This window comes from Micromonospora sp. DT4 (assembly GCF_049841675.1).
Lineage (GTDB): Bacteria > Actinomycetota > Actinomycetes > Mycobacteriales > Micromonosporaceae > Micromonospora.
Genome location: NZ_JBNCKT010000022.1, coordinates 13,018 through 61,890 on the forward strand (window position 1 = coordinate 13,018; position 48,873 = coordinate 61,890).

The 48,873-nt window shown below is 71.5% G+C and carries 49 protein-coding genes and 1 pseudogene; 21 read left to right on the forward strand and 29 right to left on the reverse strand.

Going from position 1 to position 48,873, the window contains the following annotated elements; translation table 11 throughout:
• A pseudogene (locus ACLQ24_RS09520) lies at positions 1–426 on the reverse strand (hypothetical protein); the annotation flags it as partial.
• Positions 423–1,214, reverse strand: a complete 792-nt coding sequence (locus ACLQ24_RS09525) for a deoxyribonuclease IV (protein ID WP_425890495.1) — start codon at positions 1,212–1,214, stop codon at positions 423–425. The gene ACLQ24_RS09525 and the pseudogene ACLQ24_RS09520, both read right to left, overlap by 4 nt.
• Positions 1,215–1,843: 629 nt before the next feature.
• Between ACLQ24_RS09525 and rpsF the strand changes: the two genes are divergently transcribed.
• The 4 genes from rpsF (at position 1,844) to rplI (ending at position 3,500) form a co-directional block, all read left to right on the forward strand.
• On the forward strand, positions 1,844–2,134 hold the full coding sequence (gene rpsF / locus ACLQ24_RS09530) for a 30S ribosomal protein S6 (protein ID WP_007453836.1): 291 nt from the start codon (positions 1,844–1,846) through the stop codon (positions 2,132–2,134).
• Positions 2,135–2,224: 90 nt separating this feature from the next.
• Positions 2,225–2,758: a single-stranded DNA-binding protein gene (locus tag ACLQ24_RS09535; protein WP_234582687.1), complete on the forward strand. Its 534-nt coding sequence runs from the start codon at positions 2,225–2,227 to the stop codon at positions 2,756–2,758.
• Between the two features lie 41 nt (positions 2,759–2,799).
• On the forward strand, positions 2,800–3,039 hold the full coding sequence (rpsR, locus tag ACLQ24_RS09540; protein ID WP_007073789.1) for a 30S ribosomal protein S18: 240 nt from the start codon (positions 2,800–2,802) through the stop codon (positions 3,037–3,039).
• Between the two features lie 14 nt (positions 3,040–3,053).
• Positions 3,054–3,500 (forward strand): 50S ribosomal protein L9, encoded by a 447-nt coding sequence (gene rplI / locus ACLQ24_RS09545; RefSeq protein ID WP_425890497.1) that lies wholly within the window; start codon positions 3,054–3,056, stop codon positions 3,498–3,500.
• An 87-nt stretch (positions 3,501–3,587) separates the two neighbouring features.
• Here the strand turns inward: rplI and ACLQ24_RS09550 are convergent, their stop codons facing one another.
• Positions 3,588–5,153, reverse strand: coding sequence for a hypothetical protein (locus ACLQ24_RS09550; protein ID WP_425890498.1), 1,566 nt, complete (start codon positions 5,151–5,153; stop codon positions 3,588–3,590).
• A gap of 526 nt (positions 5,154–5,679) precedes the next feature.
• On the opposite strand from ACLQ24_RS09550, the gene ACLQ24_RS09555 reads away from it, so the two are divergent.
• Positions 5,680–9,687, forward strand: coding sequence for a replicative DNA helicase (locus ACLQ24_RS09555; RefSeq protein ID WP_425890500.1), 4,008 nt, complete (start codon positions 5,680–5,682; stop codon positions 9,685–9,687).
• A 77-nt stretch (positions 9,688–9,764) separates the two neighbouring features.
• Here the strand turns inward: ACLQ24_RS09555 and ACLQ24_RS09560 are convergent, their stop codons facing one another.
• The 5 genes from ACLQ24_RS09560 to ACLQ24_RS09580 all read right to left on the reverse strand — a co-directional run bounded on the left by ACLQ24_RS09560 (position 9,765) and on the right by ACLQ24_RS09580 (position 15,180).
• A complete protein-coding gene (locus tag ACLQ24_RS09560) occupies positions 9,765–9,974 on the reverse strand; it encodes a helix-hairpin-helix domain-containing protein (protein ID WP_425890502.1) in 210 nt (69 codons plus the stop codon).
• A gap of 191 nt (positions 9,975–10,165) precedes the next feature.
• Positions 10,166–10,546, reverse strand: coding sequence for a zf-TFIIB domain-containing protein (locus ACLQ24_RS09565; RefSeq protein ID WP_425890504.1), 381 nt, complete (start codon positions 10,544–10,546; stop codon positions 10,166–10,168).
• Between the two features lie 22 nt (positions 10,547–10,568).
• The gene (locus ACLQ24_RS09570) at positions 10,569–11,201 is read right to left on the reverse strand and encodes a phosphoribosyltransferase (RefSeq protein WP_425890505.1); all 633 of its coding nucleotides are present in this window, start codon (positions 11,199–11,201) and stop codon (positions 10,569–10,571) included.
• Between the two features lie 41 nt (positions 11,202–11,242).
• Positions 11,243–12,568 (reverse strand): glycosyltransferase 87 family protein, encoded by a 1,326-nt coding sequence (locus ACLQ24_RS09575; RefSeq protein WP_425890507.1) that lies wholly within the window; start codon positions 12,566–12,568, stop codon positions 11,243–11,245.
• 89 nt (positions 12,569–12,657) lie between these two features.
• Positions 12,658–15,180: a putative bifunctional diguanylate cyclase/phosphodiesterase gene (locus ACLQ24_RS09580; RefSeq protein ID WP_425890508.1), complete on the reverse strand. Its 2,523-nt coding sequence runs from the start codon at positions 15,178–15,180 to the stop codon at positions 12,658–12,660.
• Positions 15,181–16,301: 1,121 nt separating this feature from the next.
• Between ACLQ24_RS09580 and moaC the strand changes: the two genes are divergently transcribed.
• From moaC to ACLQ24_RS09600, 4 genes are read left to right on the forward strand one after another with little or no spacing between them, the layout of a single operon-like run.
• Positions 16,302–16,793: a cyclic pyranopterin monophosphate synthase MoaC gene (moaC, locus tag ACLQ24_RS09585; protein WP_425890510.1), complete on the forward strand. Its 492-nt coding sequence runs from the start codon at positions 16,302–16,304 to the stop codon at positions 16,791–16,793.
• Positions 16,790–17,260, forward strand: a complete 471-nt coding sequence (locus tag ACLQ24_RS09590) for a MogA/MoaB family molybdenum cofactor biosynthesis protein (protein WP_425890511.1) — start codon at positions 16,790–16,792, stop codon at positions 17,258–17,260. Before moaC ends, ACLQ24_RS09590 begins: the two co-directional genes overlap by 4 nt.
• 45 nt (positions 17,261–17,305) lie before the next feature.
• Positions 17,306–18,562, forward strand: a complete 1,257-nt coding sequence (locus ACLQ24_RS09595; protein ID WP_425890513.1) for a molybdopterin molybdotransferase MoeA — start codon at positions 17,306–17,308, stop codon at positions 18,560–18,562.
• The gene (locus ACLQ24_RS09600; protein ID WP_425890514.1) at positions 18,559–18,987 is read left to right on the forward strand and encodes a molybdenum cofactor biosynthesis protein MoaE; all 429 of its coding nucleotides are present in this window, start codon (positions 18,559–18,561) and stop codon (positions 18,985–18,987) included. Before ACLQ24_RS09595 ends, ACLQ24_RS09600 begins: the two co-directional genes overlap by 4 nt.
• A gap of 4 nt (positions 18,988–18,991) precedes the next feature.
• On the opposite strand, the gene ACLQ24_RS09605 is transcribed toward ACLQ24_RS09600, so the two are convergent.
• Both ACLQ24_RS09605 and ACLQ24_RS09610 read right to left on the reverse strand, forming a co-directional pair.
• Positions 18,992–20,437: a glycosyltransferase 87 family protein gene (locus ACLQ24_RS09605; protein ID WP_425890516.1), complete on the reverse strand. Its 1,446-nt coding sequence runs from the start codon at positions 20,435–20,437 to the stop codon at positions 18,992–18,994.
• Positions 20,438–20,652: 215 nt separating this feature from the next.
• Positions 20,653–21,198, reverse strand: coding sequence for a DoxX family protein (locus ACLQ24_RS09610; RefSeq protein ID WP_425890518.1), 546 nt, complete (start codon positions 21,196–21,198; stop codon positions 20,653–20,655).
• A 137-nt stretch (positions 21,199–21,335) separates the two neighbouring features.
• Between ACLQ24_RS09610 and ACLQ24_RS09615 the strand changes: the two genes are divergently transcribed.
• Positions 21,336–21,884: a GNAT family N-acetyltransferase gene (locus ACLQ24_RS09615; RefSeq protein ID WP_425890520.1), complete on the forward strand. Its 549-nt coding sequence runs from the start codon at positions 21,336–21,338 to the stop codon at positions 21,882–21,884.
• 121 nt (positions 21,885–22,005) lie between these two features.
• Here ACLQ24_RS09615 and ACLQ24_RS09620 read toward each other — a convergent pair whose 3' ends face one another.
• The 3 genes from ACLQ24_RS09620 to ACLQ24_RS09630 all read right to left on the reverse strand — a co-directional run bounded on the left by ACLQ24_RS09620 (position 22,006) and on the right by ACLQ24_RS09630 (position 24,673).
• Positions 22,006–23,247, reverse strand: a complete 1,242-nt coding sequence (locus tag ACLQ24_RS09620; RefSeq protein WP_425890522.1) for an AAA family ATPase — start codon at positions 23,245–23,247, stop codon at positions 22,006–22,008.
• Positions 23,248–23,381: 134 nt separating this feature from the next.
• Positions 23,382–23,792 carry an LppU/SCO3897 family protein gene (locus ACLQ24_RS09625; RefSeq protein WP_425890558.1) on the reverse strand — a complete coding sequence of 137 codons (411 nt, stop codon included), beginning with the start codon at positions 23,790–23,792 and terminating at the stop codon, positions 23,382–23,384.
• Positions 23,793–24,151: 359 nt separating this feature from the next.
• A complete protein-coding gene (locus ACLQ24_RS09630; RefSeq protein ID WP_425890559.1) occupies positions 24,152–24,673 on the reverse strand; it encodes an LppU/SCO3897 family protein in 522 nt (173 codons plus the stop codon).
• 450 nt (positions 24,674–25,123) lie between these two features.
• Here ACLQ24_RS09630 and ACLQ24_RS09635 point away from each other — a divergent pair, with 450 nt between their 5' ends.
• A complete protein-coding gene (locus tag ACLQ24_RS09635; protein WP_425890524.1) occupies positions 25,124–25,645 on the forward strand; it encodes an EamA family transporter in 522 nt (173 codons plus the stop codon).
• Between the two features lie 10 nt (positions 25,646–25,655).
• Entirely contained in the window at positions 25,656–26,285 is a 630-nt protein-coding gene (locus ACLQ24_RS09640; RefSeq protein ID WP_425890525.1) for a prepilin peptidase, read from the forward strand.
• Between the two features lie 111 nt (positions 26,286–26,396).
• On the opposite strand, the gene ACLQ24_RS09645 is transcribed toward ACLQ24_RS09640, so the two are convergent.
• The 5 genes from ACLQ24_RS09645 to ACLQ24_RS09665 all read right to left on the reverse strand — a co-directional run bounded on the left by ACLQ24_RS09645 (position 26,397) and on the right by ACLQ24_RS09665 (position 33,086).
• Positions 26,397–29,579 carry a UvrD-helicase domain-containing protein gene (locus tag ACLQ24_RS09645; RefSeq protein ID WP_425890526.1) on the reverse strand — a complete coding sequence of 1,061 codons (3,183 nt, stop codon included), beginning with the start codon at positions 29,577–29,579 and terminating at the stop codon, positions 26,397–26,399.
• 61 nt (positions 29,580–29,640) lie between these two features.
• Positions 29,641–30,891 (reverse strand): metallophosphoesterase, encoded by a 1,251-nt coding sequence (locus tag ACLQ24_RS09650; protein ID WP_425890528.1) that lies wholly within the window; start codon positions 30,889–30,891, stop codon positions 29,641–29,643.
• Positions 30,892–30,903: 12 nt separating this feature from the next.
• Positions 30,904–31,158 carry a MoaD/ThiS family protein gene (locus ACLQ24_RS09655; protein WP_425890529.1) on the reverse strand — a complete coding sequence of 85 codons (255 nt, stop codon included), beginning with the start codon at positions 31,156–31,158 and terminating at the stop codon, positions 30,904–30,906.
• 3 nt (positions 31,159–31,161) lie between these two features.
• Positions 31,162–32,175 (reverse strand): GTP 3',8-cyclase MoaA, encoded by a 1,014-nt coding sequence (gene moaA / locus ACLQ24_RS09660; protein WP_425890530.1) that lies wholly within the window; start codon positions 32,173–32,175, stop codon positions 31,162–31,164.
• Positions 32,172–33,086, reverse strand: coding sequence for a fructosamine kinase family protein (locus tag ACLQ24_RS09665; RefSeq protein WP_425890560.1), 915 nt, complete (start codon positions 33,084–33,086; stop codon positions 32,172–32,174). Before ACLQ24_RS09665 ends, moaA begins: the two co-directional genes overlap by 4 nt.
• Before the next feature lie 152 nt (positions 33,087–33,238).
• Between ACLQ24_RS09665 and ACLQ24_RS09670 the strand changes: the two genes are divergently transcribed.
• Positions 33,239–34,285: a DUF4192 domain-containing protein gene (locus tag ACLQ24_RS09670; RefSeq protein ID WP_425890531.1), complete on the forward strand. Its 1,047-nt coding sequence runs from the start codon at positions 33,239–33,241 to the stop codon at positions 34,283–34,285.
• Between the two features lie 279 nt (positions 34,286–34,564).
• On the opposite strand, the gene fdhD is transcribed toward ACLQ24_RS09670, so the two are convergent.
• Positions 34,565–35,428, reverse strand: a complete 864-nt coding sequence (gene fdhD / locus ACLQ24_RS09675) for a formate dehydrogenase accessory sulfurtransferase FdhD (RefSeq protein WP_425890533.1) — start codon at positions 35,426–35,428, stop codon at positions 34,565–34,567.
• A gap of 204 nt (positions 35,429–35,632) precedes the next feature.
• Here fdhD and mobA point away from each other — a divergent pair, with 204 nt between their 5' ends.
• The 3 genes from mobA (at position 35,633) to ACLQ24_RS09690 (ending at position 37,750) form a co-directional block, all read left to right on the forward strand.
• Positions 35,633–36,277, forward strand: a complete 645-nt coding sequence (gene mobA, locus ACLQ24_RS09680; RefSeq protein WP_425890534.1) for a molybdenum cofactor guanylyltransferase — start codon at positions 35,633–35,635, stop codon at positions 36,275–36,277.
• Positions 36,274–36,537: a DUF6457 domain-containing protein gene (locus tag ACLQ24_RS09685; protein ID WP_425890536.1), complete on the forward strand. Its 264-nt coding sequence runs from the start codon at positions 36,274–36,276 to the stop codon at positions 36,535–36,537. The genes mobA and ACLQ24_RS09685 overlap by 4 nt, the downstream gene beginning before the upstream one ends.
• A gap of 118 nt (positions 36,538–36,655) precedes the next feature.
• Complete coding sequence (locus ACLQ24_RS09690; protein ID WP_425890537.1) at positions 36,656–37,750, forward strand: T3SS (YopN, CesT) and YbjN peptide-binding chaperone 1; 1,095 nt, start codon at positions 36,656–36,658, stop codon at positions 37,748–37,750.
• Here ACLQ24_RS09690 and ACLQ24_RS09695 read toward each other — a convergent pair.
• Together ACLQ24_RS09695 and ACLQ24_RS09700 are read right to left on the reverse strand one after the other, a co-directional pair.
• Positions 37,747–37,872, reverse strand: a complete 126-nt coding sequence (locus ACLQ24_RS09695; RefSeq protein WP_425890538.1) for a hypothetical protein — start codon at positions 37,870–37,872, stop codon at positions 37,747–37,749. The genes ACLQ24_RS09690 and ACLQ24_RS09695 overlap by 4 nt on opposite strands.
• Before the next feature lie 124 nt (positions 37,873–37,996).
• The gene (locus ACLQ24_RS09700; protein WP_354814963.1) at positions 37,997–38,458 is read right to left on the reverse strand and encodes an Lrp/AsnC family transcriptional regulator; all 462 of its coding nucleotides are present in this window, start codon (positions 38,456–38,458) and stop codon (positions 37,997–37,999) included.
• A 59-nt stretch (positions 38,459–38,517) separates the two neighbouring features.
• Here ACLQ24_RS09700 and ddaH point away from each other — a divergent pair, with 59 nt between their 5' ends.
• Complete coding sequence (gene ddaH / locus ACLQ24_RS09705; RefSeq protein WP_425890540.1) at positions 38,518–39,351, forward strand: dimethylargininase; 834 nt, start codon at positions 38,518–38,520, stop codon at positions 39,349–39,351.
• Between the two features lie 72 nt (positions 39,352–39,423).
• Here the strand turns inward: ddaH and ACLQ24_RS09710 are convergent, their stop codons facing one another.
• Both ACLQ24_RS09710 and ACLQ24_RS09715 read right to left on the reverse strand, forming a co-directional pair.
• Positions 39,424–40,611, reverse strand: a complete 1,188-nt coding sequence (locus ACLQ24_RS09710; protein ID WP_425890541.1) for an ABC transporter substrate-binding protein — start codon at positions 40,609–40,611, stop codon at positions 39,424–39,426.
• Between the two features lie 79 nt (positions 40,612–40,690).
• Entirely contained in the window at positions 40,691–41,488 is a 798-nt protein-coding gene (locus ACLQ24_RS09715; RefSeq protein WP_425890542.1) for an alpha/beta hydrolase family protein, read from the reverse strand.
• Positions 41,489–41,573: 85 nt separating this feature from the next.
• Between ACLQ24_RS09715 and ACLQ24_RS09720 the strand changes: the two genes are divergently transcribed.
• Positions 41,574–42,176 (forward strand): bacterial proteasome activator family protein, encoded by a 603-nt coding sequence (locus ACLQ24_RS09720; protein WP_425890544.1) that lies wholly within the window; start codon positions 41,574–41,576, stop codon positions 42,174–42,176.
• A 4-nt stretch (positions 42,177–42,180) separates the two neighbouring features.
• Here the strand turns inward: ACLQ24_RS09720 and ACLQ24_RS09725 are convergent, their stop codons facing one another.
• From ACLQ24_RS09725 to ACLQ24_RS09735, 3 genes are all read right to left on the reverse strand, one after another.
• The gene (locus ACLQ24_RS09725) at positions 42,181–42,993 is read right to left on the reverse strand and encodes an HAD family hydrolase (RefSeq protein WP_425890545.1); all 813 of its coding nucleotides are present in this window, start codon (positions 42,991–42,993) and stop codon (positions 42,181–42,183) included.
• Positions 42,993–43,814 carry an HAD family hydrolase gene (locus ACLQ24_RS09730; RefSeq protein WP_425890547.1) on the reverse strand — a complete coding sequence of 274 codons (822 nt, stop codon included), beginning with the start codon at positions 43,812–43,814 and terminating at the stop codon, positions 42,993–42,995. Before ACLQ24_RS09730 ends, ACLQ24_RS09725 begins: the two co-directional genes overlap by 1 nt.
• A 175-nt stretch (positions 43,815–43,989) precedes the next feature.
• On the reverse strand, positions 43,990–44,727 hold the full coding sequence (locus ACLQ24_RS09735) for a hypothetical protein (protein WP_425890548.1): 738 nt from the start codon (positions 44,725–44,727) through the stop codon (positions 43,990–43,992).
• 187 nt (positions 44,728–44,914) lie between these two features.
• Here ACLQ24_RS09735 and ACLQ24_RS09740 point away from each other — a divergent pair, with 187 nt between their 5' ends.
• The 3 genes from ACLQ24_RS09740 to ACLQ24_RS09750 all read left to right on the forward strand — a co-directional run bounded on the left by ACLQ24_RS09740 (position 44,915) and on the right by ACLQ24_RS09750 (position 46,609).
• Entirely contained in the window at positions 44,915–45,346 is a 432-nt protein-coding gene (locus ACLQ24_RS09740) for an OsmC family protein (RefSeq protein ID WP_425890550.1), read from the forward strand.
• Positions 45,347–45,437: 91 nt separating this feature from the next.
• Complete coding sequence (locus ACLQ24_RS09745) at positions 45,438–45,785, forward strand: metallopeptidase family protein (protein WP_425890561.1); 348 nt, start codon at positions 45,438–45,440, stop codon at positions 45,783–45,785.
• Positions 45,786–45,886: 101 nt separating this feature from the next.
• The gene (locus ACLQ24_RS09750) at positions 45,887–46,609 is read left to right on the forward strand and encodes an AIM24 family protein (RefSeq protein WP_425890551.1); all 723 of its coding nucleotides are present in this window, start codon (positions 45,887–45,889) and stop codon (positions 46,607–46,609) included.
• Between the two features lie 60 nt (positions 46,610–46,669).
• Here the strand turns inward: ACLQ24_RS09750 and pheA are convergent, their stop codons facing one another.
• The 3 genes from pheA to ACLQ24_RS09765 form a co-directional block, all read right to left on the reverse strand.
• On the reverse strand, positions 46,670–47,623 hold the full coding sequence (pheA, locus tag ACLQ24_RS09755; RefSeq protein ID WP_425890552.1) for a prephenate dehydratase: 954 nt from the start codon (positions 47,621–47,623) through the stop codon (positions 46,670–46,672).
• Between the two features lie 10 nt (positions 47,624–47,633).
• Positions 47,634–48,206 carry a hypothetical protein gene (locus tag ACLQ24_RS09760; RefSeq protein WP_425890553.1) on the reverse strand — a complete coding sequence of 191 codons (573 nt, stop codon included), beginning with the start codon at positions 48,204–48,206 and terminating at the stop codon, positions 47,634–47,636.
• 82 nt (positions 48,207–48,288) lie between these two features.
• A complete protein-coding gene (locus tag ACLQ24_RS09765) occupies positions 48,289–48,678 on the reverse strand; it encodes an ACT domain-containing protein (protein WP_425890554.1) in 390 nt (129 codons plus the stop codon).
• Positions 48,679–48,873: the final 195 nt, after the last annotated feature.

Genomic DNA, 48,873 nt, shown 5'->3' on the forward strand with positions numbered 1-48,873 from the left:
GGCCTTGGCCGTGTCGGCCTTGGCCGTGTCGGCCTTGGCCGTGTCGGCCTTGGCCGTGTCGGCCTTGGCCGTGTCGGCCTTGGCCGTGTCGGCCGTGGTCGCGTCGGCCTGGTTGTTGTGGGCGCTCTTCGCGCCCCCGTTCTTGGTGGCGTCGCCCTTGATGGTGGCGTCGCCCTTGATGGTGGCGTCGCCCTTGATGGTGGCGTCGCCCTTCGCGGTGGCGTCGCCCTTCATGGTGGCGTTCGCGGCCGTGCTGGCGCTCTTCGGGGAACTGGCCTGCGCCGGGTCGTCCCGGGGCGTGCCGCTCGTCGTGGTCCCGGCCAGGGTGGTGGGCGTGTCGCCGGTGGGCGGCGTGGCCGGTCGGATCGGGCCATTGCCGGTGGACGTGGACCGCGCCTTCCCCGGCTTGGACTTTCCGGTCTTCATGCTGCCGGGCGCTCCGTCGGAAGCTGCTGGCGCAGGAAGTCGATGTCGGCGGCCTGGCCCGTTACGCCGCCCGGGGTCTCGACGACCACCGGCGCTCCGGCGGCCCGGATCACCGCCACCACCAGTTCCGGATCGATCGCTCCGCCGCCGAGGTTGTCGTGCCGGTCCTGGCCGGAGTTGAACGCGCCCTTGGAGTTGTTGGCGTGCACCAGATCGATCCGACCGGTGATCGCCTTCACCCGGTCGACAAGGCCGAGCAACTCCTCACCCCCGGCGTATGCGTGACACGTGTCCAGGCAGAAGCCGACCTCGTAATCGCCGATCGCGTCCCAGAGTCGGGCGAGCGCGTCCAGCCGGCGGGCGCACGCGTTGTCGCCGCCGGCCGTGTTCTCGATCAGGACCGGAACGCCGAATCCGCCGGAGTCGGCCGCGTACGCGAAGGTCTTGCGCCAGTTGTCGAAGCCGACCGCCAGGTCGTCCCCGGCGTTGACGTGCCCACCGTGGACGATCAGGCCCTTCGCGCCGATCTCGGCCGCTGCGGTCGCGTGCCCGAGCAGCAGCTTGCGGCTGGGGATGCGGATGCGGTTGTTGAGAGTCGCCACGTTGATGACGTACGGCGCGTGCACGTAGAGGTCGACCTCGGCGGCGCGCAGCCGCTCGGCGTCCTCCCGCAGCTTGGGGGCCTTCCATCCCTGCGGGTCGGAGAGGAAGAACTGCACGGTGTCGGCGGCCCGGGCGGCCGCCTCCGCCAGCGGGTCGGTCGAATCGACGTGGGCTCCGATACGCATGGCAGCGAGCCTACGTCGCGACCCCGACGGGTGCGGTGACGGCCTGCGCGATGTCGTCACCCCGGCTGACGACGATCGTTGATGGAACGGGACCCGGCGAGCGGGGTCCGGGGCTGGTCGCGGCGGGCCCGCTGCGCATGGCGACCGGTGCTCGTCAGCCCGAGAGCGAGGTCACCCCCGTGGCGCGGCCCGGCGCTGCGGGGGCGATCCCTCGACGTACCAGGCCGGCACGGCCGCAGAATCTAGGAAATTTCCGCCTTTTGCTCCTACAGGGGACGAGAGCCGTTGTATCGTCAGATAACAACACGATAAAGCTCCGCGGGGCGTCTCCGGTCCAACCTCATCGGTGTGGTCGTTCCTCCCCAGGTCCCACCCAAGGAATGCGGACGGGACGCTCCGCGGCCTCGTTGACGGGGGCTCGCCACCGACCAGTGACGGTCGGACGGCGAGCCCCCGTCGGCATGCCCGGGATGTCGACCCGACCGCCCCCGGGCATGATCGTCCGGACCGGGTATCCTGGTCAGGTTGTCCGCGTCCGGCCGGGTTCCCCCGGCACGTGCGGGCAGCGACGCACGACCTCCTGCCACGGAAGGACCGTGGCCGCTTAGCCCACAGGAGGTGAGCACGTCTTGCGTCATTACGAGATCATGGTGATCCTCGACCCCAGCCTCGAGGAGCGCACCGTCGCCCCGTCGCTCGACACGTACCTGAACGTGATTCGGACCGCGGGTGGCTCGGTTGAGAAGACGGACGTGTGGGGCCGCAGGCGCCTCGCGTTCGAGATCAACAAAAAGGCCGAGGGCATCTACGCCGTCGTCGACCTGCAGGCTACGCCTGCTGCCGTGGCCGAGCTGGACCGTCAGCTCCGGCTGAACGAGTCCGTGCTGCGCACCAAGGTCATCCGGCCGGAGATGCGCTAAGCATTCAGTCCGGCATTCAACCCGGTTCGCCCGGATCAGCCTCCGCGACTCTGTCGTACGGCTCTGGGAGCCTGTACGACGAGACGCTGAGTGCGCGAGGAGATGGTCATGGCAGGAGACACCACCATCACGGTCATCGGCAACCTGACCGATGACCCCGAGTTGCGGTTCACCCCGTCCGGTGCGGCGGTCGCCAAGTTCCGGGTCGCTTCGACGCCCCGTTTCATGGACAAGACCACCAATGAGTGGAAGGACGGCGAGCCGCTCTTCCTGGCTTGCACCGTGTGGCGTCAGGCGGCGGAGCACGTCGCCGAGTCGCTGCAGCGGGGCGCCCGCGTGATCGTCTCGGGCCGGCTGCGCCAGCGGTCCTACGAGACCCGCGAGGGCGAGAAGCGCACCGTCATCGAGCTTGAGGTCGACGAGATCGGCCCGTCGCTGCGCTACGCCACGGCGAAGGTGCAGAAGATGTCCCGCTCCGGTGGCGGTGGCGGCGGCTTCGGTGGCGGCGGTGGTGGTGGCCAGGGTGGCGGCGGAGGCAACTTCGACGACCCCTGGGCTTCGGCCGCACCTTCTCCCGCGCGTGCCGGTTCGGGCGGCAACTTCGACGAGGAGCCTCCGTTCTAATGGCGCCGAGCGCCCGCGATCGCAAACCAGGAGCAAGGTCAATGGCCAAGGCTGCGGCACTTCGCAAGCCGAAGAAGAAGGTGAACCCGCTCGACAAGGACGGGATCACCTACATCGATTACAAGGACACGGCGCTGCTGCGCAAGTTCATCTCCGACCGCGGCAAGATCCGCGCTCGGCGGGTCACCGGTGTGACCTCGCAGCAGCAGCGGCAGATCGCCCGCGCGGTCAAGAACGCCCGCGAGATGGCGCTTCTGCCGTACACCGCCACGGCCCGCTGAGAGGAGGCACCGATATGAAGATCATCCTGACTCAGGAAGTGTCCGGCCTCGGTGCCCCGGGCGACATCGTCGAGGTCAAGGACGGCTTCGGCCGTAACTACCTGCTGCCGCAGGGCTTCGCGATCGCCTGGACCAAGGGCGCGGAAAAGCAGGTCACGGTCATCAAGCGGGCCCGCTCGGCCCGTGAGATCCGCGACCTCGACCACGCGAACGAGGTCAAGGGCCAGCTTGAGGGTCTCAAGGTCAGCCTGAAGGCCCGCGCCGGCGACGGCGGTCGGCTCTTCGGCTCGGTCACCTCGGCCGAGATCGTCGACGCCGTCAAGGGCGCCGGCGGTCCGGTCCTCGACCGTCGCCGGCTGGAGGTGCCCGGTCACATCAAGTCGACCGGCACCTACCCGGTGAAGATCAAGCTGCACCCCGAGGTCACCGCGTCGTTCAACCTGAACGTCGTTCAGGGCTGACGACCCGCCCGACCACGACGAGGGCCCGCACCGAGCGATCGGTGCGGGCCCTCGCGCATCCGCCACAAGTGGCCCGGCTCGCCAGCCTCAGCCGATCGGTTGACCGGTCACCGCGCTGATCAGCACCGTGGAGAGACCACCGCCGACCACCGCCGCGGCGAGCGCGATCGTCGCCGACCGCCACGTCGTGCCGACCCGCCGCAGCAGCGCCGCCACCACCAGACTGCTCGCCAGCGCCAACCCGAACCGCGGCGAGCCGGCGAGCAACGACTCCAACGCACGGGACCGTGCGGGGTCGCAGCCACCCCCACTGATGTCGGTGACACAACCGGCGGGCGCCTGCCCGTCCAGCGTCAGCAACCACAGGAAGACCAGCACCGCCGGCACCACATAGCAGGCGGTGGTGTAGAGCAGCGGCCGGACGGACCCACCCGGGTCAGGGTCGAGGAGGTCGTCCTCCAGACGACGCGCCCAACCGCCCGTCGCCACCGACTCGACCCGCTGCCGCACCGACGCCGTACCGACCGGCGACCGGTCCGCCCGACGCCCGGCACCGGCAGGGGGTACGGCAGCAGCGCGCGGCCTCGGAGCGGTGTAACCCACCACCGGCGACCGAGGCGCCGACGTCGTCATGTCCATCCAGCGCGGATCGTCACCGGACAACCGCGTACCGGACCAGAAACCGCTGTCCCGGCTCGGCCATCCCTCCGTCAGGCGATCCGAGCGGGGTGGCAACGTCCGGTCCCACTGGTCGTCCTCGACCGCGGACCGCTCCCACTGGCCGGTGCGGTCCGACCGCTCCCAACCACCGACACTCTCCCCCGGGGACCACTGCCCGCTCAGGTCCGTGGTGTCCGGGCCGGGCGGCGGCCACGCGTGCACACCCGACGCGTCCCACGGGTCCACCGCGGGCGCGTACGACGGATCCGCCTCCGCCGGCCGCTCCGACCCGCGTTCCCAGGGATCGACCGCCGGACGCGTCCACGACTCCTCCGCCGCGCGGCGGCTGCGCCGCGTCGGCCGGCTCACCTCCGGAGGGGATGCCGTCTCGGCCGCGCCCGCCTCCAGATCCCCACCGGACCAGATCACCTGGGGACGACCGGCCGGCGCACGACGGGGACGACGGTCGGGGGCCGCGCCGGAGACCGGTTCCTCCTCCGCCGAGTCGGCGCGCCGACGGCCGGCGTACCCCTGCTCCTGGGGACGGTCGAGCGTCCACTCCCGGGTGTGGTCCGAATCGGGGCCCGCGCCGATCGCCGGCTGCTCGCGCCAACCGCTCGCGTCGGCCCGTCGCCTGCCCGTCGCCTCGGCGCCGCGCCAGCCGGCACCGGAACTCGGGCGCTCGACCTCGGCCTCGGCCTCGACTTCGACTTCGACATCGGCCTCGGCCTCGACATCGTCCTCGTCGCGAGCGGCATGCCGGCCACCACCGTCAGCCCGTCGGACCCCCGACTCCAGCGCCCATCGCGGCAGGTAGGCGTCGACCGGTTCGTTCTGCCCACGGTCCCGCGCACGCTGCCGGCTGGAGGTGCGGTAGCGCGCGTCCTCGTCGTACGGATCGACCGGAGCGGGCAGCGCAGGCTGACCCCACGAGGCGGTTGGCGGACGCTCCCGCGGGCTGCCCTCCCCGCGTCCCCAGTCCCGGTAACTCACGGCCGGAGTGTGACCCTTCTGAACCCAAAGCGTAATCCGCTGTCCAGGTGTAGCCGTTCGCTGGAGATAGTACGGGAAGATCGTGTCACAGATCCGACCGAAATATCTTCCTCCACAGGGTGGGGATCGCGTTTTGCCAGGTCATCGGCTTGCGGCCGAGAATTCCCCAACGGTTTTCCACAGCCTGTGCACACCCTGCGCACATGCTCGTACGCCGGTGTCCACAGGTTGTCCCGAGGCTCGTCCACCGAGCCTGTTGAGTCGCTGACCTCGGGGTCCGTATGGTTGGCCCTCGACCGCCGGCGCGATGGCCCCCGATCGACCGGCTCGGTCGGGAGAACTGTCGTACCCCGGCGGTAGAGCTGGGACCAGATCCGACGCAGTGGAGGGGGGACCGGTGTCGGTCACCGACGACATGCGGGCGGAGGCACGGTCCGGCAACGGTCAGCCGCCCGTGCAGCGGGACGGCCAGTTCGACAAGACCCCGCCCCAGGACGTCGCCGCCGAGCAGTGCGTCCTCGGCGGCATGTTGCTCTCCAAGGACGCCATCGCCGACGTCGTCGAGATCCTCAAGACCAACGACTTCTACCGGCCGGTGCACGCCACCATCTTCGACATCATCCTCGACATCTACGGTCGGGGTGAGCCGGCTGACTCGATCACCGTCGCGGCGGCGCTCGCCGACTCCGGCGACCTCGTCCGCGTCGGCGGCGCGCCCTACCTGCACACCCTCATCGCCAGCGTGCCCACCGCCGCGAACGCCTCGTACTACGCGCGGATCGTCAGCGAGCGGGCGGTGCTGCGCCGGCTGGTCGAGGCCGGCACCAAGATCGTGCAGCTGGGCTACGGCACCGCCAGCGGCGGCAGCCGCGACGTCGACGACGTTGTGGACCTTGCCCAGCAGGCCGTCTACGACGTCACCGAACGCCGGGTCAGCGAGGACTTCGCAGTCCTGGCTGACATGCTCCAGCCGACGCTGGACGAGATCGAGGCGGTGGGCGCGCAGGGCGGCGTCATGACCGGTGTGCCAACCGGCTTCAGCGACCTGGACCGGCTGCTCAACGGCCTGCACGCGGGGCAATTGATCATCGTGGCCGGCCGGCCCGGTCTTGGCAAGGCGCTCGCGCTCGACACCCCGCTGCCGACCCCGGACGGCTGGACCACGATGGGCGAGGTCCGTGTGGGTGATCAACTGCTGGCGGCGGACGGCAGCCCCACCACCGTCACGCACGCCTTCGACGTCATGCACGGCCGCACCTGCTACGAGGTCGAGTTCTCGGACGGCACCGTGATCGTGGCGGACGCAGAGCATCTCTGGAAGACGACCAGCGGGGCAAGCCGACGGCAGAAGCCGAGCCAGCAGAGGCGGTACTGGCCGGAGGAGTCGCTGGTCAGGCCGCGCGCTGCGCGCGAGAGGTACAGCGGGGCAGGGAACCAGCCGATCACGTTGTTCGAAGCTGTGGAGCAGATCGGGCCGGAGTTCCGCCACGTCCTGCAGACTGTTGCTTCCGAGGTCGGTTCGACCGGTCGGCTAGCCCGCCCCACTGTTCGCAACGGGAAGCCGCGAAACTGGACCGCGCCCGGTTACCCGTCCGGCACGCTGCTGGATGCCCTCCTCCGCCGGGCTGACCACACGGCGTCGGCTGGCACTCGAGTCGATCACGACGCCGTGGTCACCACTGCTGAAATCGCTGCCACATTGCGTACCGACACTGGCGAGCGACGGCTCAACCATGCGGTACGGAACACCGCCCCGCTCTGCCTCCCGGAGCGGCAGCTACCGATTCCGCCCTACACGCTCGGGGCCTGGCTCGGCGACGGGCACAGTCAAGCCAGCCGGCTCACCACGGCTGACGCTGAAATGCTCCAGCACATCGAAGCGGACGGCTTCGTCGTTCGACCTAGCGGTCCATTGGTGTACACCATTCTGCTGCCGACCCCCTCCGTTGTTCCGGCGAACGGTGTGTGCGTGGACTGCGGCGCGTCCACCCGGGCGCTGCGGGAAAATTCCGCCACTCGGCGATGCGCTGGTTGCCACAACCAGAACGGCTCTTTCCTCGGACTGCTGCGTCAGACCGGGGTAGCGCCGACCAAGCACATCCCGGCCGCTTACCTGCGCGCCTCCGAGGTCCAGCGCCGGGCGCTCCTCGCGGGCCTGATGGATACGGACGGCACCGTCGCCCCAGCCGGGAACTTGCAGTACACGTCGACCTCGAAGCGGCTGGCTGATGATGCTCTTGAGCTCATCGCCAGCCTCGGCTACCGCTGCACCGTCAACGCCAAGCCGGTACGCGGGCGCACCCCCGAGTCGTCGATCGCATACACGTTGAACTTCTCCACGCCGGATGTCGTCTTCCGACTCAAGCGCAAGCAGGAGGCGCACGCCGAGCGCCGCCGTACCGCCTCGAACGTGCGCACGACCTCCCGCTTTATCGTCGACGTCCGCCAGGTGCCGAGCGTGCCGGTCCGTTGTGTCACGGTGGATAACCCCGACCATCTCTACCTGGCCAGCCGGGCGATGATTCCCACCCACAACAGCACTGCCAGTATGGACTTCGCCCGAAATGCCGCGATCCGCGCCAACCAGGCCGCAGCCATCTTCTCGCTGGAAATGAGCAAGGTCGAGATCGTCATGCGACTGCTCTCGGCCGAGGCGCGGGTGCCGCTGCACGTGTTGCGCAGCGGCCAGCTCTCCGACGACGACTGGACCAAGCTGGCCCGGTGCATGGGCGAGATCAGCGAGGCGCCGCTGTTCGTCGATGACACCCCGAGCATGAACCTGATGGAGATCCGGGCCAAGGCGCGCCGGCTCAAGCAGCGACACGACCTCAAGATGATCGTGGTCGACTACCTCCAGCTGATGACCTCGCCGAAGCGCACCGAAAGCCGGCAGCAGGAGGTCGCCGACCTCTCCCGTGGCCTCAAGCTGCTGGCCAAGGAGGTCGAGTGCCCGGTCATCGCGGTGAGTCAGCTCAACCGTGGCCCCGAACAACGCACCGACAAGCGTCCGCAATTGTCTGACTTGCGTGAATCGGGATGTCTGACTGCCGATACCCGGGTCGTTCGTGCAGACAACAACGCGGAGATCACGCTCGGTGAACTGCTGTCGAACCGGACGAAAGACATTCCAGTCTGGGCCCTCGACGAGGGTCTTCGCTATACCCCCCGCACCATGACCCACGTCTTCCCGAGCGGCACCCGTGAGGTGTTCCGGTTGACGCTGGCCTCAGGCAAGCAGATCGACGCAACGGCGAACCACCCCTTCCTTGCCTTCACGGGATGGGTGCCGCTGGGTGAACTGGCACCGGGAGACCGCATCGCCACGCCACGACACCTGCCGCCCCCGATGACGATCCGCCCGTGGGCTGAGGCAGAGGTCGTCATGCTGGCGCACCTGCTGGGCGACGGCTCCTTCGTGCGACGTCAGCCGATTCGCTATGCGAGCCGGGACGAGTTGAACCTGCACGCGGTGGCGGAGGCAGCGAAACATTTCGGCATCACCGCCCTGCGCGACGACTATGCGGCCGCGAGGGTGACCACCCTGCGGCTGCCTGCCCCCTTCCGGCCGGCCCGAGGCCGACGTAACCCGATAGCGGAGTGGCTGGACGGCTTGGGCCTCTTCGGTCTGCGCTCGCACGAGAAGTTCATCCCATCCTCGGTCTTCGGACTTCCCAAGGAGCAGGTGACCGTCTTCCTGCGGCATTTCTGGGCCACTGACGGCTCGGTCACCGTCAACAGTTCAGGCCGCGGCGGACGGGTCTCCTTCTCGTCCACGAGTCGGCGAATGTTGGAAGACATCTCCAGGCTGCTTCTGAGGTACGGCATCACTGCCCGTCTCCGGGCCGTGTCGGTGGTTGGCCACCGTCCCCAGTACACGCTCGACATCTCCGGCCGGGACGACCAGTTGAGGTTTCTGCGTGAGATTGGAGTCCACGGCCAGCGGTCGGAGGGTTGTGCTGCTCTGCTTGCCGCCCTGGAATCGACGGAGAGCAATACCGGCGTCGACACGGTCCCCCGCGAGGTCTGGTCCAAGGTCAAGGAAATCCTGGTCGAGCAGGGGATGTCCCACCGAGAGTTCGCGAAGGCCATCGGCACCCAGTTGGTCACCGACCCCAGGTCGATGGCGTCCAGGGAGTTCTGCGGCAGCACGCTCTCGAAGCACGCGCCCAGCCGCTCTCGGCTCGCGGCGGTTGCCGCGGTGCTCGACTCTGCCGACCTCGACCTGCACGCGACCAACGACATCTTCTGGGACTCGATCGTGTCTATCGAGCCAATCGGTGAGCAGGAGGTGTTCGACGCGACGGTTCTCGGTACACACAACTTCGTGGCGAACGGCATCGCCACCCACAACTCGATCGAGCAGGACGCCGACGTTGTCATCCTTCTGCACCGCGACGACTACTATGACAAGGAGTCACCGCGGGCCGGGGAAGCGGATTTTATTGTTGCTAAGCATCGAAATGGGCCGACCGACACGGTGACGGTCGCGGCCCAGCTGCATCTGTCGCGATTCGTGGACATGGCTATCGGCTGATCGGCGTCCTCGGCGCAACGTGCCGCTCGCCGATCTTCCGACTGCGACAATCGGCCGAGCCCGCCTTGAGGTAGGCATCACCCCAGGCTGAGGTCGTGCTCCTCGAGAGCGGCCTGGATGATGTCGAGCGCCTTCGGGCCCATGCCGTGTAGCGCGGCCAGTTCCGTACGGGGCACCCCGGCCAGCTTGCGCAGAGTCGTGTAGCCCGCATTGTGCAAAGCGCGCGTGGCCGGCGCACCGATCTTCGGCAGCGTGTCGGTTGAAGGTTTCACGTCTTCCTCGTTCATCACGTCACCCCGATGAGGCGGCGCGGACCGCCGCCGGGGCGGTCTCCCTCCACAGCCGGACGATGCCGCTCGGCCGGTCGAAGGCGGACGCCGACCGCCGGATCCACCAGGCGTGTCGGGCGGCCTCGATCGGGACCGGCGTTGCCCGGGTCGACCGCGTGTACCGACCCGGGCGGAATCTTCGGCCGGACTCAGCCGAACATCTCGTCGAGGAAGCTCTTGCGCTTCTTCTGCCGGTAATGGCCGTGGTAGCCGTGGTGCTGCTGCTGGTGGCCGTAGGCGGGTGCCGGCGGGTAGCCGTGCGCGGGCGGTGGGGGCGGCGGCGGGGGGACGGCGCCGTAACCGGGCTGGTGCTGGACGGGCGGAGGCGGCGGGTAGCCACCCGGCTGCTGTGCCGGCGCGGTCGGTTCGGCCTGCTGGCGACTCCAGTTGGCCTCTGCCTCGAACAGCTTCTCGAGTTCGCCACGGTCGAGGAAGATTCCCCGGCACTCGTCGCACTGGTCGATGACGACGCCGCTGCGCTCGTACTGACGCATCTCGCCGCGACACTTGGGACAGATGAGGCTACTCATCACACGACGGTACCCGGTCGACCTAGGCGATTGCTGTGAGCGCCTCGATGACTTCGTCGTCGGAGACCTCGTGGAAATCGTCGTAGTAGACGCTGACCGAGCCGAAATCAGGCGGGCGCTGGGCGCAGACGACCTGGTCGGCCTCGGCGGCCAGCAGTTCGTACGCCTCCTGGGCACCGACCGGCACGGCCACCACCACCCGGCGGGCACCGAGCCGGCGGGCGACCTCGACGGCGGCACGGGCGGTCGCGCCGGTGGCCAGACCGTCGTCGACGATCACGGCGACGCACCCGGTGAGGTCCAGTGGTGGGCGACCGCCCCGGTAGAGCCGCTCCCGGCGCTCCAGCTCAGCCTGTTCGCGGTGGCTGACCTCGGCGATGTCGTCGCTGCTGAGACGACTGGCGATCGCGTCGTTGAGCACCTGCACCCCGCCCGGGCCGAGCGCGCCGAAGGCGACCTCCCGCGCCCAGGGCATGCCGAGCTTGCGGACGACCAGCACGTCGAGGGGGGCTCCGAGCCGTTCGGCGACGACCCGGGCCACCGGCACGCCGCCGCGGACCAGGCCGAGGACGACGGCATCCGGTTCGCCGACCAGGGCGGTGAGGCGCTCGGCGAGCACCCGTCCCGCATCGGCGCGGTCTCGGTACGTGGTCATGCCTTCAGGTGTACGCCGTGCGGCGTGGTTCCGCCCGCCGGTTACGCCGATGTGGTCCGACCGGGCAGGTGCTCGGGCGTCGGAGTGGTCGGTGCGGGCTCCGGGCGGTGCAGGGCGGGTGCCCAGACGAGCAGGGCGAGCGGGTACAGCAGGTAGCCGAACCGGGTGGAGGGCATGAGAGCGATGGCGGCGAGTAGCCCGTACCCGCAGATCAGTGCGCTGGCCGCGGCGGTGCCGGGCGGGCGGCGCGCGAGTCGGACGGCGATGGCCGCGCCGGCCACGACCAGGAGGGCGGCCGCGATCAGCCGGCCTCCGGGCAGCGCGGTGGCGATCAGATGACCGGGGAACGGGGATTGCGCCGGGCTGGTGACCAGGCCGTGGCCGAGCGGGAAGCGCAGCACGTTCTCGGTCAGCGCGTCGCGGTCGACCAGCAGCGCCGGGACGAGGGCGACCACGGGCAGCCCGATGGCACCGGCAGCGACCCGGGCACCGGCTCGCCGGGTCAGGCCCCAGACGATCAGGACCAGGGCGATCGGCCAGGCGAACAGTTTCAGCGCGCCGGCCAGCCCGACCGCGAGGCCGGCACGGCCCGGCCGCCCGGCGGCGGCGAGCGCGAGGGCCAGCAGGCAGAGGGCGAGCACGGGTAGGTCGTCGCCGCCGGTCGCCAGGGTGAGCGCGCAGATGGGCAGGACGGTGGCGGCCTGCACTCCGCGCAGCAGGGCGGCGTCCTCCCGCCGGCGATCCCCGCCGAGGGTGGCGGGCGCGGCGCGCAGGGTGACCACGGCCAGGGCGAGCGCCAGCGCGGTGCCTACCGCGAACCACACGCGGGCGTCGGTCCACCAGGTGTCGACGAGTGCCCGGGGCAGGCCGAACATGGCCATGCCCGGCTGGTAGGGCGTGTAGCCGAGCAGTTGTTCACCGGGTGGCAGGGCGGCGATCGCGTCCCTCCCGAGGTACGGCGTGCCGTGGTCGAGCAGGCGGATGCCGGCCTGCTCGACGACCAGCACCTCCTCCTGCGCCCGGTCGGTGCGTCCGTTGGCCCGTTCGACGCTCTGCCAGAGCACGGGTAGCAGTGCGGTGGTCACCCAGGCGAAGCCGGTCACCGCCCAGCGGGCCGGGAGACCGACCAGTCGGGGGTTGCGCCGGCGTACCACGAGTTGGACGAGCACCGCCAGCGTCGCGACCAGGTAGCCGGTGGCGGCGACGGCACCCCAGGCCCGGTGCGGCAGGAGGGTCGACGTGCTCGCGGTGATCGCCGCGAAGAGGGCCGAGACGGAGTAGAGGCCCAGGTCGAGCGCGAGTCCGCCGGCGGCGGTGTCGAGCGTCCGCCAGCTTCGGCGGCGGGCGGTCGGGGCGTCGGCGGTCACGGGCGTCAGTCTGGCAGATCTCGCTGCTCACCTCGCTGTCCGCGTGGCCGCGCCTGGGGGTTTCGCCGGGCGCCGGGGGTCGTACTCGGTCAGGCCGGGAGGTGGCGGTCCGGGCGGGAGCGGCCGGTCTGACGGCGGGTCTGGTTGAGCCGGATCACCGCGCCGGTGTCGTGCAGCGGCGGTGCCAGAGTCCCGGGTTGACCACCCGATCCGCGCTGCAACGCGGCGAGCAGGGTGCCGGCGGGCATCGGTCGGGCGAACAGGTGGCCCTGACCGGCCGTGCAGCCCAACTCCCAGAGGGCGCGCCGCTGCGGTTCGCTCTCCACGCCCTCGGCGACCACCGCCAGGTTGAGACTGCGGCCCAGGTCGAGGGTGGATCGGATGACGGCCGCGGCTTCGGCCGAACTCTCCATGGTCGTGACGAAGCTGCGGTCGATCTTGAGCTCGTGCACGGGTATCCGGGAGAGCAGGGAAAGTGAGGAGTAGCCGGTGCCAAAGTCGTCCAGCGCCAATCGGACGCCCTCGTCGCGTAGCCGGTTGAGTACCCGGTCGACCACGTCGAGCTGGCTGAGCGTCAACGTCTCGGTCAGCTCCAGTACCAGCCGCTCCGGCGGGAGGTCGTGGGCGCGCAGCCGGGCCAGCACCGAGCCGGGGAAGCGTGCGTCGAGCAGGCTGCGCGGTGAGACGTTGACCGCGACCGGTACGTCGAATCCGGCGTCGCGCCAGTCGGCCGCGGCGATCAGTGCCTGGTCGAGGATCGCCTCGGCGAAGGCCGGCAGCATTCCCGAACGCTCCACCGCCTCCAGGAAACGCAGCGGATCGATCAGCCCGTGGGTGGGATGGTGCCAGCGGGCCAGCGCCTCGGCGCTGGTCACCTCGCCGGTGCCCAGATCGACGATCGGTTGGAAGTTGACGATGAACTCGTGGTCGGCGACCGCGCGCGGCAGATCACCGCCGAGGGTGAGACGGTTCAGGTCGGCGGTGTCCCGGGCCGGGGCGTAGGTGGAGATCCGCTGGCCGGCCCGCTTCGCCTGGTACATCGCCACGTCCGCGCGGCGCAGCAGCTCGGGCATGCCACCGCTGGCCGGGGCCACGGAGATCCCGCCGCTGGCCTCGACGCTGATCCGCATGCCGTCCAGTTCGAACGGCTCGTGCAGGGCGGCGAGCAGCGTCTCGGCCCGGTGCGCGGCCACCGCCGGGGCCGGTAGCCCGCGCAGGAGTACGGCGAACTCGTCGCCGCCGAGGCGGGCCACCAGGTCGCTCGACTGAGCGGCCCCGCGGAGCCGGTCGGCGACCTGGACCAGCACCTGGTCGCCGGCAGCGTGGCCGAGGGTGTCGTTGACCTCCTTGAAGTGGTTGAGGTCGATCAACACCAGCGCGGTCACCCCGTCGGCGTGCCGGGCGCTGAGCTGCTCGGTGCCCTGGTCGAGCAGGTGCCGCCGGTTCGCGAGGTCGGTGAGCGCGTCGTGCGCGGCGGCGTACGCGTGCTCGTTGGCCACCCGGGCCAGCTCCGCGTACGCCTGTGCGTTGCGGACCGCAGTGCAGAGAGCCGAGGCGAAGGTACGCAGCGTGTACTGCTCCCGCTCGGACAGCTCGACCGGCCCACGGAAGCGCAGGCGCAGGACGCCGACGTCGACGGAGCTGTCGTGGCCCTCCAGCGGGGTGGGCACGATGGTGCCGTCCACCTCGGTCGGCGTGTCGGTCGGTCCGTCGAAGGTGATGCCGCCGGTGGTGCCCCGGACAGTGCGCCCACCGTCGCGCAGCTCGATCTCGACCTCGTCTGCGGAGAACAGTTCGGCGGCCTGGGTGACGGCGGTGGTGAGCACGTTGTCCAGGTCCACCACGTTGAGCGCGTCGGTGGTGCGAGCGAGTCGCTGCCATGCCTGCTGTTCGGTGCGGCCACGGATCCGTGCGGAGTAGGCGAGGTGCAGGCTCAACATCAGTGGCGGGACGGCAAGCAACAGTCGGGGATCCTCCCGGAGGATGAGGAGCGTGCAGAAAGCCACGATGAAGCGCACGCCGAAGCCGGCAAGCCGCAGGTCGAGGTTGTTCAGAAACCGATGGGAAACCGGTGTGCCGGTGGCCAGCGCGATCACCGGGATCGCCAGCAGATCGTCGAGCAGCGCCGCTACCAGGTAGATCACACCGAGGAGAGAGGCCAGTTCGACCACGCCGGCCGACGGCCAGTGCCAGTGAACGGCCAGAGTGGCGACGCCCGCCCCACCGGCCACCAGGATGTTCTTGCTGACTGCGAAGGCCGCCTTGATCATGGGCAGCTTCATGATGGCCGACCCCACACCGACGCCGGCCCCCGTTGCCAGCACCACCCAGGAGGGTGGTGCGACGGCGAGTCCTATCACGATCGCCGTTTCGACCCAGGTGATCGCGTGTGTGGTTGAGCGGATGCGGATAGGCGCCATGACGATCGTGCCGAGCGCAGTCATGAAGGTCAGCGCCACGAACGTCGCGCCGTCGCCCACGGAGACGGGCGGACGGGTCAACACGTTGGCCCCGGCGACGACTGTGGGGACGATTGCCATTACGACGATGAGACCGACGAGCAGCAGGAGCTGTCGGTCTGTCCTGGGACTCTGCGGTGACCCCTGGATCATGAAGCTCCCGTCGTCGCCGACAGTTACCTGTTGACGACGGGAGCTTACCGCTCAGTGCCACCCGGATGTCAGTACCAGTCGCTGCCGCGCATTGCATGCTCCCTCCACTCGTCCGGCCGTTTCCGTATTCCGGAACCGTTCTCGTGACGGGAAGCCTAAGAGGAGTTGCGCGGTTTTAGTAGCAATAAATGTCGGTATACGCAACATTAGCCAAGCTGGCGAGCTTTGTGACGGTCTGTCCATGCCGCCTGAGCGGAGCGCGGTCGTACTGCACTGGCGATCCGCAGCTTGCGTGCTGCTGCGAGGCTATCGGCGTTGCCACCTCCTCCCTAGTGTGGCGACGGTGTGCAGTTGGCCTCATCCGTCAGTTCGGGTCCAGGCTAAATCCGGTCGGGCGGAATCTGGTCTCTCCTGCCTGGTCGGTGTGGGTTTGGGTGGCCTGGTCGAGGAGTTGGTTCGAATTGCGGACACCGTTAGCCTTTCCCAGCGTGATCAGCTAAACACCGATGGATGTGAATTCGTGGGAACGGTGGAGGTCAACCTGCTCGGTGTGACATGGAGGTGCTGCTTGCCGAGCACAAGTTGCACCTGGGTACGCCGAAACAACGGGTAATCTTCGCGATGCTCGCGGTCCAACCAAGCCGGTTGGTGGCGTTGGTCAATCTCATAGACGAGCTGTGGGTCGATCACCCTCCGCGATCCGCGGTGGCGAATGTGCGGACCTGTGCGGCCAATCTCCGCCGAGAGTTCGAGACGTCAGAGCTCGCGGAAGCGACTCTCGTGCGGCAAGGAACGGCTATCGGCTCACCTTGCGGCCGGAGGTGATCGATGTCTTCTGCTTCCAGAAGGAGCTCCACGCCGGCCGGGACGCTCTGCTCGGTGGCTTCTGTCGCGTATCGACGAACGGGGGAGGTTCTGCCCCTGGGCAGAACCAGGTTGTCGAGACGCGCCCGCCGCCCAGGTCTCCCCCCAGCGCCCTCGGTGGCGGGTCCAGCCCTCGGTGGCGGGTCCAGCCAGGAAGGGGCGACGTCGAGTGGACAGGCCGTCGCACCCGGCGAGATGCTGTGCCGTCGCCCCTTCCGAACGCGCCAGCGTCGTACCACACCGATAGGCTCACGACCGTGACCGAACCCGCACAGCTCAGCCACGTCGACCGTGCCGGCGCGGCCCGCATGGTCGATGTCTCCGCCAAGTCGGTGACCGGGCGGTTGGCGGTCGCGGCCGGCCGATTGCGCACCACATCCGAGGTCATCGACCTGCTGCACCGGGACGGGCTGCCCAAGGGTGACGCGCTGGCGGTGGGTCGGCTCGCCGGCATCATGGGAGCCAAACGCACTCCGGAGCTGATCCCGCTCTGCCACCCCATCGCCCTGCACGGGGTCACCGTCGACCTGCGGTTGACGACCGACACCGTGGAGATCACCGCCACCGCCCGCACGGCGGACCGGACGGGGGTCGAGATGGAGGCGCTGACCGCCGTCGCGGTCGCCGGTCTCGCACTCATCGACATGGTCAAGGCGGTCGACCCGGCGGCCTCGGTGGAGGCGGTCCGGGTGCTGCGCAAGGAGGGCGGCAAGACCGGCGAGTGGGTCCGGCCGGAGGATCGGCCGTGATCCGGGCCCGGGTGATCGTCGCGTCCAACCGGGCGGCGGCCGGCGTGTACGCCGACACCAGCGGCCCGTTGCTCGTCACGGGCCTGCGCGAGCTGGGCTGTCAGGTCGACGATCCGGTGGTGGTGCCCGACGGCGAGCCCGTCGGTGACGCCCTGCGAGATGCCCTCACCGACGGGCTTGACGTGGTGCTCACCAGCGGTGGCACCGGGGTCACCCCGTCGGATCGGACACCGGACGTGACCCGGGCCCTGCTGGACTACGAGATTCCCGGCATCGCCGAGGCGATCCGGTCACACAGTCGGGACCGGGTGCCCACCTCGGTGTTGTCCCGCGGCTTGGCCGGGGTGGCCGGCCGGATGCTGGTGGTCAACCTGCCCGGCTCGACAGGCGGTGCCCGCGACGGGCTGGCCGTGCTCGGGCCGATCCTCGGCCACACCGTCGACCAACTGCGCGGCGGCGACCATTAGGGCCTGACCGTGCCGGCTGTCCGCCCGTCCCGATAGGCTCGGTCGGTGAGAACGGAAACCACACCAACGGCGGACCGGGTCGCCGCGCCCCCGCCGGCAGGGTGGGAGGAGGCGCGGTCCCGGGTGTACGCGGTCGGCCTGGCCGCCGCACTGCCCGCCGTCGCCCGGCCGCTCGTCGACACCGACGGTCTGACCTTGGCCGAGCCGTTGACCACCCGCACCGACCTGCCCGCGTTCCCCACCTCGAGCGTGGACGGCTGGGCCGTCCGGGGCGACGGGCCGTGGCAGATCGTCGGCCGGGTGCTGGCCGGCAACACTCCCGGGCCACTCACCGAGGACGGCACGACCGTCGAGATCGCGACCGGAGCCATGGTCCCGGAGGGTGCCAGCGGCGTGCTGCGCATCGAGGAGTCCACCGTCACCGACAGCCTGGTCAGCGGCACGCCCCGGCAGACGCCGGAGTGGCGGCAGCCGGGCGAGGAGGCGTACGCCGATGAGGAACTGCTGCCCGTCGGTACGCCGGTCGACCCGGCGGTGATCGGCCTGGCCGCGTCCTGCGGGCACGACACGCTGCGGGTCCGGCGGGCGCCGCGCGCCGCGCTGCTGGTTTTCGGCGACGAGTTGCTGACGGCGGGTCCGCCGGCGGCGGGCCGCGTACGCGACGCGCTGGGCCCGGCGGTGCCGGCGTGGCTACGGCGGTACGGCTGCCAGGTCCGCCCCTCGGACGTGGTGGGTCCGGTGGCCGACACGCTGCCCGCGCACGTGGCGGCGCTGCGGACGGCACTGGCCAACGCCGACCTGGTCTGCACCACCGGCGGCACGATGCACGGTCCGGTCGACCACCTGCACCCGAGCCTGGAGGCGCTCGGCGCCGACTACGTGGTCAACACGGTGGCGGTCCGGCCGGGATTCCCGATGTTGCTGGCCCGGCTGGCCGATCCTGACGGGCGGGTCCGGTTCGTCGCCGGCCTGCCGGGCAATCCGCAGTCCGCCATCGTCGCGCTGGTGTCACTGGTCGCGCCGCTGCTCGCCGGGCTCCAGGGACGTTCGATGCCGGTGTTTCCGCAGGCCACGTTGGCCGAGGCGGTGCCCGGGCGCGGCGACCAGACCCACCTGGCGCTGGTTCGTGTGGACCGGGCCGCCGGCACGGCGTACCCGGTGCGGCACGTCGGTTCGGCGATGCTGCGCGGCCTCGCGGGCGCCGACGGGTTCGCCGTCATCCGGCCGGGCACCAGCGGTGCGCAGGGCGACCTGGTGCCGATCGTGCCGTTGCCGTTGCTGCCCGGGGAGCGGGCGTCGTGACCGGGCCGTCGATCACCATCGTCGAGGTCACCGACCGGCCCCTCGACCTCGCCGCGCACGAGGCGGCGGTCGCCGACCGCCGGGCCGGCGCGGTCGTCTCCTTCCAGGGCGTCGTGCGCGACCACGACCACGGGCGTGCGGTGGTGACCCTGCATTACGAGGGGCACCCCAGCGCCGCGCAGGTTCTGCGTGAGGTCGCCGCCGAGATCGCCGCCGACCCCGACGTGTACGCGGTAGCGGTCTCGCACCGGGTCGGGCCATTGGCCATCGGTGACGTGGCGCTGGTCGCCGCGGTGAGCACGGCACACCGCGCTGCGGCCTTCGCTGCCTGCGCCCGCCTGGTCGACGAGGCCAAGGCCCGGTTGCCGATCTGGAAGCGGCAGATCTTCGCCGACGGCACCGAAGAGTGGGTCAACTGTCCCTGACCGCTCAGCGGCGGCCGTTCAACACCATGACCCGGGAGAGTCGTTCGCCGTAGAAGGCCGGCTCGGCGCCGGGTCGCCAGGGCAGTGCCGCCACCAGCACGATCAGGGCGAGAGCCAGCGAGTTCTCCATCAGCGCCCCGAACAGGCCGTCCTGGTAGTGGGACACCTCCGGCAACTGGTGCTCGTACGGCCAGATGGGGGAGACCAGGAACAGCAGATAGAGCCCGACAGCGGCGACGCCGTGCCGGAACCCGGTCAGTGTGGGATACCAGATCGGCGGGCGGAGAGCGTTGAGGCCGCTCAGGCCGCCGAACACCAGGCCCTGACCGGTGCGCTGCGTGAGGCCCCTGCTCGCCTCGCGTCGACGTACGGCCGCGTCGGCCAGCACGATGATCGCCGGGATCACCCAGACGAGGTGGTGCGTCCAGGAGATCGGGCTGATCACATTGGCGGTCAGACCGACAAGCGTGAACGCGGTCAGCTCGTCACCGTCGGCGCGTGAACTGGCCGCCCGGGACAGGCCCACCGCCAGGATCAGCACCGAGAAGGCGAGCCAGAGCAGGCCGGGAGTCTCGATCGAGTCGTACAGCCGGGCCAGCAGGCCGGCGAGTGACTGGTTCGGCGTCATGTCGGCCGCGCCGACCCGCTCGGTCTGCCAGAGCACACTACCGAAGTACGTCCGTGATTCGTCGCCGACGACCGCGAAGGTCCCGATCGTCACGCCGATCGTGGTGCCGATCGCGGTGGCGGCTACCCGCCACTGGCGGGTGATCATCAGGTAGGCGATGAACAGTGCCGGGGTGAGCTTGACGGCGGTGGCCAGGCCGATGCCGGCACCCGCCCAGGCGCCACCGTAGACGAAGCGCAGCAGCGGACCGTCGCTGGCGGCGTAGTGGGTGCCCCGGCGCGAGCGCCAGCGCAGTCCGATGAGGTCCCCCATGATCAGGGCGAACAGCAGGAGGTTGACCTGGCCGTAGCCCAGGGTCTCGCGGCTGGGCTCGATGGCGACGGCGAGCGGGACCGCCAGGGCCACGGTGAACCACAGTGGCCAGCCCAACCGGTCCACGATGGGGCGCAGCAGTCCGGCCAGCACCAGGGCCAGCGCGGCGATGCTGGCCAGGGCGTTGATTATCGCGGCCGCGCCGATCGGTAGCTGTGCCATCGGCAACATGACGAGGCCGGCGAACGGCGGGTAGGTGAATCCGAGCGTGGTGCCGGGCGCGATGAACTCGTAGAGCTCGTGACCGCTCGCCCACCACACCACCGCGCCATGGTAGATCTTCATGTCGAAGAAGTTGTACGGTCGCCCGAACTCACCGATGGCGAGCCATGCGGCGTAGGCGACGGCGGCCACGATGACGCCCCGTACGACGTTCCTGCGATCGATCCCGCGCGTCATGCGCTGAAGTGGGGCGAGGCGGACCGCCCGTCTACCGACAGTCGTCGGCATGGCGTGGCCACCCCCGTACCAAGGTCGTCCTACCCGTCCAGGTCCTGCACGGAGCCTAGAACGGCGCCTCACGTCAGTGCCTCCCGCGTTATGCGACCGTGTCCGATCCCACACATGTTTTTGACATTTCCACCGCGTTAACGCCTACCGGGTGGTTCAGGTAATTCGCGGCCTTAGCGGGGGGTGGGGATGACACTGAGAGGCATCGAGGCAGGTCAGCCTGGTAGTCGACGCGCGGTGGCCGCCGACCGGACGGCGATCCGTGCCTCGCGGCGGGCGGTGCGCACGGCCCGTTGCATGGAACGTCGAGAGTGGCCGATGCGGTGGCCCGTACGCCAGCGGATGCCGGGCTTACCGCCGGTGTCGGCGGCGGCGAGCAGGAGACCGCCGAAGAGCCCGAGATTCTTCAGGGTGTGGATCTCGTTGTTGTTCTTGGCGATCGGGTCGTCGTTCTTCCAGAACGGGTGCCCGGCGATGGTCACCGGCACCAGGGTGCCGGCGAGGACCAGCGCGGCGGGCCGGCTGAACCGCCAGGTGGCCAGCATCAGCCCCGCCCCGACCTGCACCGCCGCGTTGAGCCGGATCAACGACTCCGTCTCCGTGGGGAAGTTCGGGTGTGCCTTCTGCAGCAGCGGCGCCATCTTGTCGGTCACCGGCTTGGCGGCCGCCGCGAGTCGGTGGGGGTTGCGGAGGTTGCGGTACCCGCTGACCACGAAGATGCCGCTCAGCATGGCGCGGGCGAGGGAGCGTACGGGCGTCATGGTTCAGTCATACCCCGTCGCGGCGTTTGCTACCCGGGCAACCGCCGGATCCGGATGATCGGTCGGCGTGCGCGCGCGCCACGCCGATTCGAGCGACCATCGCTGATGGACGGGGCGCGACGGGTAACGTCGCGCGGGTGACGACGCTGCGGCTCCGCCCCGAGGACCCGGCCGACGCCGGGCCGGTGCGTCGGGTGCTGGCCTCGGCGTTCGCCCGCCCGGACGTGCAGACGCCGCCGGAGGTGGGGCTTGTCGACGACCTGCGCGGCACCGACGCCTGGCTGCCCGAGCTGGCCATGGTCGCCGAGTACGGCGGTGAGGTCGTCGGGTACGCGCTGCTCACCCGGGTGCGGGTGCGACCCGATCGGGGTGCCGTCGCGCCGGCGCTCGCGCTCGGGCCGGTGGCCGTGGCGCCGCACCGGCAGCGGGTCGGTCACGGCAGCGCGGTGGTGCAGGCCGCCCTGGACGCCGCCACCGAGCTGGGCGAGCGGCTGGTCGTGGTGCTCGGTGATCCCGCCTTCTACCGCCGCTTCGGCTTCGCGCCGGCCGGCGAGCTGGGTCTCAGCAGCCCGTGGGCCGGTCTCGGTGAGCCGTGGCAGGCGCTGGTGCTGCCGCCGTCCACCAGCGAGGAGGGTGCCCCGCCGCGCGGCGAGGTCGTCTTCCCCGCGCCCTGGTCCAGGGTCTGACCGCGCTGGCCTGACCGCGCCGTTCTGACCACGCTGGCCTGACCACGCTGGCCTGACCGCGCCGTTCTGACCGCGCCGTTCTGACCGCGCCGTTCTGACCGCGCTGGCCTGACCGCGCTGCTCAGGCGGGCTGGGTGCGCAGGTAGCGGCCGAAGTGCGGAACGGTGAAGGCCACCGTGCCCCGTTCGCCCGAGTAGATGAGCCCCTTCTTGATCAGCGCGTCGCGGGCCGGGGAGAGGCTGGCCGGCTTGCGGCCGAGGGCGCGGGCGATCTCGGCGGTGGGCACGGCGGCGTCCATGTCGTCGCGGACCACGCCGCCGGCCTCCCCCTCCACCAGGGACAGCGTGGCCATCGCCCGCATGTACTCGCGCTCGGCCGGAGTGGCCCGCTCGAACCGAGAACCGAAGAAGCCGACCGCCAGTTCGGCCTCGGCCTCGGGCGCGGCGACCCGGACGTCCGCTGCGGTGATCGGCGACCGCGGCGCGTGATCCCAGGTCGCCTTGCCGTACGCCTGGACGAAGTACGGATAGCCGCCGGACTTCTCGTAGAGCAGGTCGAGCGCCTTCTGCTCGTACTCCACCTCCTCGCGCTCGGCCGGCGCGCAGAGCGCCTGGTCGGCGGCGATCCGGTCGAGCCGGTCGATGCGCTGGTAGCGGAAGAGCCGTTCCGAGTACGACTTGGCGGCGCTGAGCACGGCCGGCAGGTGCGGCAACCCCGCGCCGACCACGATCAGTGGAGCGCCGATCTGGGACAGTTCGTGGCAGGCGGCGCAGAGCGCCGAGACGTCCTCCGGCCCGAGGTCCTGCATCTCGTCGATGAAGATGGCGATGCCGGTGCCCACGTCACTGGCCACGGCGGCGGCGTCGCTGAACAGCTCGACCAGGTCGATCTCGATGTCGCCGGAGTCGGCCCGACCGCTCGCGGCGGGGACGTCGATGCCGGGTTGCCACCGGTCGCGCAGCTTGGGCGCGGCCCCGGCGCGGCCGGTCGGCACGGACCGCTGGGCGAAAGCCTTGAGTACCCCGAGGAAGGCGTCGATCCGGTCGGGGGCGCGGTGGCGTGGGGCGAGTTCGCGGACCGCCATGTGCAGGGCGGCCGCGACCGGGCGGCGCAGGGACTGGTCCGGACGGGCCTCGATCTTGCCGCTGCCCCAGAGCCGGTTGATCGCCTGTGACCGCAGCGTGTTGAGCAGGACGGTCTTGCCAACGCCGCGCAGCCCGGTGAGCATGAGGCTGCGCTCGGGCCGGCCACGGGCGATGCGTTCCAGCACGATGTCGAAGACGTCCAGCTCACGCCCCCGCCCGGCGAGTTCGGGCGGGCGCTGGCCGGCGCCCGGGGCGTACGGGTTGCGGACCGGATCCACGCATCGCAGAGTATCGGGCCCTCTAGCTGCGAAGCTAGATATGGATAGATGAGGCTACCGGCGTGTTGGGACCGTCGACACAAAACTAGGGCTGTCTAGCGTCCACGCTAGACAGCCCTAGTTTGCGGAATCGACTACCGCTTCTTCAGGCAGAGTACGTAGTCGAACAGGTCGACCGAGTTGTCGTGCACGTAGTTCGCGGTGGCCTGCGGCGCGAGCGTCTCGCAACGGTCCCCGTCGGTGGTCGCCGGAATCCGCAGCAGCACCTGGTAGGTGTTCGGGCCGCACGGCACCTTGCGCAGCTCCGCGTCGTCCTCGGTGCCGTCGTTGACCACGCAGTCGCCCTTGGCGAACTCCTCCTCCTCGTCGGGCGACGGCACGATCGGGCTCGGCGCATCGCTGGGCAGGCCGGGAGGGACGACCGGCGCGCTCGCCGACGGCACGGGCGCGACGTCGCTGTCGGAGTCGGCGATCCGCCAGGCCGCCCAGCCGGCAAGGCCGAGGCAGGGGCAGAGCAGGAGCAGCACGACCAGCGCGACGATCAGGGCGACCTTCCGGCCGTTCCTGCCGGCGGGGGCGGCGGGCGGCATCGGGTACCCGCCGGGTGCCGGCGGACCCCACGGTGCCGCCGGCTGGCCCGGGGCGGGCGGGAACGGCCCCGGCGGGGCGTCCCACTGCGGCGGTTGCTGCGGGCCCCACTGCGCCGGTTGCTCTGGCGGGCCCCACTGCGCGGGCTGCTGCGGCGGGCCCCACTGCGCCGGCTGCTGCGGCGGCCCCCACTGCGGAAGCGTCGGATCGACCGGTGGCGGGCCGCCGGGACCGGTCGGCGGACGCTGGTGCGGGTCGTCCGGCTGCCCGGAGCCCGCTGGTCCGTAGGTCGTCATGTCATCCCCAGGGTGGGTGGTCAGCGCTGCTTCAGGCAGAGGACGAAGTCGAGGGTGTCCAGCTCGCTGTCGAAGAAGTACCAGTTCGTGTAGCCCTCGACCTTGGCACACTTGGCCTCGGCGTCGCGCTCACCGCTGGTCGGGCCGTCGACCCGGCGCAGCACCTCGTACGACTTCGGGGCGCAGCCGCTGATCAGCAGCTTGGGCTTGCCGCCCGCCACCCCGGCGTTGCGCACACACTGCCCGACCTTCACGAACCGCGGGTCGGCCGACGACTCGGGTGCTGCGGCGGTCGGCGCCGGCTCGGCCGGCTCGCTCCCGGCGGCGCTGGGCTCCGCCGCAGCGGCCGAGCCGGTCGGCGCGGCCGTCGTCGGCCCGGGATCGTCCGAACCTCGAAGAAACCAGTACGCGCCGCCGCCGGCCAGCACCAGCAGCACCACGACAGCCAGCACCGCGATCAGCGGTCCCCGCCCACGCCGCAGGGGCGGTGTGGGTGAAGGGTCGTCGCCGTACGGGCCACCGTCGGACCGGTAGGTCCCCACGCCGTAGGCCGGCTCCCGGTCGGCGGGCGGGTACGCGTCACCGTAGGGCCCCGAGGGCTCTCCGCCGTACGGCGTGCCAGTCCCGCCGCCGTACTGGCCTCCCCCGTACTGGCCGCCGCCGTACTGGCCTCCCCCGTACTGGCCTCCCCCGTACTGTCCGCCGCCGTAGGGCGTCGCCGGTGCACCGCCGTACGGGCCGTCGCCATAGGGGCCGGGCCGCTGCGACGCGACCGGGTAGGGCTGAACCGTCGGCGGGTAGGGCTCCGCGGGCGGGTAGGGCTGCTGAGGCGGCCGGTTGGGCGTCTCGTCGGGTCGCTGCCCACGCCACGGGCCTGCGTGGCCCTCACCCGGTGGTCCGTAGTTCGTCATGCCGCCCTCCTGCACAAGTGGTGAGAGGCCGGCCACCAACGCGCGACGCCGACTCCGAGGTCACCGTAGCGTGGTCCACCGATGAGCTCATCTCCACCGAGCGCCGCCGCCGCATCCGGCCGCCGCGCGTTCGCCGCGCCAACCCTGGTCTGGACCGCGTTGGTCGTGGTCTACCTGCTGTGGGGCTCTACCTATCTGGCCATCCGGATCACGGTGGAGACGCTGCCGTCGCTGCTGTCCGCCGCCCTGCGGTTCGCCGTGGCAGGCCTGGTGCTGGCGGTGGTGCTGAGGTTGCGCCGAGGGCCGGGCACCCTTCGCGTGGGGCGTCACCAGCTCGGCTCCGCCGCGCTGGTGGGTGTGCTCCTGCTCGCCGGTGGCAACGGTCTGGTGGTGCCCGCCGAGTCCGGGCCGCCCGGGGTGGCGCTGCCGGCGGTCGCGGTGGCGCTCGGCGCGCTGCTCGTGGCCGAGCCGATCACGCCGCAGGTGCTGCTTGGCGGGGCGGTCATCGTCGCCGGGGTGGCGCTGGTGGTGAGCACCGAACGCCCGCGCCGGAGACGCGCGGAACCCCGATCGGGGGCGGCGCGGGCGGGAGCCCGCCGGTAACGTCCGGCCCATGTCGGCCGCCGCGCTGCCCGGGGTGGCGCTGCTCGGTGGGTTGGTCGGTCTCGTCGTACCCCCGGTGGCCCGGTGTTTCGTCAGCCCGCCGGTCCGGCGGGATGGGTCGGTCTGGCTCTGTCCGCCGCTGGCGGCCGTGGTGTTCGTGGGGCTCGCTGCCGTGCGGCGTGACGACCCGGCGCTGCCGGTCCTTCTCGCGGTGGCGGTGGTGGGGTTGGTGCTGGCCGTTGTCGACCTGGCGTGCCTGCGGCTGCCCGACCCGCTGGTTGCCGCCGCCGGCACGCTGGCCCTCGGCGGGCTGACCGGGGCGGCGCTGCTGGCCGGCACTCCCGGGCGGCTGGGCGGCGCGCTGGCCGGCGCGGTTCTTGCCGGAGCGGCGCACGTGCTGCTCGCCCTGCTGCCGAGGTCCCGGCTGGGCTTCGGGGACGTGAAGCTCGCCGCCGTCCTCGGACTGCCGCTTGGCTGGCTGGGCCGCGACGCCCTGCTCACCGGGCTCGTCCTGGCACACCTGCTGCACGGGCTTTTGGTCCTCGGTCTGCTGGCAGCGCGACGGGTGCGCCGCGACACCCTGCTGCCCCTGGGCCCGGCCCTGTTGGCGGGCGCGTGGCTGGCTGCGCTGGTGACCTGACCCCCACCCCGCCGGTGTCCGGCGCGCACACCACCCGAAGCCGTCGATCATGACGTTATTGCCAGCCACGTCGGCGTGTCGTGGCAATAACATCATGATCAACCTAAGGGGTCAGATCAGGCGGAGCTGACGGTCCTTGGGGCGGCGGGGTTCGGTCTCGCCGAACCGCTCGAACAGGCCCGGGTCGATCGCGGCGAGGAACGGCGACGGCATGCAGTCGCGTTCCGCGCCGTGCCGGGTCCGGCGGGCGGCGTGGCTGACGTACAGCCGGTCCTGGGCCCGGGTCAGGCCGACGAAGAAGAGTCGACGCTCCTCGGCGACGGCGTCCTCGTCGGGTGCCGAACCGGGCCAGCGCAGCGGCAGCAGCCCATCCTCGACGCCGACCAGGAACACCACCGGGAATTCGAGGCCCTTCGCGGCGTGCAGCGTCAGCAGGGTGACCGCCTCTGCGCGCGGGTCGAGCGCGTCCACCTCGGCGCCGGTGCCCAACTGCGACAGGAACGCCTGCACGTCGTCGCCGCAGCGCTGAGCCAGCGGGGTCAGCAGATCCACCGCGGAGCGGACGTCCTCGGGGCGGACGGTGCCACCCGCGCCGTCCAGGGTGGGCACCGCGAACCGCTCGGCGACCACCTGGCCGGCCAGCCGCACCCGGGCCGCCAGCGACCCGGCCAACCCATCGGCGTGCCGCAGCTCGCGGGCGATCGCCGCCACCCCGGGCCGGTCCCGCAGCCGGTCGTGCGACCGCTTCTGCACAGGGATGTTGGCCCTGGTCAGGGCGTCCACAATCGGGGCGGCCTGCGCGTCGGTGCGGTACAGCACGGCGATGTCGGAGAACGACAGCGTCGTGGACCGGCCGTCGATCCGGCCCGAGTCGAGCGATCGGTGGGACAGTCCGCCGACCAGTTCGTCGACCGTCCGGACCACGAAGTCCGCCTCGTCGGCCACGGACGACGCCGGGTATCGACCGACCAGCGGTGCCTCCGGGTCGAGCCGGGCCGGATCCAGTCGCCGACCCTGGACCAGCGACGACGGCGCGATGGCCTGCACGGCGGCCGCCAGGATCGGCGCCGACGAGCGGTAGTTGCGGTTGAGCCGGACGAGCCGGGCGTCCGTGAAGTCCTGCGAGAAGCGCAGGAAGTAGCCGACGTCGGCACCCCGGAAGGAGTAGATAGCCTGGTCCGGGTCACCGATCGCGCAAAGGTTGCCGTCCGCGGGGCTGAGCAGCCGCAGCAGCTCGTACTGCACCGCGTCGACGTCCTGGTACTCGTCGACGAAAATCCACCGCCAGCGGTCCCGGTACCGCTCGGCCAGCTTCCGGTCGGTCCGCAGCAGCTCCACCGGGAGGCTCACCAGCTCGTCCAGGTCGACCAGGTTCTGCTTGCGCAGCAGCGCCGTGTAGCCGTGGAGATCGTCCCCGGCCTCCGACCTCGCCACCGCCCGCTCGGCGTCGTCGGCGATCCGGAAGCCGGACGGGAGGCCCGCCGCGCCGGCGTTCTCCCGCAGGATCGTCAGCCCCAGCGCGTGGAACGTGCCCACTGTGACGTCCTCGGCGACCGGGCCGAGCAGCCCGTCGAGGCGGTGCCGCAGCTCCTCGGCCGCGCGGCGGGTGAACGTGATCGCGAGGCAGTGCTCGGGAAAGACGTTCAGCTCCGCGCAGAGGTACGCGATCCGGTGGGTCAACGTCCGGGTCTTGCCGGTGCCCGGACCGGCCACGATGAGCAGCGGTCCGCCGGGAGCGGACGCCGCCACCCGCTGCATGGCGTCCAGCCGGTCCAACAGGCCGGTGCCGACCTCCTCCATGCCGGAGAGCATCGGCTCGAACGGTTCGTGCGGTGACGGCGGCGACGCGATCGGCGGCGCGGGCGCCGGGGCAGGCTTGCGCTTCGGCTCCGCCTTGGCCGTCGCCGGGCGCTTGGCCGTCGCGCGGGCCGCCGGCTCCGTCGGCCGTCGCTGTGCCGGCACGGGTACGTCGAAGAGCGTCTCCTGCGCCGTGCCCAGTTCCGCCGGATCGAACAGCGTGATCACCCCGTACTCGCCGTCGTAACCCGGAACCCGGCGTACGTCGCCCCGCCGCAGCCGCCCGATGCCCTCGGCGAGCAGTTCACCGCCGGCCTGCGCGATGTCGGACAACGGCGTCGTCGTCAGGATCTCCAACTCGGGGCCGAGCGCGGCGAGCAGCTCGTTGAGTTGCCCCCCGACCTTCTTCGACCGGGCGCCCACCTTGTTGATCTCGCCAAGGATCTCGGCGAGCGGTACCAGGTGGGTGACGTCCCGGGCGTGCGCCGGCCGGTGCCCCTCGGGCCGGTCGGCCAGCTCCTCGATGCGGCTGAGGACGCCCACGGTGAGCGGCTTGCCGCACTCGGGGCAGAGGCCTCTCGCGGCCCGGGTCCGCTCCGGGGACCAGTTGACCCCGCACAGCCGGTGGCCGTCCGCGTGGTACTTGCCCTCCTCCGGGAAGAACTCGATGGTGCCGGCCAGGCCGTCGCCGGTGCGCAGGGCCTCCCGGACGGCGAAGTAGTCCCGCTCGGTGGTCAGCACGGTGGCCTCCCGGCCGAGGGCCGGCGGCGAGTGGGCGTCCGAGTTGGAGACGAGCTGGTAGCCGTCCAGGCTGCCGACCCGCCAGTTCATGGCCGGGTCGGACGAGAGGCCGGTTTCGACGGCGAAGATGTGCTCGGCCAGGTCGGCGTAGCAGTCGGCGATCGCGTCGAAGCCGGACTTCGAGCCCAGTGCGGAGAACCACGGCGTCCAGATGTGCGCCGGAACGAGGTACCCGTCCGGACTGGCTTCCAGGGTGATCTCCAGCAGGTCCCGCGAGTCCAGACCGAGGATCGGCCGGCCGTCGGAGCCCAGGTTGCCGATCCGGCCGAGAGCGGTGTTGAAGCGGGCCACCGCCTCCAGGTCGGGCAGGTAGATCAGGTGGTGCACCTTGCGGGTGCGGTCGTCCCGCTTGTAGATGGTGGAAATCTCCACACTCAGCATGAACCGGATCGCGTCCGCGTCGGTCGTGGCCGCGAGTCGTGGCGGCAGCCGGCGGGCGATGTCGCGCTCCGCCTCCGGGTCGAGCCGGTAGAGCCCCGGCTCGGCCGGACGCAGCGTCTCGACCAGATGGTCGTACCAGGCGGGGTGGGTGAAGTCGCCGGTGCCGAGCAGGGCGACGCCCTTGCGCCGCGCCCACCAACCGAGGGTCGGCAGGGTCAGGTCGCGGCTGCACGCGCGCGAGTACTTCGAGTGGATGTGCAGGTCCGCGACGAAGGGCGGGAGGCCACCGGGGGGTACGGCGCTGAACGGGGGCACGCCGCATCCTGTCACGCCCGCCGCGCGGCCCGCCTTCCGCCACGCGCGGACGTGACGTCCGCTATGCCGAGCGCAACTCCACGAGGCTGATCTGCGGCTCGGCCCCCACCCGTACCGGCGGACCCCAGAAACCGGCGCCGTTGGTCACGTAGACCTTGGTGCCGTCGACCTCACCGAGGCCGCTGACCACCGGCTGCTCAAGCTTGACGACCAGGTTGAACGGCACCACCTGCCCGCCGTGCGTGTGTCCGGAGAGTTGCAGGTCGACGCCGTAGCGGGCCGCCTGCTTCGCGGCGAGGGGCTGGTGCGCGAGCAGGACGACCGGACGGTTTGGGTCGCGGTCACCGAGGGCGGCCTCGAAGTCCGGTCCGGCGGCCAGGCCGGTGCCCGCGGGGCCCGCGTTCAGGTCGTTGACGCCGGCCAGGTCGAGCACACCGCCCCGGGCCTGGATCTCCTGCCGGCGGTTCTGCAGCACCCGCAGGCCCAGCCGGTCCACCTCCTGGACCCACTCCTCGACCCCGGAGTAGTACTCGTGGTTACCGGTGACGAAGAAGTTGCCGTATCGGGAGCGCAGGTCACGCAGCGGGGCGGCGGCCGGGCCCAGCTCGGCGACCGAGCCGTCGACCAGGTCGCCGACGACTGCGACCAGGTCGGCGTCGAGGCGGTTGATCGCGGCGACGATCCGTTCGGTGTGCGCCCGGCCGCGCAGGGGGCCCAGGTGGATGTCGGAGACGGTGGCGATGCGGAGGCCGTCCATGCTGCGTGGAAGCTTGCTGAGGGGGATCTGCACCCGGTCGAGGTGGGGCGGGCCGAGCGCGGTGCGGACGCCGTACCCCGTGATGCCGGTGGCGGTGAGACCGGCGAAGATGGCCGCCCCGCGGGCCAGCAGCAGGCGGCGGCCCGGGTCGTGGTCCGGCGCCGCGACCGCGCCGGTGGCCGGCGGCTCGGCGGGCCCGGCGGCTCCGACCAGCACCGGCTCGGGCGCGGCGGCGGTCGGCTCGGCGGCCGTCACCCGGCGGCGCAGCACCAGCCGCGCGACCAGCATCGGCACTTCCAGCGCGACCAGCACGACCAGCAGGTAGAACATGACGGCGAGCCACAGGTAGCCCGGCCAGGCGAGCCAGTAGAGGCCGGCCTGCGTTCCGACGAGGGTGGCCGGCACGAGCACCGCCAGCACGAGGGCGGCGATCCCCCCGACCCGCCGCCAGCGCCCCGGCGCGGTGGTGTCCCGGATCAGACGCTTCCACAGGTAGAGGTGGACCAGGCCGGTGACCAGCGCCAGGACGCCCATGAACCCCAGAACCGCCAACATGTGTGCGCCCCCTCAGCCGCCCGCGAACGGGGGCAGGACATCGATCGTGGCCCCGCCCGGCAGGGGTGCCCGACGATCATGGCAGGTGACGCCGTCCACGAGGAAACTGGCCACCCGCAGTACGGCGGCGAGCTGGGCGCCGTGCCGCTGGGCCAGCTCGGCGATGAGATCGTCGAGTGACCGGCCGGCGGGGGTGACCTCCTCGGACCGGCCGGCGGCGGCGCGCGCCCCGGCGAAGTAGCGGACGGTCAACGGTCTCGGCTGCACGGGTCAACCCCCGATCGCGGACATCGGCCGGGTCGGCTGGAGGAAGGTGGGATCGTCGATGCCGTGGCCGGCGCGCTTGCCCCACATCGCGGTACGCCACCGTCGCGCCAACTCGTCGTCGGGTGCGCCGTTGCGCAGCGCCGCCCGCAGGTCGGACTCCTCGGTGGCGAACAGGCAGGCGCGGACCTGGCCGTCGGCGGTCAGCCGGGTCCGGTCGCAGTCGCCGCAGAAGGGCCTGGTGACGCTGGCGATCACGCCGACCCGGGCCGGGCCGCCGTCGACCAACCAGGTCTCGGCCGGCGCCGCGCCGCGCTCGGTCGGGTCGGGGCTCAGGTCGAAGTGGGTACGGAGGGTCGCCAGGATCTCCTCGGCGGTGACCATCGTGCTCCGGTCCCAGCCGTGCTGCGCGTCCAGCGGCATCTGCTCGATGATCCGTAGGTGGTAGTCGTGGTCGAGCGCGAAGCGGAGCAGAGCCGGCGCCTCGTCCTCGTTGACCCCGCGCATCAACACCGAGTTGATCTTCACGGGGTCGAGACCCGCGGCTGCCGCCCCGGCGAGCCCGGCCAGCACCGCGTCGAGGCGGGGACGGCGGGTGAGCTGGGTGAACCGGGCCGCATCCAGTGTGTCCAGCGAGACGTTCACCCGGTCCAGGCCGGCCGTCCGCAGGGCGGGCGCCAACCGGTCCAGGCCGATGCCGTTCGTGGTGAGCGAGATCCGGGGGCGGGGGTCGAGCGCGGCCACCGCGGCCACGATGCCGAGCAGACCGGGCCGGATCAACGGCTCCCCGCCGGTGAACCGCACCTCGGTCACACCGAGGTGCTCGACGGCCACCCGGACCAGCCGGACGATCTCCTCGTCGGTGAGCAGCTCCGGGCCGGCCAACCAGGGCAGCCCTTCGGCGGGCATGCAGTACGTGCACCGCAGGTTGCACTTGTCGGTAAGGGACACGCGCAGGTCCCGTGCGACGCGGCCGTACCGGTCGACGAGGACGCCGTCGGCGCGTGGGGCGACACTCACCGGTCGACCGTAGCGCGCTCGGCGCCAATCAGGGCGGCTCGGGTGACCTGGACAACCGCATCCCGGTAGCCGGAACCGAACAGCGCGGTGTGCACGAGTAGCAGATGTAGCTGATGAAGAGGCACCCGATCGCGCCATCCATCGGCCAACGGCCAGCTCTCCCGGTACGCGGCCAGCACCCGGTCCAGGTGCGCGACACCGCCGAAGAGCGCCAGTTGGGCGAGGTCGGTCTCGCGGTGCCCGCCGTGCGCCGCCGGGTCGATGAGCCATGCCCGATCGTCGAGGCCCCACAGCACGTTGCCCGGCCACAGGTCGCCGTGGACGCGGGCCGCCGGCTCGTCCCCGCCGAACGCACCGATCCGCCCAATCACCCGCTCGACCAGCGAGGCATCGCTGCTGGTCAACGCGCCGCCGTCGACCGACAGGCGCAGATAGGGGTCGAGTCGACGCCGCGCGAACCACGTCGACCAGGGGCCGTCGTCGGGGGTGTTGTCCTGCCCGAGGGCGCCGATGAAGCCGGTCCAGGGCGCCCCGAAGGCAGGCGCGCCAGCCCGGTGCAGGGCGGCCAACTCCCGACCGAAGCGTTCGGCGGCCTCCGGCGTCGGCTCGCCGGGCTCCACCCAGTCGAGCGCCAACAGGTCGGGCAACGCCACGATCACCTCGGGTACGCCGATCGCGTCGGCTTCCCGCAGCCACCGCAATCCGGCGGCCTCGGCGGCGAAGAAGCCCTCGGGCACCGGCCGGTCAGCCCGCTCTGGCCAGGACTTGGCGAAGACGGAGTGGCCGTCGTCCAGGGTGAGCCGGGCGGCGGCGCAGATGTTGCCCCCGGCGACCGGCGTCTCGCGGAGCCGCTGATGGGTCCGGAACGTCGGCAGGTGTGCCGGATGCGCGCGCAGGTACGCCAGGTCCATCAGCGCACGGTAGCCGCTGTCCATGACACCGCGGTGTCGTGTGAGCACACCGGATCACGTCCACCTGCATAAATGCGTTCCGTAGTTGTGGATAAACTGCGTGTCATCCACAGGGTCTGGAAGGCTCCGCGGCTCGGACGCAGCCTTCCTACATGACCTCCCCCGAACGTGCGAAGCTCTCCGTCCGCTCGCCCGCCGACCTGATCGCCGCCGTGCCGTTCCTGCTCGGATTCCACCCCGCCGAGAGCGTGGTCGCGGTGGCGCTGCGCGGCCGGCAGATCATCTTCGCCGCTCGCGCCGACCTGCCCGACCCCTCGACGGACCTGGTCGACCGCGCCCGGCACCTGGCGGGTGTGATCCACCGGCAGGGAGCGGAGGCCGCCACCGTGGTGGGGTACGGGCCACCCGAGAAGGTGACCCCGAGTGTGGACGCGGTGCGTGCCGCCCTGACGGCGGCCGGCCTGGAGGTGCTCGACGCGCTGCGGGTGACCGACGGCCGGTGGTGGTCCTACCTGTGTACCGAGGCGGACTGCTGCCCGCCCGAGGGTCGGCGCTACGACCCACAGGCCAATCCGGTGACCGCGTCGGCCGTGTTCGCCGGCCAGGTCGCACTCCCGGACCGGGCGGCCCTCGCGGCGCAGGTGTCGCCGGTCGACGGCCCGGCCCGCGAGGCGCTGCACGCGGCCACCGTCCGGGCCGAACGACGACTGGTCGAGTTGATCGAGCAGGCGCCCGCCAGCGACCTCCTCGGCGGGCGGGCGCTGCGCTCCGCAGGGGTGGCGGCGGTCCGCGAGGCGCAGCGCCAGCAGCGGCGTGGCGAACGGCTGGACGACGACGAGGTGGCCTGGCTTAGCCTGCTGCTGAGTCACCTGCCGGTGCGCGACCACGCCTGGGAACGCACCGACGGCCGCGACCGGGACATCGATCTCTGGACCGACGTGCTGCGCCGGGCCGAGCCGGAGTTGACCGCCGCGCCGGGCGCGCTGCTGGCGTTCGCGGCGTGGCGGGCGGGGCAGGGGGCGCTGGCGGCGGTCGCGCTGGAACGGACGCTGAGCCTGCACCCCGACTACTCACTGGCCCTGCTCCTGGACGACCTGCTCCGGCGCGGGGTGCCCCCGTCCGAGCTGGACGGCTGGCCCTCGGTCGGGATGCCCGGCGTGGTCCGCCCCCGCAAGCGGCGTCGACGTGGCCGCCGCTGACCCGCACGCGGCGCGTCCCTGCCCGCGAGCCCATCGCGCGACTGGAGTCCGGTGACCAACCGCCGTCCATTCCCACACTGGCCAAGGTGTCCGCAGGAAGCGGCCTGGAGTTCGAATTCAGGATCTCGCACGGCGTCGTCGCGGTCGAAGCCGCATGACCGGAGGGTCTCGCCGGCTGCGTCACACCGGGTGCGTTGATCGACTCCAGGTCGGCGACGCGGGGTTTCCGGGCGGCTGGATCGCGCGACATCGGCGACCTGGAGTCGACGGCCGCTCGTGTCAGGCCGGCTGCTCGACAGTAATCCTCTGCGGGCCGGCATACACGTTCATGGTCGGGCCGCGTAGGAAGCCGACAAGGGTCATCCCGGCCTCCTCGGCCAGCTCGACGGCGAGGGTGCTCGGCGCGGACACCGCGGCCAGCAACGGCAGGCCGGCCATCCACGCCTTCTGGGTCAGCTCGAAGCTCGCCCGGCCGGACACGAGCAGCAGGTGCCCGGTCAACGGCAGGCGGCGTTCCCGCGCCGCCCAGCCGATCACCTTGTCCACGGCGTTGTGCCGACCCACGTCCTCTCGGAGCACGACCAGCTCACCAGCCGGGGTGAACAGTCCCGCCGCGTGCAGCCCGCCGGTGCGGTCGAAGGCGCGCTGGGCGGCTCGCAGCCGGTCGGGCAGTTCGGCGAGGAGCGCGGCCGGCACGGCGAGCGGGTCCGCCGTGACGTCGAACAGCGACCGCGTCCGGATCGCGTCGATGCTGGCCTTGCCGCAGACCCCGCAGGAGCTGGTCGTGTAGAAGTTCCGGGACGGGTCGGTGGTCGGCTCCGGCACGCCGGGGGCGAGCACCACGTCCACCACGTTGTATGTGTTCGGAGTCTCCGCGCCGGCGCAGAGCTGGGCGGTCAGCACGTCGTCGGTCGAGCGGATCAGCCCCTCGGTCAGCAGGAAACCGATCGCCAGGTCGAGGTCGTCTCCGGGGGTGCGCATGGTGACGGCGAGCGGCTTGCGTCGATCCGGGCCGGCCGGGCCGACCCGGATCTCCAGCGGCTCCTCCACCGAGAGGTTGTCGGGCCGCCGGACGGCTGCGCGCCCGTCGGCCGCGTCCAGGTCGATCCGCAGTACGCGCCGTCGGTCAGTCGCCCGTCCCATCCCGCCATCCTGCACCCCGGCCTGGCACGGCCGCACGGCCGCACGGCCGCCGGTCATCAGGCACCGGCCAACACATGCCGCCGCCCGGGCCCCGGTCAACGCATGCCGCCGCCCGGGCCCCGGTCAACGCACGCCGGTGCCGGCCGCACAGCGCCCCGGCAGCGCCCGCCGCCACCCGGCACCCGGCACGGCTACGGTGGCCGGGTGAGGACGTACGCCGCAGTGGTGCTCGCGGGTGGGGCCGCCCGCCGGATGGGCGGCGTGGACAAGCCTGCGCTGCCGGTCGGTGGCCGCTCGATGCGTGAGCGGGTGCTGGCCGCGGTCGGCGATGCCACGCCGCGAGTGCTTGTCGGCCCCGCCGACAACCTCCCGGACGGCGTGCGGGTCACCCGCGAGGAGCCTGCGGGAGGTGGGCCGGTCGCCGCGACGGCGGCCGGGCTGGCGCTGCTCGACCCCGACATGACGCTCGTCGCGCTGCTCGCCGCTGACCTGCCGCTGCTCACCCGAGCCGCGATCGGTGACCTGCTCACCCACCTCACCACCGGTGCCGGCCCAGCGGTCGGCGATTCCCGCGTCCCGCAGGCCGGCAGCGACCCCGACGGGGTGTGCTTCGTCGACGAGAACGGCCGACGACAGTCGCTCTGCGGTGTGTGGCGGGTCGGCGCGCTGCGGGCCGGGCTGGTCCGGCTGGCCGCCGAGCGAGGCGGGAGCCTGGCCGGGGCTCCGATGCGGGCGCTGTTGGCCGGTCTGGCGATCCGCGAGGTGCCGTGGGCCGGTGACGGTCCACCGCCGTGGTTCGACTGCGACACTGACGAGGACGTACGCCGGGCGGAGGAGTGGGTGCGATGACGGTGTTGGACGACTGGGTCACGGCGGCCTGCGCCGAGGTGGGTCTGGACCCGACCGAGGTGCCTGTGTCGGTGGTGCTGGACCTGGCCCGCGATGTTGCCCACCAGGTGGTGCGACCCGGGGCGCCGGTCAGCGCGTACCTCCTCGGGTTGGCCGTCGGTCGTGGCGCCGATCCGGCGGACGCGGCGGCCCGGCTCAGCGCCCTCGCGGCCGACTGGCCGGTCCGGCTCGGCGCGGACCCCGACGACCCCACCTCCTGACCCGCCGGAGGACGGGGTCGTCTCCAGTGCGGGACGACGGCCGGTGTCCGATCCCGGTCCGGGCTGATTCGACGTCCGTAGAGCGTGGGTAGGGTGATCGGAACGGACGGAGGCGATCATGACGGCTGACCACCCCTCGGCGTCGGATGGCGAGCCCGGCGGTACATCCGAGCCGGCGGAGTCGATCCTGCTCGACGGACCCAGCACCACCGACCTGCGGGCCAAGGTGACGGAGGCATGGCGGGAGTTCTCCCGGATGCTCGCCCTGCGGCTGCGGGAGCTGCCGGCCGGCGCGCACCTCGAACTGACCCTCGACCCCACCGCCTCCGGTACGGGGGACGCCGTCTACTCGATCAGCGTCGACGCGACCGACGACGGCGGGCTCTCCGCCCGGGCGGTCGGTAACGCGGCTCTGCCGCAGGGCTATCGGCTGGACCGCGCCGCCGTGGCGGACATGGTGGCGCTCGGCTGGTCCCCGCCCGGCGTGGTGGCCGGCTCCGGCGGCTCGTTCGGGCTGGACGCCACGGCCGCGGATGCCAACCGGATAGCTCCGCTGCTGTCCCGGACGCTGCGCGACGTGTACGGCGCACCGCACCCGGCCTTCCTCGTCTATCTGGTGCACGACGCCGAGGGTGAGCCGTTGACCGTCGAGCCGTTGGGCACCGCGCGCAGCGAGTTCGGGCCGGACGCCGATGTCGAGGGTGACCTCCAGGAGGCGCTGGCCGAGGCGGCCGCCGAGCGGGACGACGTGCTCGACCTGCCGGAGCGCGTACGCACCGTGGTGTCCACGATGCTGAAGTCCGATGCCGAGCAGTTGCAGATCGACTCGGACGGCGACATCACCATCCGGGCCGGCTCGGCGATGGTCTTCGTACGGGTGCGGGACAACCCGCCCCTGGTGGACGTCTTCTCCCCGGTCCTCACCGAGGTCGAGCCGACCGAACGGCTCTACGTCAAGCTGTCGGAGCTGACCAACCGGATGCCGATCGGTCGCCTGTACTGCGCCGACGACACGGTCTGGGCCTCGATTCCGGTCTTCGGCCGTAACTTCCAGGCGACCCATCTCATGCTGGCGGTGCAGGTGATGACGGGTCTCGCCGACGAGTTGGACGATCGTCTCCACGGCGAGTTCGGAGGCAGGCGCTTCTTCGGTGAGGGCGACAAGTCGGTCCGCGGTGACGACTCCCAGCACCGCACCGGCATGTATCTCTAGACCACGTCGAGCAGGGTGGGGGACCATGCGCCGCTGGCCAACCCGTAGCTGACTATCCGGCAGCCCGGGGCCAGCAGCTCGAACGCCGTCCGGGCCACCGCACCGCCGACGCCGTCGAACACCACGTCGACCCTGCCTGTCGCGTCGCGGAGGCGATCGGCCCGGTCCGGCTGTTGGGTACGAGTCCCACACCTGAAGCGGGCTTGAGGTCATGCCGCGAATCGGGGCCGCGCCGCGGGTGGACGGTCAAGCGCCGGTGGACGGCCCTACGCCGGGGGATTCGACCAGCCGGGACAGCACGATGGTGCTGCGGGTGGACGTCACGAACGACTCGGCGCGCAGCCGCTCGAGCGCCGCCTCGAGGTGGGCGATGTCGGCGGCGCGTAGGTGCACCAGCGCGTCCGCCTCGCCGGACACGGTGTACGCGCCGACCACCTCCGGGTGCCGGCGGGCGGCCACGCCGATCTGCGCCGGGGTCGTCCGACCGGCGCAGAACAGCTCGACGAACGCCTCGGTGGTCCAGCCGACGGCCGCCGGGTCAACGACGGCAGTGAATCCCCGGATGACGCCGGTGGCGCGCAGTCGGTCGACCCGGCGCTTGACCGCCGGGGCAGAGAGTGACACCCGGGTGCCGATGTCCGCGTACGACGCACGGGCATCGGCGACGAGCAACGCAATGATCCGCTGGTCAACGGCGTCTATCTGCAACGTTCCGCCTCTGGGAAGCAATGGTTGTGGCTGTTACCAAAGTTCAACGATACCTACTCTTGGTGACCGTGAACCACCAGCGAGTCCCGCGAAAGCGGACATATCTCATGTGCTCGCCCGAGCATTTCGCGGTCGAGTACGCGATCAATCCGTGGATGGACGTGACCACCCCGGTGAACCGGGAACTGGCCGTCAAGCAGTGGGACCGTCTGCGCGAGACGCTCGTCGGTCTCGGCCACGAGGTGCACCTGCTCACCCCGGAGCCGGGGCTGCCCGACATGGTGTTCGCCGCCAACGGCGCCTTCGTGGTCGACGGCAGCGTCTACGGCGCGCGGTTCAAACACGAGCAGCGGACCGGCGAGGCCGCCGCGCACCACGCGTTCTACGAGCAGCAGGGCTGGCGGTTCGTCGCGCCGAGCGAGACCAACGAGGGCGAGGGTGACTTCGCGTACGTGCCGGAGGCGCACGGCGGGCTCATCCTGGCCGGGCACGGCTTCCGTACCGAGATCCCGGCCCACGCCCAGGCGCAGGAGGCCCTGGGGCGGCCGGTGGTGTCGCTGCGGCTGATCGACCCCCGCTTCTACCACCTGGACGTGGCGCTCGCCGCCCTCGACGACGCGAACATCGTCTACTTCCCCGGCGCGTTCTCCGCAGCCAGCCAGCGGGTCCTCACGCAGCTCTTCCCGGACGCGGTGATCGCCGACGACGAGGACGCGATGACCTTCGGGCTCAATCTGGTCAGCGACGGCGCGAACGTGGTGCTCAACAGCGAGGCCACCCGACTGGCGGGCAAACTCAAGGCCGCCGGCTACACCCCCGTCCCGGTCGAACTGGCCGAGCTGAAGAAGGGCGGCGGCAGCGTGAAGTGCTGCATCGCCGAACTGCGGCACTGACCCGAACACTGCCGCGTACGGCAGGGGCCGGCCTCCGACGGGAGGCCGGCCCCTGCTTCGTCTGGTGGGCGCTCAGCCCAGCGTGGCCAGCTCGTTGATCAGCACGTTCGACATGACCTGACCGTCGCGCTGGACCTCCCGCAGGTACCACTTCTGCTGGGGGGTACGCGGCTGGTTGAACTGCCAGATGCCGCGCGGGCTGTCGATCTGACCGATCCGGCCCAGCGCAAGGTTGACCTGCTGCGGGGTGGGCGCCCCGCCGGTCAGCTGGATCGCCTGGTCGAGCACCTGCGCCGCGTCGTACGACGCCATCGCGTAGGTGGTCGGCGTGGTCTGGTGCTTCTTGCGGTACGCCGAGGCGAAGACCCGGTTCGACGTGCTGTTGAGGTCGGCCGAGTAGTTCAGGGCGGTCTGGATGCCCAGCGCGTCCCGGTCCAGGCTCTCCAGCACGGTGCCCTCGGTGAGGAAGCCGGGGGCGTAGACGGGCCCGGAGAACTGGTCGCGCAGTTGCCTGATGAACTCCACGGCGGCCGCGCCCGCGAAGAAGCAGAAGACCGCGGTCGGCTTCTTGCGCAGCGCCTTCTCGATGTCCGCCGCGTAGGTGGTCTTGCCCGGGTTCGGGGTGGGGTTGGTGTTGGTCACCGGGTCCGCGATGCGTGGGTCGGTGGCACCGAACTCCTGCCTGAAGCCGCGCACGACGTCCGGGCTGCCCACGTTCTCCGGCACGATGATCGCGATGCGGCCGTTCGCCGGTAGCTGGTCGCGCAGGTAGCGGCCCAGCGCGCGTCCGGCCTCGTCCAGCACGTACGAGGTACGCCAGATGTAGACGACGCTCTGCAGGCTGCTCGGCGAGGCGTTGGACCCGATGAGCGGGATTCGGGCCTCCTCGACGGTGTCGCGGATGCCCACCATCACCGACGAGTTGACCACGCCGGTGAGCGCCAGCACGTTCTGCTTGAGGAGCTGGTCGACGGCGGCCTTACCGGTCTTGGGGGTCTCACCCTCGTCGGCCGTCAGCAGCTCGACCGGGTGCCCGCCCAGTTGCTGGTTGTGCAGGTCGAGGAAGAGCTGGAAGCCATTGGTGATGTCGTCACCGATGGACTTGAACCCGCCGGCCTTCGGTGCGATCAGACCGATCTTGATCGGACCCTTGGTGGGCGTCGGCTGGGCGTCGGTGTCGGAGCCGCACGCGGCGGCGAATGCGGTCGTACCGAGCGCGGCCAACAGTTGGAGCGCCCGCCTGCGATTCATCTGCGACACCGAGTTCCTTCCCAGGAGCGTGGCAGGGCGAACAGCGCCCCTCCGGCGTTCTACCTGCTCGGCGACGCTGCGTCAATGGCTAGTGACCATCGTGCAGGGACCGCAACGCATCGAGCACCCGGGGCCAGGCCGAGGACTCCGGGTCGATCAGCCCGAAATGCTCGCATCCGGCCAGCTCGACAAGGGAAATATCGGATCCTGCGGCACGAGTCGCCGTGACGAAGTTGCGGCTCATCAAGGCCGGCACCTGCTGATCCAGAGAGCCATGTAAAACTACTGTGCGTGTCCGCATAGGTACCAATGATCGTGGATCAGCCACCGCGTACCGGTCCGGTACCTCCGTCGGGCCACCGCCGAGCAGCGCGGCGACCGCCCCGGAGTCCAGGTCCAGCCGGTACGCCTCGGCGAGGTCGGCCACCGGAGCCAGGGCCAGCACCCCCCGCACCGTCGACGGCGCGGTGGCCGCCGCGAACAGCGCCAGGTGACCACCGGCGGAATGACCGATCAGGATCGGCGCGGACGCGCCCACCCGGCCGGGCAGCGCCTCCGCGACCAGCTCCGGCAGCGCCGCGACCCCGGCCAGGACGTCGGTCAACGTGCCCGGCCAGCCACCGCCCGGCTGCCCGGTACGCCGGTACTCCAACTGCACCACCGGGTACCCCTGGGCCGCCAGCGCGGCGGCCAGCGGCCCGGTGTGCCGCCGGTCGTACTCGGCCCGCCAGAAACCGCCGTGCACCACGACGACCAGCGGTCGGGCCGGCCCGCCATTGGCCGGGCGACGTAGGTCGGCGATCTGGTCGGGGTGGTCGCCGTAGGCCACCGTCAGGTCCGGCGCCGGCGCGGGCCGGGTCAGTACGGCGCGTGGGTCGGCAGGCATGGCGCGACGGTAGCGCGCCCCGCCCGGGGTGGTTCGGCCCTGGGAGTCGGTCACGGGCGGCATGGGTCACGCCTCCTGGGTAAAGATGGACCCCATGACCGAAGCGCGCTCCGCTGAGCAGAACGACCAGCCCGGCCCCGACGACTCCGGCCACTCCGGCAGCGTGGTGGTGGTCGGTCCGGACGGGCGGCCGATCGGCACCGTGCAGACCGAGGAGGGGCAGGGCGAGGACCCGACCCGCCTGGTCGAGCAGCCGGCCAAGGTGATGCGGATCGGCAGCATGATCAAGCAGCTCTTGGAGGAGGTCAAGGCCGCCCCGCTGGACGACGCCAGCCGCCACCGGATGCGGGAGATCCACGAGCGCTCCATCGTCGAGCTGAAGGAGGGCCTCGCGCCCGAACTGCGCGACGAGCTGGAGCGGATCTCGCTGCCCTTCACCGAGGACAAGGCGCCCAGCGAGAGCGAGCTGCGCATCGCGCACGCCCAGCTCGTCGGCTGGCTGGAGGGCCTGTTCCACGGCATCCAGGCCGCCCTGGTCGCCCAGCAGATGGCCGCCCGGGTCCAGTTGGAGCAGATGCGCGGCGGCCGGCAGGCGCTGCCCAGCGGCCCCGGCGGGCTCGTCCCCGGCATGCCGGGTATCGGCCAGCCGGGCGGCGGTGAGGGTCACAACACCGGCCAGTACCTCTGACCGGTCACTCCACCCCGAAGACCTTCTCGAGGTACGCGGCCACGCCGTCCTCGGAGTTCGTACCGGTCACCTCGTCGGCGACCGCGAGGACGGCGGGGTGCGCGTTGGCGACCGCCACGCCGCGCCCCGCCCAGCTCAGCATCGGCACGTCGTTGGGCATGTCGCCGAAGGCCAGCACGTCCGCCGCGGACATCCCGAGCCGGTCGCAGTACCAGTCGAGCCCGGCCGCCTTGGTCACTCCGGCCGCGGAGATCTCCACCAGACCCGAGGACGACGAGTGCGTCGCCTCGGCCAGCCCCGCCACCGCCGCCCCGACCAGCGCGACGAACGCGTCGGGATCCTGCTCCCCGGCGCGGGCGAGCAGCTTCACCGCGGGGAGCGAGAGCAGCTCCTCCGGCGTCTCGACCGGCCTGATCCCGTCGGGGTCGACGTCCCAGCGCAGCGGATAGTCCGTCTCGTGTCGCATCTGGCGGCTGTCCATGATCTCCACGGCGAAACGGATACCGGGCACCTCGGCCCGCAGCCGCTCGGCCACCTCGGCCAGGTGCTGCGGCGCGAGCGGATCGGCCCGCAGCACCTCGTCCCGCACCGGGTCGTAGACCACCGCACCGTTGGCGCAGACCGCCGGCAGCGGCTCGGCCAGCTGGTCGTACACCAATTGCAGCCAACGGACCGGACGGCCCGTGACCAGGACGACCGGCGTGTCTCGCGCGGTGAGCCGCGCGAGCATGTCGGCGGTGCGGGGGCTGATCGTGTGGTCGTCGCGGATGAGCGTGCCGTCGATGTCGGTCGCTACCAGCCGAGGGGTGTCTCCCATCACCGGGACAGTAGCCGGTCCAGGTACACCGCCACCCCGTCGTCGTCATTGCGCAGGGTCACCTCGTCGGCGGCGGCGCGGACGTCCGGGTGCGCGTTCGCCACCGCCACCCGCGACCAGCCAGCCCACTCGAACATCGGCAGGTCGTTGGGCATGTCACCGAAGACCAGGACGTCAGCCGGGTCGACACCCAGGCTCTGCGCCACCACCGTCAGCCCGGTCGCCTTGTCCGTCCCGGGCGCCATGATCTCGATGAAGCCGAGCCCGGCCTGGGTGAGCGTGGCGACCTGCGGCGAGACGATCCGACGGGCCACCGCCAGCAGCTCGTCGACATGATGGTCGGCGGTCCGGGCGAACGCCTTGATCACGTCACAGGAGAGGCACTCGGCGCGGCTGCGCGCCTCGAACCGGTCCTGGTAGGGCCAGCTCTCGTGGTAGTCACCCCAGAGCGGGGCGTCGTGCTCGTCGGACGCCTCGACCATCACGGTCAGCGGGCCGACCTCGGCCTCCAGGTCGGCGAGCAGCCGGGCCAGCACCTCGGCGGGCAGGCGCTCGTCGCGGAGCACCACCGGGCCCGCCGGGTCGCTCTGGTCGACCACACGTCCGCCGCCGGCCATCACCAGGAAGTCGGCGGCACGGATGTCGTTACGCGTCAGCTCGGTCAGTCGAGGGCCGCGTCCGGTCGCGCCGACCACCGGAATTCCGGCGGCCCGCACCCGGTCGAGCACACCATGGGTGTACGCGGAGACGGTGTCATCGCTGCGGACGAGCGTTCCGTCGAGGTCGGTCGCGATCAGCTTGGGCAGTCCCGGGCGGGTCATCGTTCCTCCTTCGCCCACCGCCGTCGCAGCCAACCGGTCCTGGTCGAGACCCGGCGTGACGGCGGGCAGCAACCGTACCTCGCGGAACGGGTCGCAGCCATGGCTTCCCGGCGAATCGGGCACCAACGCACGGCACCCACAAGGTGTCCCGCCGCTCGGCCAGCGGGCGCGGTTGTCAGGAGGGGTTGTCGGGGCGGGCGAAGGGGGTGGCCGGTTCGACCGTCAGGTCGGCGGGAGCGGGTGGGCCGTCGTCGAACGGACTCGGGTCCCGGCGGCGCCAGGATCGCATCACCGGTACGTCGGCACGGGCGTCGTCGTCGGGCGGCCCCGTGGACGTGCCGGTCGGTACGGCCCACGTCAACCGCAGGGCGGCGGCGAAGAGGATGCACGTGACGAACGCCAGTACGAGACCGCGGCCGTACTCGATCCGGAAGCCGTCCTGGGACGAGTAGAGCAGGCTCCGCTCCCCGAGATCGTCGAGTGTCGCGGTGGCGGCGACCAGCAACGCCAGCAGCGCGCCCGCCAGCGTGAGCCCGACCAGCCGCGCGTTCGCACGGACCGCCGCCGTGCCCCCCAGCGCCAGGGCCACGGCGCAGGACAGGCCGAGTAGTCCGGCCAGATAGGCGACCCCGAAGCCGCCGACCTCGGACACGCTGGCGGGAACCTCGATCGTGCTGGTCCCGTCGGGACCGCCGTTGGGCAGGGTCGTCAGCACCCACTCGCCGATCATCGACGCGATCCCGGCGACCGCGCCGAGGCCGGCCAGCAGCAGCGGCAGGCGAGGATCCCGGGTCAGGCCGACCAGCGGGTTGGCGAACCCGCGTGCCCGCGCGGGCTCGTCGGTGCCCCACTCGATCACGGCCGGCGCGTCGGACGGCTCACCCCGGCGCGGAAGGGGCAGATCCTCGGGCATCGGCCATCCCTCCGCCGGTCACGGTCCTGCGTCGAATCATGGCACAGCCCTTGGTCGTGCCGCTGCCGTCGACACCGTGCGTCCGCCCACGGTCGCCAGCGTCGCCGGTCATGGTGATGGGAATCGCAGGGCGGTCGTCGGTGCCGGTCGGTCGCCCGGTGGTCACCTTTCCGCTAGCGTTCTCAACATGCCTATCCGTACCGCTTCCGCACAATGGCAGGGCAGTCTCACCGAGGGTTCCGGCACCGTCCGCACCGGTAAGGGCGGCCTGTCCGGCAACTACTCCTTCAAGTCGCGCTTCGAGGAGGGCGAGGGCACCAACCCCGAGGAGCTGATCGCCGCCGCGCACGCGGGCTGCTTCTCGATGGCGTTCTCGAAGGCCCTCGCCGACGCCGGCACGACGCCCACCTCGGTCGAGACCACCGCCAAGGTCCACCTGGACAAGACCGATGCCGGGTTCAGCGTGACCCGGATCGACCTCGAGACCGTCGGCCAGGTGCCCGGCGTCGACGAGGCCGAGTTCCAGAAGCTCGCCGAGGCCGCCAAGGCCAACTGCCCGATCTCCCGCCTGCTCTCGCCGGGCGCCGAGATCACCCTCACCGCTCGCCTGGCCTCCTGACCCGGCGACCCGCACACGTGGACCCCGGCCCGGGTCGCCGAGCGCGACCCGGCCGATCGGTCCCGCGTCGGGCAGAATGAACGGCGTGCCGGTGGAGATGACCCGCGAGCGCTTCGACGAGCTGGTCGCTGACGCCCTCGACGAGGTGCCCGAGGAACTTCTCGGCCTGATGAACAACGTGGTGATCCTGGTCGAGGACGACCCTCCGCCGGGTGAGTCCGACCTGCTCGGTCTCTACGAGGGGCACGCGCTCACCAACCGGGGCTGGGACTACTCCGGCGTACTGCCGGACCGGATCTTCATCTACCGCCACCCGATCCTGCGGATCTGCGACAGCGACGAGGACGTCGTCGACGAGGTGGCGGTGACCGTGGTGCACGAGATCGCCCACCACTTCGGCATCGACGACGAGCGGCTGCACGCCCTGGGCTGGGGCTGACCCGCGAGCCCCGCGAGCGCGCCGCTGAACCGATCGCCTCTGGTTGCCGTGGTCACCTACGGTCGGTGCAGCGACCGCGACCATTTCAGGAGGCACCTTTCATGCGCAGCGAGCTGTTCTCGTCGGAGAATCTGGAGAAGGAGTCGGCGCAGGCGGGCATGCGCCTGCAGAATTCCAAGATGTTGAAGATCGAGCTCAACGGCGAGGCGATGGCCCGGGTCGGCTCGATGGTCGCCTACCAGGGCAACGTCCAGTTCCAGGCCCTGGGCTCGGGTGGCCTCGGCAAGTTCCTCAAGCAGAAGCTGACCGGCGAGGGCGTCCCGCTGATGAAGGTCATCGGCCAAGGTGACGTCTTCCTCGCCGAGCTGGCCAAGGACGTGCACATCATCGACCTGGAGCCGGGCGACGCGCTCTCCATCAACGGTTCCAGCGTGCTCGCGTTCGACTCGACCCTCCAGTACGACATCAGGATGGTCGGCGGCGCCGGCATGGCCTCCTCGTCGGGGCTGTTCAACTGTGTGTTCAGCGGGTACGGCCGGATCGCGATCACGACCAAGGGCACCCCGGTGGTGCTCAACGTGGACGCCCCCACGTACGTCGACCCGCAGGCCGCCGTCTGCTGGTCGGCCAACCTTCAGACCGGCTACCACCGGGCCGAGCAGCTTGGCCTCGGCACGCTGCTGGGCCGGCGCACCGGCGAGTCGTTCACGATGAGCTTCGCGGGTCAGGGCTTCGTGGTGGTGCAGCCGTCCGAGGAGCCGCCCGTCCTGGGCAGCGGTCAGCAGCAGCAGGAGGGCGGTCTGCTCGGCGGTCTGTTGAGCTGAGCGCCGACCCGGAAGGGGCGTGCTTCTCGAGCGCGCCCCTAGGGCCTGGCCCCCGCCCGCTCAACTCATCTCGCCGGCACGCAGCCGGGCCAACCAGGCCGTCGAGTCGGCGTAGTCGACGTCCGCGAGGCCGGCCGGCGCGGCCACACGCCGCTCGCCCGCCTCGGCCCAACGGTGTCGGGGATAGGACCCCAGGAAACGGACATCCGCGCACACCCGGCGCAGCCCCTGCAATGCCTCACCGAGGCGTACGTCGGCCACGTGCCCGGTGCAGTCGAGGAAGAAGACGTACCGGCCCAGCGCCTCCCCGGTCGGGCGGGACTCGATCCGGGTCAGGTTCACCCCCCGTACGGCCAGCTCCATCAGCACCGACAGCAGCGCGCCCACCCGGTCGTGGGCGATGTAGACGGCCAGCGAGGTGAGGTCGTCGCCGGTCGGCGGCGGGGGTGGTCCGGGACGGGAGACCAGCACGAAACGGGTCACCGCGTCCGGATGGTCGGCGATCTTGTCGGCGAGCAACGCGAGCCGGTGCCGGACCGCCCCGATCGGCGCGCAGATCGCCGCGTCGTACTCGCCGGACCCTGCGCCGGCCGCCGCCGCGCCGTTGGAGAGGACGTCGACGACCACCGCGTCGGGCAAATGGTCGCGTAGCCAGCCCCGGCACTGGGTGGACGCCTGCGGGTGCGCCGCGATCGAGCGGACCGCCGACAGCGCGGTGCCCGTACGCGCGGCGAGCACGAACTCCACCGGCAGGATCACCTCCCGGGTGATCACCAGCGGCTCGCCCTCGACCATCTCGTCGAGGGTGACGCCGACCGCCCCGCCGATCGAGTTCTCCAGCGGTACGAGCGCCGCGTCGGCATCCCCGGCCCGGATGCCGTCCAGCGCCTCCCCGACACTGCGGGCCGGCGTACGGGTGCCGTGTTCGGCGGCGGGGATGGTGCGCAGGGCCTGCTCGGCGAAGGTCCCCTCGGGGCCGAGGTAGACAAAGCGCGTAGGTGGTGTTCCGGGCATGCCGCCCAGACTACGCAGCCGGCCCGACCGCCGACGGAGCATCGCAGGCGAGCGTACGGATGCCGGCCGGCCCGGTGGCCCGGACCTCGATGGTGCACACGTCCGTGCCGGCGGTGACCAGCTCCAGGGCCGTGGGCCGACCCTGGGTGACGACCTGAAGCTCCTCGTGCCCGGTCACCTCCACCACGGTGTACTGCCAGTCCCCGGCACACAGCGGACCGGTGCGGACCCGGACCCGGACGTTGTCCGGGAGCACCGAAGCAGGGCCGCGCAGCAGCTGCACCACTCGCTGCCCGGTCGGCCCGTTCCGGCAGGGCGTGGCCACCAGGCCGGGGTCGGGGGTGGCCGAGCCGGTGGTGGGTGGCGGCGCGGTCGGCGCAGACGAGGGTGTGCTCGTCGGGACGCCGCTCGGGCCGGACGCCGTCGGGCTGCCGGCCCCGGTGGGCACACCGGCCGGGTCGCGTAGCTCGGGAGGCGCCCCGCAGCCGGTCAGCGCTCCGATCGCGAGGAGCACCAGCAGCGCGGCCGCCGCGGATGCGGTGGCGGTGGGGGCAGACGGGTGACGGGGTGGCGTGAACGGCACGGGCCGATCCTCGGGGCATCGGGATACGTCGCGGCCGGGGTGGCCGAGCCCATCGTAGGGCGAGCGGTCGGCCGGGTGAAGGTCAGCCGAGGATGCGGTGTCCGGCGCGTTCCAACGCGGCGGTGCCCTCGGTCAGCCGGACGGCCGGCACGAGCACGTAGTCGGTGTCGAAGGTGGAGAAGGTGACCACGCTGACCCGGGCCGCGGCGAGCGGGTCGACGAGCGCCGCGAGCGTTCCCGTGCCGTCCACGCCCGTCGGGCCGGCTACGCGCAGGCAGCGCCAGGTGGTCTCCACCACGGCGTCGGCGGGCACCCGGTCGGCCGGGCAGATCACCGAGATCCCGTCGGCGGTCCAGCTCACCGTGACCACGTCAGTGCGGCCCAGTCCGCTCGACAACACGTCCGGCAGGGTGGTGTCGGCACCCAGCCGGCACACGGCGTACTTCCCGGGCAGCAGAGCGATATCGAGCATGAGGGCACCTTACGGCGTGGATCCGAGCCCATCCGGGCATCGCCGCGTGCGGTAACGACATATCCCGCCGCAGGTCAGACCTCGAAGTAGCGTGCGGTGAACGACATATCCCGCCGCAGGTCAGCAACACGGCGCCGTCATCGAGGCGCACCATGGTGCGCGAAGATTCGGTGCTGGTTGGTGGTTGCGGTCCGT

Coding starts and splice junctions, on each gene's coding strand:
- ACLQ24_RS09640 (WP_425890525.1), top strand. CDS start 25,656: ATGTCGGCCGCCGCGCTGCCCGGGGTGGCGCTGCTCGGTGGGTTGGTC.
- ACLQ24_RS09670 (WP_425890531.1), top strand. CDS start 33,239: ATGACCTCCCCCGAACGTGCGAAGCTCTCCGTCCGCTCGCCCGCCGAC.
- fdhD (WP_425890533.1), bottom strand. CDS start 35,428: ATGGGACGGGCGACTGACCGACGGCGCGTACTGCGGATCGACCTGGAC.
- ACLQ24_RS09570 (WP_425890505.1), bottom strand. CDS start 11,201: ATGACCACGTACCGAGACCGCGCCGATGCGGGACGGGTGCTCGCCGAG.
- pheA (WP_425890552.1), bottom strand. CDS start 47,623: ATGCCCGGAACACCACCTACGCGCTTTGTCTACCTCGGCCCCGAGGGG.
- rplI (WP_425890497.1), top strand. CDS start 3,054: ATGAAGATCATCCTGACTCAGGAAGTGTCCGGCCTCGGTGCCCCGGGC.
- ACLQ24_RS09580 (WP_425890508.1), bottom strand. CDS start 15,180: ATGATCCAGGGGTCACCGCAGAGTCCCAGGACAGACCGACAGCTCCTG.
- ACLQ24_RS09725 (WP_425890545.1), bottom strand. CDS start 42,993: ATGGGAGACACCCCTCGGCTGGTAGCGACCGACATCGACGGCACGCTC.
- ACLQ24_RS09635 (WP_425890524.1), top strand. CDS start 25,124: ATGAGCTCATCTCCACCGAGCGCCGCCGCCGCATCCGGCCGCCGCGCG.
- ACLQ24_RS09565 (WP_425890504.1), bottom strand. CDS start 10,546: ATGAGTAGCCTCATCTGTCCCAAGTGTCGCGGCGAGATGCGTCAGTAC.
- ACLQ24_RS09690 (WP_425890537.1), top strand. CDS start 36,656: ATGACGGCTGACCACCCCTCGGCGTCGGATGGCGAGCCCGGCGGTACA.
- ACLQ24_RS09650 (WP_425890528.1), bottom strand. CDS start 30,891: ATGTTGGCGGTTCTGGGGTTCATGGGCGTCCTGGCGCTGGTCACCGGC.
- ACLQ24_RS09555 (WP_425890500.1), top strand. CDS start 5,680: ATGTTGCTCTCCAAGGACGCCATCGCCGACGTCGTCGAGATCCTCAAG.
- ACLQ24_RS09560 (WP_425890502.1), bottom strand. CDS start 9,974: ATGAACGAGGAAGACGTGAAACCTTCAACCGACACGCTGCCGAAGATC.
- ACLQ24_RS09525 (WP_425890495.1), bottom strand. CDS start 1,214: ATGCGTATCGGAGCCCACGTCGATTCGACCGACCCGCTGGCGGAGGCG.
- ACLQ24_RS09610 (WP_425890518.1), bottom strand. CDS start 21,198: ATGACGCCCGTACGCTCCCTCGCCCGCGCCATGCTGAGCGGCATCTTC.
- ACLQ24_RS09765 (WP_425890554.1), bottom strand. CDS start 48,678: ATGCTCGATATCGCTCTGCTGCCCGGGAAGTACGCCGTGTGCCGGCTG.
- ACLQ24_RS09720 (WP_425890544.1), top strand. CDS start 41,574: ATGGACCCCATGACCGAAGCGCGCTCCGCTGAGCAGAACGACCAGCCC.
- ACLQ24_RS09665 (WP_425890560.1), bottom strand. CDS start 33,086: ATGGACCTGGCGTACCTGCGCGCGCATCCGGCACACCTGCCGACGTTC.
- ACLQ24_RS09730 (WP_425890547.1), bottom strand. CDS start 43,814: ATGACCCGCCCGGGACTGCCCAAGCTGATCGCGACCGACCTCGACGGA.
- ACLQ24_RS09605 (WP_425890516.1), bottom strand. CDS start 20,437: ATGCCGACGACTGTCGGTAGACGGGCGGTCCGCCTCGCCCCACTTCAG.
- ACLQ24_RS09735 (WP_425890548.1), bottom strand. CDS start 44,727: ATGCCCGAGGATCTGCCCCTTCCGCGCCGGGGTGAGCCGTCCGACGCG.
- ACLQ24_RS09750 (WP_425890551.1), top strand. CDS start 45,887: ATGCGCAGCGAGCTGTTCTCGTCGGAGAATCTGGAGAAGGAGTCGGCG.
- ACLQ24_RS09715 (WP_425890542.1), bottom strand. CDS start 41,488: ATGCCTGCCGACCCACGCGCCGTACTGACCCGGCCCGCGCCGGCGCCG.
- rpsR (WP_007073789.1), top strand. CDS start 2,800: ATGGCCAAGGCTGCGGCACTTCGCAAGCCGAAGAAGAAGGTGAACCCG.
- ACLQ24_RS09740 (WP_425890550.1), top strand. CDS start 44,915: ATGCCTATCCGTACCGCTTCCGCACAATGGCAGGGCAGTCTCACCGAG.
- ACLQ24_RS09685 (WP_425890536.1), top strand. CDS start 36,274: ATGACGGTGTTGGACGACTGGGTCACGGCGGCCTGCGCCGAGGTGGGT.